The 57671-nt window shown below is 26.6% G+C and carries 53 protein-coding genes, 2 tRNA genes, 1 pseudogene and 1 riboswitch; of the genes and pseudogenes, 28 read left to right on the forward strand and 28 right to left on the reverse strand.

Annotation, left to right across the window (positions count from 1 at the left end):
• The 22 genes and pseudogenes from BUA62_RS11455 to guaB all read left to right on the forward strand — a co-directional run.
• Positions 1–296: pseudogene (locus BUA62_RS11455) on the forward strand (transposase); the annotation flags it as partial.
• Between the two features lie 32 nt (positions 297–328).
• Positions 329–2323: a CHASE2 domain-containing protein gene (locus tag BUA62_RS02830; protein WP_072863247.1), complete on the forward strand. Its 1995-nt coding sequence runs from the start codon at positions 329–331 to the stop codon at positions 2321–2323.
• A complete protein-coding gene (locus BUA62_RS02835; protein WP_072863250.1) occupies positions 2316–3497 on the forward strand; it encodes an HD-GYP domain-containing protein in 1182 nt (393 codons plus the stop codon). Before BUA62_RS02830 ends, BUA62_RS02835 begins: the two co-directional genes overlap by 8 nt.
• Complete coding sequence (locus BUA62_RS02840; protein WP_072863252.1) at positions 3490–4143, forward strand: DUF3307 domain-containing protein; 654 nt, start codon at positions 3490–3492, stop codon at positions 4141–4143. The genes BUA62_RS02835 and BUA62_RS02840 overlap by 8 nt, the downstream gene beginning before the upstream one ends.
• Before the next feature lie 4 nt (positions 4144–4147).
• Positions 4148–6232, forward strand: coding sequence for a FecR family protein (locus BUA62_RS02845; protein WP_072863255.1), 2085 nt, complete (start codon positions 4148–4150; stop codon positions 6230–6232).
• Between the two features lie 2 nt (positions 6233–6234).
• Positions 6235–7491: an HD-GYP domain-containing protein gene (locus BUA62_RS02850; RefSeq protein WP_072863257.1), complete on the forward strand. Its 1257-nt coding sequence runs from the start codon at positions 6235–6237 to the stop codon at positions 7489–7491.
• A 79-nt stretch (positions 7492–7570) separates the two neighbouring features.
• Positions 7571–8944 (forward strand): DNA polymerase III subunit gamma/tau, encoded by a 1374-nt coding sequence (dnaX, locus tag BUA62_RS02855; RefSeq protein WP_072863259.1) that lies wholly within the window; start codon positions 7571–7573, stop codon positions 8942–8944.
• 14 nt (positions 8945–8958) lie between these two features.
• Entirely contained in the window at positions 8959–11550 is a 2592-nt protein-coding gene (locus tag BUA62_RS02860; protein WP_072863261.1) for a glycosyltransferase family 2 protein, read from the forward strand.
• 27 nt (positions 11551–11577) lie between these two features.
• Entirely contained in the window at positions 11578–12156 is a 579-nt protein-coding gene (gene frr, locus BUA62_RS02865) for a ribosome recycling factor (RefSeq protein ID WP_072863263.1), read from the forward strand.
• Positions 12153–12854: an isoprenyl transferase gene (locus BUA62_RS02870; RefSeq protein ID WP_072863265.1), complete on the forward strand. Its 702-nt coding sequence runs from the start codon at positions 12153–12155 to the stop codon at positions 12852–12854. Before frr ends, BUA62_RS02870 begins: the two co-directional genes overlap by 4 nt.
• A gap of 1 nt (position 12855) precedes the next feature.
• The gene (locus BUA62_RS02875; RefSeq protein WP_159429491.1) at positions 12856–13701 is read left to right on the forward strand and encodes a phosphatidate cytidylyltransferase; all 846 of its coding nucleotides are present in this window, start codon (positions 12856–12858) and stop codon (positions 13699–13701) included.
• A gap of 12 nt (positions 13702–13713) precedes the next feature.
• Positions 13714–16323 (forward strand): alanine--tRNA ligase, encoded by a 2610-nt coding sequence (gene alaS, locus BUA62_RS02880; protein WP_072863268.1) that lies wholly within the window; start codon positions 13714–13716, stop codon positions 16321–16323.
• 28 nt (positions 16324–16351) lie between these two features.
• Positions 16352–17611 (forward strand): ArsB/NhaD family transporter, encoded by a 1260-nt coding sequence (locus BUA62_RS02885; protein WP_268775999.1) that lies wholly within the window; start codon positions 16352–16354, stop codon positions 17609–17611.
• 11 nt (positions 17612–17622) lie between these two features.
• Complete coding sequence (gene gatC / locus BUA62_RS02890; protein WP_084670667.1) at positions 17623–17919, forward strand: Asp-tRNA(Asn)/Glu-tRNA(Gln) amidotransferase subunit GatC; 297 nt, start codon at positions 17623–17625, stop codon at positions 17917–17919.
• On the forward strand, positions 17919–18257 hold the full coding sequence (locus BUA62_RS02895; protein ID WP_072863271.1) for a YraN family protein: 339 nt from the start codon (positions 17919–17921) through the stop codon (positions 18255–18257). The genes gatC and BUA62_RS02895 overlap by 1 nt, the downstream gene beginning before the upstream one ends.
• Positions 18258–18373: 116 nt before the next feature.
• Positions 18374–20059: a phospho-sugar mutase gene (locus tag BUA62_RS02900; protein WP_072863273.1), complete on the forward strand. Its 1686-nt coding sequence runs from the start codon at positions 18374–18376 to the stop codon at positions 20057–20059.
• A 9-nt stretch (positions 20060–20068) separates the two neighbouring features.
• A complete protein-coding gene (locus BUA62_RS02905) occupies positions 20069–20659 on the forward strand; it encodes a hypothetical protein (RefSeq protein ID WP_072863275.1) in 591 nt (196 codons plus the stop codon).
• A 12-nt stretch (positions 20660–20671) separates the two neighbouring features.
• On the forward strand, positions 20672–21409 hold the full coding sequence (gene truA / locus BUA62_RS02910) for a tRNA pseudouridine(38-40) synthase TruA (RefSeq protein ID WP_072863277.1): 738 nt from the start codon (positions 20672–20674) through the stop codon (positions 21407–21409).
• Positions 21410–21543: 134 nt separating this feature from the next.
• Positions 21544–22542, forward strand: coding sequence for a hypothetical protein (locus BUA62_RS02915; protein WP_072863279.1), 999 nt, complete (start codon positions 21544–21546; stop codon positions 22540–22542).
• A 9-nt stretch (positions 22543–22551) separates the two neighbouring features.
• Complete coding sequence (gene tlyA, locus BUA62_RS02920; RefSeq protein ID WP_084670668.1) at positions 22552–23277, forward strand: 23S rRNA (cytidine-2'-O)-methyltransferase TlyA; 726 nt, start codon at positions 22552–22554, stop codon at positions 23275–23277.
• A gap of 62 nt (positions 23278–23339) precedes the next feature.
• A riboswitch (purine riboswitch) is annotated at positions 23340–23441 on the forward strand.
• Between the two features lie 54 nt (positions 23442–23495).
• On the forward strand, positions 23496–25004 hold the full coding sequence (gene guaA, locus BUA62_RS02925) for a glutamine-hydrolyzing GMP synthase (RefSeq protein WP_072863281.1): 1509 nt from the start codon (positions 23496–23498) through the stop codon (positions 25002–25004).
• Positions 25005–25018: 14 nt separating this feature from the next.
• A complete protein-coding gene (guaB, locus tag BUA62_RS02930) occupies positions 25019–26473 on the forward strand; it encodes an IMP dehydrogenase (protein WP_072863283.1) in 1455 nt (484 codons plus the stop codon).
• 71 nt (positions 26474–26544) lie between these two features.
• Here guaB and BUA62_RS02935 read toward each other — a convergent pair whose 3' ends face one another.
• From BUA62_RS02935 to BUA62_RS03005, 15 genes are all read right to left on the reverse strand, one after another.
• Positions 26545–27087, reverse strand: coding sequence for a hypothetical protein (locus BUA62_RS02935; protein ID WP_072863285.1), 543 nt, complete (start codon positions 27085–27087; stop codon positions 26545–26547).
• A 95-nt stretch (positions 27088–27182) separates the two neighbouring features.
• Entirely contained in the window at positions 27183–27443 is a 261-nt protein-coding gene (locus BUA62_RS02940) for a hypothetical protein (protein WP_072863287.1), read from the reverse strand.
• Entirely contained in the window at positions 27440–28843 is a 1404-nt protein-coding gene (gene xseA / locus BUA62_RS02945) for an exodeoxyribonuclease VII large subunit (RefSeq protein WP_072863289.1), read from the reverse strand. The genes BUA62_RS02940 and xseA overlap by 4 nt, the downstream gene beginning before the upstream one ends.
• Positions 28830–29519: a 16S rRNA (cytidine(1402)-2'-O)-methyltransferase gene (gene rsmI, locus BUA62_RS02950; RefSeq protein ID WP_072863291.1), complete on the reverse strand. Its 690-nt coding sequence runs from the start codon at positions 29517–29519 to the stop codon at positions 28830–28832. Before rsmI ends, xseA begins: the two co-directional genes overlap by 14 nt.
• Before the next feature lie 40 nt (positions 29520–29559).
• Positions 29560–29646 (reverse strand) — tRNA-Leu (locus BUA62_RS02955).
• A 3-nt stretch (positions 29647–29649) separates the two neighbouring features.
• Entirely contained in the window at positions 29650–30303 is a 654-nt protein-coding gene (locus tag BUA62_RS02960) for a redox-sensing transcriptional repressor Rex (RefSeq protein WP_072863293.1), read from the reverse strand.
• 13 nt (positions 30304–30316) lie between these two features.
• On the reverse strand, positions 30317–32794 hold the full coding sequence (gene leuS, locus BUA62_RS02965; protein ID WP_072863296.1) for a leucine--tRNA ligase: 2478 nt from the start codon (positions 32792–32794) through the stop codon (positions 30317–30319).
• An 82-nt stretch (positions 32795–32876) separates the two neighbouring features.
• Positions 32877–33500 (reverse strand): hypothetical protein, encoded by a 624-nt coding sequence (locus BUA62_RS02970; protein ID WP_072863298.1) that lies wholly within the window; start codon positions 33498–33500, stop codon positions 32877–32879.
• Positions 33500–34126 carry a sigma-70 family RNA polymerase sigma factor gene (locus tag BUA62_RS02975; protein ID WP_072863299.1) on the reverse strand — a complete coding sequence of 209 codons (627 nt, stop codon included), beginning with the start codon at positions 34124–34126 and terminating at the stop codon, positions 33500–33502. Before BUA62_RS02975 ends, BUA62_RS02970 begins: the two co-directional genes overlap by 1 nt.
• The gene (locus BUA62_RS02980; RefSeq protein ID WP_072863301.1) at positions 34126–34875 is read right to left on the reverse strand and encodes a class I SAM-dependent methyltransferase; all 750 of its coding nucleotides are present in this window, start codon (positions 34873–34875) and stop codon (positions 34126–34128) included. The genes BUA62_RS02975 and BUA62_RS02980 overlap by 1 nt, the downstream gene beginning before the upstream one ends.
• Before the next feature lie 51 nt (positions 34876–34926).
• A tRNA-Thr gene (locus tag BUA62_RS02985) sits at positions 34927–35004 on the reverse strand.
• A 110-nt stretch (positions 35005–35114) separates the two neighbouring features.
• Positions 35115–35705, reverse strand: a complete 591-nt coding sequence (gene pduL / locus BUA62_RS11725) for a phosphate propanoyltransferase (RefSeq protein ID WP_072863303.1) — start codon at positions 35703–35705, stop codon at positions 35115–35117.
• A gap of 21 nt (positions 35706–35726) precedes the next feature.
• Entirely contained in the window at positions 35727–36833 is a 1107-nt protein-coding gene (yqeH, locus tag BUA62_RS11730) for a ribosome biogenesis GTPase YqeH (RefSeq protein ID WP_072863304.1), read from the reverse strand.
• Between the two features lie 29 nt (positions 36834–36862).
• A complete protein-coding gene (locus BUA62_RS03000) occupies positions 36863–37636 on the reverse strand; it encodes a YdcF family protein (protein ID WP_072863305.1) in 774 nt (257 codons plus the stop codon).
• 12 nt (positions 37637–37648) lie between these two features.
• Positions 37649–38242: a GNAT family N-acetyltransferase gene (locus tag BUA62_RS03005; protein ID WP_072863306.1), complete on the reverse strand. Its 594-nt coding sequence runs from the start codon at positions 38240–38242 to the stop codon at positions 37649–37651.
• A gap of 172 nt (positions 38243–38414) precedes the next feature.
• Between BUA62_RS03005 and BUA62_RS03010 the strand changes: the two genes are divergently transcribed.
• From BUA62_RS03010 to BUA62_RS03035, 6 genes are all read left to right on the forward strand, one after another.
• Complete coding sequence (locus BUA62_RS03010) at positions 38415–38855, forward strand: LPP20 family lipoprotein (RefSeq protein ID WP_072863307.1); 441 nt, start codon at positions 38415–38417, stop codon at positions 38853–38855.
• 17 nt (positions 38856–38872) lie between these two features.
• A complete protein-coding gene (locus BUA62_RS03015) occupies positions 38873–39862 on the forward strand; it encodes a 2-hydroxyacid dehydrogenase (protein ID WP_072863309.1) in 990 nt (329 codons plus the stop codon).
• 20 nt (positions 39863–39882) lie between these two features.
• Positions 39883–40866 (forward strand): PhoH family protein, encoded by a 984-nt coding sequence (locus BUA62_RS03020; protein ID WP_143148314.1) that lies wholly within the window; start codon positions 39883–39885, stop codon positions 40864–40866.
• Positions 40853–42214 (forward strand): HDIG domain-containing metalloprotein, encoded by a 1362-nt coding sequence (locus BUA62_RS03025; RefSeq protein WP_143148311.1) that lies wholly within the window; start codon positions 40853–40855, stop codon positions 42212–42214. Before BUA62_RS03020 ends, BUA62_RS03025 begins: the two co-directional genes overlap by 14 nt.
• On the forward strand, positions 42211–42627 hold the full coding sequence (ybeY, locus tag BUA62_RS03030; RefSeq protein ID WP_072863311.1) for an rRNA maturation RNase YbeY: 417 nt from the start codon (positions 42211–42213) through the stop codon (positions 42625–42627). Before BUA62_RS03025 ends, ybeY begins: the two co-directional genes overlap by 4 nt.
• Before the next feature lie 173 nt (positions 42628–42800).
• Positions 42801–44045 carry a DUF1015 domain-containing protein gene (locus tag BUA62_RS03035; protein ID WP_072863313.1) on the forward strand — a complete coding sequence of 415 codons (1245 nt, stop codon included), beginning with the start codon at positions 42801–42803 and terminating at the stop codon, positions 44043–44045.
• Between the two features lie 147 nt (positions 44046–44192).
• On the opposite strand, the gene BUA62_RS03040 is transcribed toward BUA62_RS03035, so the two are convergent.
• The 13 genes from BUA62_RS03040 to murJ all read right to left on the reverse strand — a co-directional run bounded on the left by BUA62_RS03040 (position 44193) and on the right by murJ (position 57671).
• Positions 44193–45065 carry a DUF5685 family protein gene (locus BUA62_RS03040; RefSeq protein WP_072863315.1) on the reverse strand — a complete coding sequence of 291 codons (873 nt, stop codon included), beginning with the start codon at positions 45063–45065 and terminating at the stop codon, positions 44193–44195.
• Between the two features lie 15 nt (positions 45066–45080).
• Positions 45081–46316, reverse strand: a complete 1236-nt coding sequence (locus BUA62_RS03045) for a hypothetical protein (RefSeq protein ID WP_072863317.1) — start codon at positions 46314–46316, stop codon at positions 45081–45083.
• 5 nt (positions 46317–46321) lie between these two features.
• Complete coding sequence (locus tag BUA62_RS03050) at positions 46322–47467, reverse strand: GspE/PulE family protein (protein WP_072863319.1); 1146 nt, start codon at positions 47465–47467, stop codon at positions 46322–46324.
• On the reverse strand, positions 47457–48569 hold the full coding sequence (ftsZ, locus tag BUA62_RS03055) for a cell division protein FtsZ (protein ID WP_072863321.1): 1113 nt from the start codon (positions 48567–48569) through the stop codon (positions 47457–47459). Before ftsZ ends, BUA62_RS03050 begins: the two co-directional genes overlap by 11 nt.
• Positions 48559–49869 (reverse strand): cell division FtsA domain-containing protein, encoded by a 1311-nt coding sequence (locus BUA62_RS03060; protein ID WP_072863323.1) that lies wholly within the window; start codon positions 49867–49869, stop codon positions 48559–48561. The genes ftsZ and BUA62_RS03060 overlap by 11 nt, the downstream gene beginning before the upstream one ends.
• Positions 49870–49879: 10 nt before the next feature.
• Positions 49880–50350, reverse strand: coding sequence for a DUF4894 domain-containing protein (locus BUA62_RS03065; RefSeq protein WP_072863325.1), 471 nt, complete (start codon positions 50348–50350; stop codon positions 49880–49882).
• A complete protein-coding gene (locus BUA62_RS03070; protein WP_072863327.1) occupies positions 50351–52273 on the reverse strand; it encodes a DNA gyrase/topoisomerase IV subunit B in 1923 nt (640 codons plus the stop codon).
• Positions 52273–52569: a DciA family protein gene (locus tag BUA62_RS03075; RefSeq protein WP_072863329.1), complete on the reverse strand. Its 297-nt coding sequence runs from the start codon at positions 52567–52569 to the stop codon at positions 52273–52275. Before BUA62_RS03075 ends, BUA62_RS03070 begins: the two co-directional genes overlap by 1 nt.
• Position 52570: 1 nt before the next feature.
• Positions 52571–53392 carry an aminotransferase class IV gene (locus BUA62_RS03080; protein ID WP_072863331.1) on the reverse strand — a complete coding sequence of 274 codons (822 nt, stop codon included), beginning with the start codon at positions 53390–53392 and terminating at the stop codon, positions 52571–52573.
• On the reverse strand, positions 53382–54668 hold the full coding sequence (gene mtaB / locus BUA62_RS03085; protein ID WP_072863333.1) for a tRNA (N(6)-L-threonylcarbamoyladenosine(37)-C(2))-methylthiotransferase MtaB: 1287 nt from the start codon (positions 54666–54668) through the stop codon (positions 53382–53384). Before mtaB ends, BUA62_RS03080 begins: the two co-directional genes overlap by 11 nt.
• The gene (locus BUA62_RS03090; protein ID WP_072863335.1) at positions 54665–55120 is read right to left on the reverse strand and encodes a CBS domain-containing protein; all 456 of its coding nucleotides are present in this window, start codon (positions 55118–55120) and stop codon (positions 54665–54667) included. The genes mtaB and BUA62_RS03090 overlap by 4 nt, the downstream gene beginning before the upstream one ends.
• Positions 55120–56076, reverse strand: a complete 957-nt coding sequence (locus tag BUA62_RS03095; protein WP_072863337.1) for a 1-phosphofructokinase family hexose kinase — start codon at positions 56074–56076, stop codon at positions 55120–55122. Before BUA62_RS03095 ends, BUA62_RS03090 begins: the two co-directional genes overlap by 1 nt.
• A gap of 104 nt (positions 56077–56180) precedes the next feature.
• Positions 56181–57671, reverse strand: coding sequence for a murein biosynthesis integral membrane protein MurJ (gene murJ, locus BUA62_RS03100; protein ID WP_072863339.1), 1491 nt, complete (start codon positions 57669–57671; stop codon positions 56181–56183).

Raw genomic sequence — 57671 nt, forward strand, 5'->3', positions numbered from 1 at the left:
CTATACCAGTTATTGACTTAAATAAAAGAAATACTAAATATTATGAATCTTATAATAGATATGTTATGAAATCTTTTAGAATTGCTTTTAAGAATGATTATAAATTACGTTGGGAGATTGAAAGAGTTAATGGTATTATGGATATGTCTTTTGGTACTGAATATGTTTGGTATGTTAGAAATAGAAATTATTTGACTTTTGCTGGTATTACTGTTGTTTTATTCAATCTTATTGTTCTTTTTAATCTTTTTCATAATTTACCTTTAAAAAAGATTTCTAATTTTTTTGGCCTTTAGACTTTTTAGACAGGCTAATATTAGGTGATAATATGAAAATATTTAAATTCAGATTGAAAACGATACATATACTTTTTATAATATTTTTATTAATATATTTAATAACATATCTTTTAAACAATCCATGGATTGAAAATTTCGAATTAAAAACGCTTGATTTAAGATACAGAATTCGCGGAGAAAAGAAAATAAAATCCGATGTCATTGTTATAGCTATTGATGAAAATTCTTTAATAAATATGGCCACAGAATTTAATGATGAGTGGCCATGGAATAGAGAACATTATGCAAGAATGGTAGCAAAATTATTTAAATTTGGCATAAAAACTATAGGTTTTGATGTTTCTTTTACGACACCATCAGAAAGCAATATAATGTCTAATGGAAAATCGAAAGATGATGTATTATTATCTGCAATTTTAAGAAAATACAATAAAGTTGTATTAGGTACTTACTTAACTGTCGAGAAACAAAATTTTAAAGAATACAATGAAATTTTCAGAAAAAAACTTGAAGATAATAGATTCTATCTTAAATATTCTTTCAAGCTAAAAAACCCTGAATATTTACCATTATTTTATCCATTAACCGCATACAAAATAATTCCACCTATTCCAGAATTTTCTTCATTAGTTCCTGCTTCTACTTACGAAATCGGGCAATTAGATCCAGATGGTGTTGCCAGAAGTTTACCTCTAATTTTCAAAGAAGAATGGGCTGCTGAAAATGGTTATAGTACGGGGTTATTCCCTCATATGGATCTTTTTTTGTACGCTTTTTATAAAAACTATGATATAAATGACTTTATATTTGATCCGAAAAATTACATAATTCAAATTAACAATGAAAAAATACAAACAGATAAAAACGGATTTTATTCTTTAAATTTTTATGGAAAAGGAAAAAATGTTTTTGACACAATATCATTTTATGATTTTGTCTATACAAAAAAATATGATAATTATGATTTTAAAAATAAAGTTGCTATTTTAGGTTATTCTGCTACTGCAAAAGGGCTATATGATTTAAGAATTACTCCTTTTTCTAATGACGAACCTGGCGTTTATTTACATGCTACAGCAGTTCAAAATCTTATTAGTAAAGATAAAATAACGCGTGTAATTTTCTTTTACAGCATCATTATATTATTTTCTTTACTTTTATTATCTTTAATATTTTCTTCATATAAAAAAATATATGTAAAACTTATTTCTTTTTCTATTCCATCTTCATATATATTTATATCTTATATCCTTTTTAAAAATAATATATGGGTCGATACTTTTTACCCTGTTCTTTCAACATTGATAATTTCTATTATAGATACTGTTCAATCTGTTTTAAATGAATCGAAAGAAAAAAAGAAAATAAAATCTTTTTTCTTTAAATATGTACCAGATTTCGTTGCACAAAAGTTATTAGATCAGGGAAAAACAGAACTTGGTGGAGAAAAAAAGAACGTTGTATTGATTATGTCTGATATTGTTGGATTTACAGAAAAATCTGAAAAATTATCTCCTGAAGATGTTGTAAGATTTCTAAATTATTATTTATCTCAAATGGTTGATATTATAAGAAACAAATACTATGGTACTATAGACAAATTTATAGGTGATTTAATTATGGCAATTTTTGGTGCTCCTATTGAATTTGGAGATGAGGTTGATAGAGCTATATCTTGTGCATTGGATATGAGAAAAAAACTAAAAGATATAAATATAGAATTAAAAAAAATGGGATTTGATTTTGAAGTTAATGCCGGGATAGGTATGCATTATGGAGAGGTAATTATTGGAAATATTGGAGCGGATTTTAGAATGGATTATACTTGTATAGGTGATACTGTAAATACCACATCAAGAATTGAACATTTGACCAGAGAGCTAAATCAATGGCTTATAGTAACAGAAGAAATTGTAAAACGGTCAAAAAAGTTTAGATTTAAATATATAGGCGATTATAAAGTTAAAGGAAAAGAACTGCCTTTAAAGCTATTTACGATAAAGGAAGGAGATACTAATGAATAATCTATACAATTTAATTTTAGAAAATTTATCGATTCTGAAAGAAATGGATGTCGAATATAAAATTTCCATTGATAATGAATCATTTGATAATATTAAGAAAAATAAAAACGAGAAAATACGGGTTTTATATAAAGGAACACATAATGTTGAAATTTCTTTTTTTGAAAAAACAGATAATATTTATTTATTGAGTCTTGATAAAATCATAAAAAAATTTTGTTCTATTAAAAAATTTGATGATCCAAATAAAAAAATTTTTGATTTTCTTTCACAAATAAAACCTAATATTAATTTTGAAAAAACTATTGAAAATATTAAAAAAACATTGAAAGAAGTATTCAATCTTGATGATGTGGAATTTTATTTTTCCACCAATAAAAATCTTTTATTCAAAAATATATCTTTTCCTATATATTCTATGAAAAAATTCTCAGATATATCTTGTTTCTTTGATAAAACACACCTTCCTATTTTTTTAGAAAAAGAAATTTTGGGATATTTTATCTTAACTAAACATAACGGATTTGATTTATATGACTATGCCCTTTTATATGAATTGAATGATTATATAAACAAAAATATAGAAAATTCTTTCTTAGAAAATAAATTCAATATTATTTTAGATAAATCTTTAAATATTTTAACAAAAATATTAGAAACAAGGGTACCTGGTGCCGAAAAGCATTGCCAAAACATCTCAAGAAGTGCTGTTAAAATTGGAGAATATCTAAACTTGAACAAAAAAGATATTAAAAATCTCAAATTCGGAAGTATGATTTTTGATATAGGGAAAATAGGGATTCCTGAATATGTGTTATTAAAAAAAGAAGACTTAACTTTAGAAGAAAATGAATTAATAAAAAAACACGTTAATTATGGTTATAATCTTGTCTCTAAAATCACTACTATATCTGAAGATATTAAAAAAATTGTATTATATCATCATGAAAAATGGAATGGCGAGGGGTATCCCGAAGGACTTTATGGTGATAACATACCGCTTTTAGCGCAAATTATAGGATTACTTGATACATATTATTCTTTATTGGAAGATAGACCATATAGAAATAAATTACCCAAAAGGAAAGCTCTTGAATTAATGGAAAGTTATAGCGGAATATTTTTTAATCCTATTTTAGTAAAGGCTTTAAAAGAGGTGATAAACAATGATTGAAAATATTTTTTTCACTTTTTTACTTTCTCATTTGGTTGGAGATTATGTATTTCAAACATCTTATATTGCAAAATATAAAAATTCAAAAGTCCCTGTTTTACTTTTGCATATTTTTATAATTTTCATTTCTATGTTTATATTATTATTACCATCATCTTTAAATTTAAAAAATTTATCGATAATACTTTTTCTAACTTTAATACATTTCTCTATTGATTCATTAAAATTTAAAAATAGAGCGAAAAAATCTTTTAATTCTCACACTTATTATATATTAGATCAAGTTATGCATTTTTCTTCACTAATGCTAGTAAGTTTATTTTATAATCCGCAAAATTTATTTATTAGTTTACAATATACAAAAATCATTTCCATTGCTTTATTTAACGCTTACTTCATTAGTCTTCTTTTTTATATGATAGATGGTTTTAAAAAGCCATATAAAAGAGATTATCTTGGATACATCTTCAGAATGGCTTTGCCATTTATAAAATATTATAATAATATTTTGTTCTTAATATTTTCTTTTATATTTATAATGTTTTCAATACTTTTAATGATAAAAAAAGAAGAAATAAACACACGTTCAGAATTAGGACCTTTATCTCTTAGTATAATAATCACGTATTTAACTATATGGAGGTGAAATTATGTTTAAAAAGTGGGGAGTGATTTGTCTATTTTTATTAAGTTCCATTTTATTTTTTGGAAATCTTACTATTACCATTGAAAATACAACTGTTTATGCTGGTGAAAATATCCCTATCCAAATATCTACAGATCAATCTACTTTGACACATCTTTATGTTGATGTTACTAGCGGGGGTTTTGACGATCCTCTGATATTATTTGATGGATTTGATTTAATTGATGGAAAAGCTCAAATTATATTTTTAGCCCCTTTGATTCCCGGAGAATCTGTTATTACATTTTTTAACGAAGACAAAAGTATTGAAAAAAAATTAGTTTTGGATATTATTGAAGAAAGTATTAATTTACCTAAAACAAAATTAATTATTTTAGAAAAAAAAGGAAATGTATTATATAAAAAACCAAATTCAGACATTTGGGATTCACTTAGTCTTGAAACAATAATACAAGAAAATTCAGATCTATTGACTTTAAAAGATGGATTTGTCCACTTAAAAGAACCAAATTTAAACATTGAAATTAAAGTTACTTCTGATACTCAATTATATATTAAAAGACTAAGAGTTTCTGAAAATGGAGATATTGATATTGAATATGAATTAAAAAAAGGAGCAACTATAAATAAAATAAAAGAAATATTAGCTCCTGGCTCTAAATATTTGGTTGGTTCTGGTTCAGTAGTTGCCGGTGTTAGAGGAACTGAATTCGGATTTGAAAAAATAGGTGATATTGCAAAAATTAGAACATTTGAAGGTACGGTTTACACAATGGTAAATAATCGAATGTTTCCTGTAACTGCTGGAAATATGTTTAGTTATTCCCCTTCTCAAATTAACCCAACATTACAGAAATTAGATAAACTTTTAGAAGAGTATGAAAATGATTTTATTCCAAAAGAAGAACAACCAAAAGAAGAAACCACACAACCTGCTGAAGAACAACCTACTAAAACAAAGGCCAATATTGGCAATATTTCTTTTGGTAAACAACAAAAAGGTTTAAATTCATATTTAGTATATTCTTTTGCTCCAAATTTTGATTTTGGACCTTTTGGAATAGGTATAGGTTTTAATGCTTATCAAGAAGATATCAATAGTCCGTTATATTATGGAATACCAAGTGAAAGCGCTTCACCTTCTGAAAATATTATAAGCGCCTTATCAATAAATTACCTTAAACTAGATTTTCCAAACTTTTATATTAGATATGGAATAAGTCCATCATATACAAGAGGTTTAGGATTATTTATGAATAATTACTATGTACCTTATTCAAGAGTTTTTGATACTGAATTGAGATTCGGAAGTTTAAAATTAGGAGGGCATATACCATATGAAATATATTCTTTAATGCCTTTTAATTATAATCAATCTTCAAATATTTTCTTTGGATATATTGATACTGATGTGGGGCCATTAAATACTGAAATAACAGCTATAATGAATTTAAACTCGGAAAAACCAGAAAATGAATTTAATCAAGCATACTTAATTACTTTATATAAAGATATTTTATTCTTCAGACTTGGAATAGAAAGCGATATTGTATTAACTAACAGCGGAACAATAGTCTATGGATTGTTAGCTGGTCCAACAATAAACTTTCCTCCATATTTTCAATTTATGTTAGGCTTTAATTATTTATCTGAAGGTTTTAATATGGAATATTTAAATTCTTATTATGAATATAATGCTGCAAATGGTTTTTATATGGACTTAAATAGCCCTTCATCATTTGGATTAATGGGAAAATCTACACTATCTATAGCTCCATATTTAAATGTATTGATTAACTATAACAAATTATTTAGTGAAAACCGAGATAGTTTATTAAATGGCCAAATGACTTTAAATATTCCTTCTATTGGCGGAATGCCTCAATTAACTGCTGGATTTACATATATACAATATAAATTTTTAGAAGATCCTTCTGTAACCAATGTTTTTTTGAATGACAATACAAACTTACAAGGATTTATATATTATCCTATTTTGGAAAACTCTGGAGTTATATATTCTATAAACTATAATATGAGAGAACAAAAATTTGAATATACTCTGAATTTTGAAACAAAGGAGTTCTAAAAATGTTAGATCTTGCAATACAAAACTTAAACATAAAAGGATTTAAAATCAAAAATATATTATTTGGCAATGAGGGTACTCACAGTACCCTCATTTATCCTGAAATATATGTTTTCACTGAAGAAAGATTAAATCCTTTAAAATTAATTACTCTAAAAAATGTATTATTTAATTTAGATATTGAAAAACTAAAGAATGTTAAATTCAAAAAATCTTCAACATTGGAAATATTAAAATTAATTAGTAGTAATTTCAAACTTGAAACTGTGTTAAAATTAACAGAAGACGCCTTAAGAGAACTGCTTAATTCTGATGGTGCTTCTATATTATTATATAATGAAGACAAAAATGTATTAAACTTTTATATTACTTCTGGTGGTGCCAGTGGAAGTATAGAAACTATCGATATTCCAATAAATGCCTCAATTGCTGGGGAATGTTTTAAAAAAAAGGAAACGTTAATTATAAATGATGCTCAAAAAAATCCTTTACATTTTAAACAAACAGATTTAAAAGCTAAATATAAAACAACTAATTTAATTGCAACCCCTTTATTTTTCGAAAATAATCCTATTGGTGTTCTGGAAGCTGTCAACAAAAAAGATAATTATTATACAGAAGAAGATAAATATATTATAGAACTTTTTTCTTCTTTAATATCTAACAAATTAATGAATTCAAAAATATATAATGATCTAAGCAGTACTGTTAAAGGGTTCATTCTTGCTGTTGCTACTGCTATTGATTTAAGAGATAATTATACGCATACTCATTCAAAAAACGTATCTAATTTAGCAATAAAAATAGGAAAAATATTAAAATTTAATGATTCCTTCTTAGAAGAACTTGAAATTGCAGCTCTTTTACATGACATTGGAAAAATAGGTATTCCTGATAATATACTTAACAAACCATCAAAATTAACAGAAAAAGAATATAAGATAATACAGTCTCATACAATAATAGGCGCAAAACTTTTATCGGAAATTGACTTTTTATCTAAAAACATATCTCTAGGAGCTTTAGAACATCATGAAAAACTTGATGGTTCAGGATATCCTTATAACAAAAAAAATAATGACATTTCACTTTTTGGAAAAATATTAGCTGTAGCTGATATTTATGACGCTTTAACTGCGAAAAGAGTATACAAAGAACCTTGGCCAAAAGAACAGGTAATAAAAATGCTAAAAAATGATTGTCCAAAAAAATTTGATTGTGTAATAATTGAAGCGCTTGAAAAATGCGTTATTGATTAAAAAAGGGGTATTTCCCCCTTTTTATTTTTTTGATAATATGATATAATTTATATTGATTATTTCACAGGAGGAGAATGTAATGATTACATTATATAGAAAATATAGACCTTCAACATTTGAAGAATTAATTGGTCAAGAACATATTAAAAAATATTTTGAAAAATCTATCGATAAAAACGAAATCTCACATGCATATATTTTTTCTGGTCCTAGAGGTACTGGTAAAACAACTACCGCAAGAATCTTAAGTAAAATATTAAATTGTGAAAATCCTCAAGGACATAACCCCTGTAACACATGTGAAAATTGTATAGCTATAAATAACGGAAGTTTTATGGATGTAATTGAACTTGATGCCGCATCTAATAGAGGAATTGATGAAATAAGAAAAATTCGTGATGCTGCAAATTTCAGGCCAGTATCGGGGAAATATAAAGTATATATAATAGATGAATTCCATATGCTCACTAAAGAAGCCTTTAATGCGTTATTAAAAACATTAGAAGAACCTCCTGAACATGTTATCTTTATTTTAGCCACTACAAATCTCGAAAAAGTTCCTGAAACTATTATTTCAAGAGCTCAAGTTTTGCAATTTAAAAATATTACAGAAAAAGAAATAACACAACATATTTTAAATATCACTAATGCCGAAAATAGAAAGATTACAGAAAATGCTGCTAGAATTATCGCCAGAAAAGCAAAAGGTGGAGCTAGAGACGCTTTATCTCTCCTGGAACAAATTTTAAAATTTTCGGATGAAGATATAACCCAAGATGATGTTATTAATATTTTAGGATTATTTGATGAAAAATTAATAACAGATTTTTTAGCAGCTATATATGATAGTAACAAAGAAAAATTATTAGAAATATCAAATGAAATTTTTACTGAGGGTAAAGAAATAGAAGTTTTTCTTGAAGAAACTTTAGAATATATTTTTAATAATATTGAAAACTCTGAAAATTTAGAAAAAAATGTTTATATTGCTAAAAAATTGTCTGACTTATTAAAAGATATAAAATTTTCTGAAAACAAAAAAATTTTGTTTGATATTAATATATTATTGCTTGCTATTGAAAATACAAAAAAGAAAAATTCTAATAATAATAATAATAATCTCAAAAACATTACTACTTACGAAGAAAAATCTTTGATTGACACTGAAACATTAACCTCTAAAATATTAGACATTCTATTAAACAAAAAAGAAAAAATGGATATAGGATTATACTTTGCATTAAAAAAGGCTAATATAACAGAAAAAGATGATTATGTGAAAATTTATTTTAAAAAAGAAAATTTATTGGAATATCAAATTACCAAATCTAAATCTACTATTTTAGAATTATTATATTCAAATCAAACAAAACATCTCGTAAAAATAGATATTGTGTTTGAAGACAACAATAATGAAGAATTACGAAAAAATAATATTTTAAAATTATTTTAACTCGGGGGGACATTATGAATCAAAAATTAATTAGTGCGTGTATAATGGCTAAAAATGAAGAACAAAATATAGAAAGATGTTTAAACAGTATAAAAGATTTTTGCGATGAAATTATATTTGTAGATACAGGCTCTACAGACAATACTGTTGAAATTGCTAAAAAATATACAAATAAAATTTATTTTTTCCCGTGGAATGGTAATTTTTCTGATGCACGTAACGAAACATTAAAATATGCAACATCTGAATGGGTTTTTATCGTTGACGCAGACGAAGAAGCTTCTGAGAATTTAAGAAACAATATTAGAAGTTTTTTAAAATCACTTGAAAAAGATATAGTTGCAGTATATATCCCAACAGTAAATTATCTTGATTTTGACAAAAAACACTCTGAAATAGCTAGTACAGCAAGATTTTTTAAAAATGGCAAAGTTAAATATGAAAATATTGTTCATAACCAACCTGTTTATAAAGGAAAAACTATTAAAGTAGATCTTGAATTGCTACATTATGGTTATATTTGGACTAGATTGAGAAGAAAACAAAAAACAGAACGAACATTAGCTCTTATTGAAAAATATCTTGAAGAAAACCCAGAAGACGAATATTACTTAATACAATATATGAAAACATTATCCATAGCTCAAAAACATATTGAAAAAATGAAAGTAGGTTATAAAATTGCTCAAAAAGTATTAAAAAGCGCTCGAAAAAAGGATTACAAACCTATTCCTATGACCGTTGAATTTATCTTTTTATGGGGAATAGAATTAATGAATAAAGGATATTGGGATGAGGCTGAAAAGTGGTTCAAATTAGGTTCCAGATGGAATCTAGATGCTTTTTATGGATTAATGAACGTATATTATAATAAAAGAGACTGGGAAAATCTTAAATTGGCAGCATATGATTTTTTAAAATATCTCAATATATTTGAAAATAGAAGAAGCGAAATCACGTGGTCAATGCAATCATTATTCAAAAAAAATGAGGGGTTAGCATATCTTGCAATGGCGAAAATAAAAACAAAAGATTTTGAAAATCTTAAGAATATTATAAATGATTTTGATTATACTAAAAATAATGAAAAGATTATTGCATTATATAATCTAGCTTTTGATGAATTTACAAAAGAAAAAGATTATGACATAAAAGAAAAACTAATAACATTTTTAAAAAATCTTCATTCTAATATAGTAGATAAGATAAATTATTTTGATAACAATACTAACATAAAAAAATACGACTTAATATTCCAAAAATCAGAAGGTAGAAACCCTTATTTGTTTTTGGAATATTTTGTCAATAGATTAAAAGATGAGAAAAATATAGTCGGATTTTTGTTAACATTTATTGATAATTTATTTGAAGATGATTTTGAACAATTGTTAGAACTACTCTTAAAAATAAGACGTATTAGGAAAGATATAAGTACTGATAAAGAAAAAGCTGTGATTGAATTATTAATTGGAGATATATTAACAAAAAACGGAAGATTCAATGAAGCTAAAACAAGATATAAGAAAGCTGTAAATTTGGAAAAATCTCTTGCAAAATTCGTACAGGTATTAATAGAAGATATTTTAACTCAGATGAATCCTAAAGAACTGATTCCAGCATATGTAGAACTAAAAGAAGAAATGAGTAAAAAAACTGAATTATTTTTTGATATTAATATTTTTGATCACAGAGAAATATCATTATTTGATTATTACTTTGGTGAAACTTTTCCAGAATTAAAATACGTATATTGTATAAAGATGAAAAATGATAACAAAAAATTATATGAATCACAACTGAAAAAAGTATATAATACAACAAAAAATAATTATTTTAAAGCTTTCGTAAGTTTAAGATTATATAATTATTTCAAAGAAAATAACAAATTTGACGAAGCAAAAAAATATCTCAAATATGCCCTTGAATTAAATCCTATATTAGCTGATTTAAGTAATGGACATTATTTATACACAGGCTTTTACTTTGAAGAAAATATAAAGGAAAAAGAAGATAAGATAGTTAACGTATTAAATATAGGTGAAATAATATCATTAATGCCTATTGTAAATCCTATAAAAACATGGTATGAATCTGAAAAAACAGGCTTAAATTATGTTTCTCCAATCCCAACATATAGTTCTATGAAAAGTTTTGATAATTATTTGAAAAATTATTCTAAATATTTTAATTCAATTTATCCTGATCCTTTAAAAAATAAAAAACTGAATTATATACTTTCTGAGTACCAAATAGATAATTTGTTAGAAATTAATTCTATCACCCCATTTTTTAAAAAAGAACATATTTCAATATCAAATTTAGAATATATTGAAGACAGAAAATATAACAAACAATTTGATTTAATAGTATTTTTTAATCCTGAATATTCTAGAAAATTAATAGATGATATTAATTATTTAAGGGCATTAACAAATCACTTATTAGTTATTTTTAACCTAAATGAAAATATATTTCTAAAAGACCCAAGAGCTTTTTGGTATTTAGATGCAAAAAGAATAAATAAATTTTTCAACTATTTAGCACCATCATCTTTTGAGTTTATTAATGATAAATTCCTTCTTGTAAAATACGAAAATTTAAAATGATTTATTAGAATAAAACACAAAAAAGATATGGAGGTGGATATTGTGTCATTAAAAAATCCTATTTTAAAAGAAGCAAAATCAAAAATGGACAAAACAGTTAAACATTTGGAAGAAGAATACAAAAAACTTAGAACAGGAAGACCTTCTCCAGCTATGTTTGAAGAAATTATGGTAGATTATTATGGAACACCAACACCTATAAATCAAACCGCAACATTAACAGTTGGTGAAGATAGAACAGTTGTTATAACACCATGGGATAAAACTTTATGTTCAAAAATCGAAAAAGCTATAAATGCTGCTAATTTGGGAATGATGGCTTCAACTGATGGTATTGTTGTTAGAGTTAAGTTTCCTAATCCAACAGTAGAAGATAGAAAAAAGTGGGTAAAACACGCAAAAGAACTCTCTGAAGAATTTAAAATCGCTTTAAGAAATATAAGAAGAGAAGACATGAAAATCATTAAAGAAAAACAAAAAAATGGAGAACTACCTGAAGACGAAGCAAAAAAACTTGAAGAAGAAGTACAAAAAATATTAAAAGAACACGAGAGTAGAATAGACGAAGTATTCCACAAAAAAGAAAAGGAGATTATGGAATCTTGAAAATACCTAAACATGTTGGAATAATAATGGATGGAAATGGCCGATGGGCTAAACAAAGAGGTTTAAAAAGAACCATGGGACATGAACGTGGTGCAAAAGTTGCTGAAGATGTAATACAATGGGCGTCTGATATTGGTATAAGGTATCTTACCTTATACTCTTTTTCTACAGAGAATTGGAAAAGGCCCAAAGAAGAAGTTTCTTTCCTTTTTTCGCTTATGGTAAGATATTTAGAATCAAGATTAAATAAAATAATAAGAGAAAATGTTAGAGTAAGATTCATAGGAAGAATTGAAGAACTTCCAGAAAATGTTTTTAATGTATGCAAACGAATAGAAGAAAAAAGTAAAAACAACTCAAAAATTGATGTTATTTTAGCAGTAAACTATGGTGGTCGTAGAGAAATAGTTGATGCTGTTAATAATTTAATCTCAAATAATATAAAAAATATAACTATTGAAGATTTATCAAAAAACTTATATCTTCCTGATATCCCCGATCCAGAGTTAATAATTAGAACATCCGGTGAAATACGTATAAGTAATTTTCTTCTATGGCAAATTGCTTATTCAGAGTTATATTTTACTGATACTCTGTGGCCAGATTTTACAAAGAAAGATTTAGAAATGGCCATAAAAGATTTTTCTAATAGAAATAGACGTTTTGGAAGCATTTCATCTGATGAAGGATGTGACTGAATTGGCAATAAATAAAAAAAATCTCCTTATTAGAACACTTTCAGGACTCATTTTGGGACCAGCTGTTGTTTTTTCTTTTTTTTCTTTACCAACTTCAATAGGGTTGGTTACATCTATAATATTAATCACAGCATTAGAATATTTCGAAATGACATTAAAAAATTTCAAATATGAATTTAAAGTTTTTCTCTCTATAATGATGGCATTAACAAGTGCTGTTTATGGTTTTTCTTTAAGAGCTTATTATTCTGGATTAGTCATTTTTGATCCTATTACTATATATTTAATTTCTATTATATTAGTTTCAGGCTTTTCTTTAATATATTTAAAAAACACAAATAAATATAAAATTGTTATTGAAAGTTATACTTTTGGACTTATTTTAATTTCTTTATTTCTATCATACTTTTATCACATAATTTTAAATTATGGAGCAACAACTGGTATATTAGTTTTAACTACTGTATGGATATATGATGCTGGGGCATATTTTGTTGGGCTGAATATAGGAAAACATAAATTATCTCCAAATTATTCTCCTAAAAAAAGTATAGAAGGATTGATTGGGGGAATTGTTCTAACTTATCTTTATATAATTTTTTACGAATACATAAGATCTCAATTTAATTTAAATATTATAAATCAATTTCAAGCCATTTTTTTTGCAATTTTGGTTGGTATAGTTGATACTATCGGTGATCTTACTGAATCATCTTTTAAACGTACATTTAATTTAAAGGACTCTGGTGAAACGTTACCCGGACATGGAGGAATGTACGATAGAATAGATGGACTATTATATTTAACACCATCTTTTTATTTTTTAATGAAAATTTTTGGTATATAATGGAGGGATTAAATGAATTCAAAAGAAATAAGAAAAGCATTTTTAGATTACTTTGAGAAAAATGATCATAAAATAATGAAAAGTTTCCCTTTAATTCCTAGTGATCCACAATTACTATTTACAGTTGCAGGAATGGTTCCATTCAAACCTATTTTTTGGGGAAAGGTTGAACCTACATATACAAAAATTGCAACATGTCAAAAATGTTTAAGGACTAACGACATTGAAAATGTTGGTAGAACAGCCAGGCATCAAACTTTTTTTGAAATGTTAGGAAATTTCTCATTTGGTGACTATTTTAAAGAAGGTGCAATTAAATTTGCTTGGGAATTTCTTACAGAAGTTCTAAAATTACCAAAAGAAAAATTGTGGGTATCTGTGTATCTTGATGATGATGATGCATATAATATATGGAAGAATGTTATTGGTTTTCCCGAAGAAAAAATAATAAGAATGGGGAAAGAAGATAATTGGTGGGGACCTGTTGGTCCTTCAGGGCCTTGTGGTCCATGTTCAGAAATATATTATGATACAGGAAGAACTGATTTATGTTCTAATCCAGAAAAATGCACTCCTGAAGATGATTGTGGGAGATATGTTGAAATATGGAATTTAGTATTCACCGAATATTATCAAGACGAAAATGGAAACTTATCTCCTTTACCAAGAAAAAATATTGATACAGGGGCAGGTTTAGAAAGGATTACTGCTGCTGTGCAAGGTGTGTATGATAATTTCGAAACGGACTTATTTACTCCTATAATTAATAAAATAGAAAATATATTTAATATTAAATTTAGAGAAAATGAAAAAACTGATGTTTCTATTAAAGTTATCGCCGATCATTCGAGAGCAGTTTCATTTTTAGTATCTGAAGGGATTTTACCATCAAATGAAGGTAGAGGTTATGTTTTGCGAAGAATTTTAAGACGCGCATTAAGGCATGGTGCATTACTTGGAAAAAAAGAACCTTTTTTAAACGAAGTAATTGAAGTTGTATTAAACTCATATGGAGATATATATCCGGAAATTATTGAAAAATCTTCTTTTATTAAAAATATTGTCGAAGCTGAAGAAAAAAGATTCTTAGAAACATTAGATAAAGGTACAGAAAAGTTAATAAACTACATTAATAATTCTAAAGAAAAGAAAATAGACGGAAGATTTGCCTTTGAACTATATGATACTTATGGATTTCCTTTAGATATAACAAAAGAAATTGCTGAAGAACATGGTTTTAAAGTTGATGAAAATGATTTTAATAAACAAATGGAACTTCAGAGGAAAAGAGCACGTGAAGCTGCTGGAGAAAAAGAATATACAAAAATGAACCCTGCATTTAAATTTATTGGAGAAAACTTAAAATCCACAAAATTTACAGGTTATGAAAAAATTGAAGATGAAAGTATAATATTATATTTAGTAAAAAATGAAGAAATTATAGAAAGTGCAAAAGAAGGTGAAGAAATTATAATTATCTCCAGAAATACCCCTTTTTATGCAGAAAAAGGTGGACAAATTGGAGATACTGGAATAATAAAAAATGATAATTTCAAATTTAAAGTAACAAATACAAAAATAATTAACAATGAAGTTATAGGTCATTTTGGAAAAATTCTAAATGGCGAAGTAAAAACTGGAGATAATATTAGCCTTTATGTAGATAAACAAAGAAGAGATTCTATAAGGAAAAATCATACTGCAACACATTTGCTACATAAAGCATTGAGAGATATTTTAGGAAACCATGTAAAACAGGCTGGATCATTAGTAACAGATGAAAAGTTAAGATTTGATTTTACACATTTTGAGGCTGTATCAAAGAATGACATTAAAAAAATTGAAAAATTAGTAAACGAAAAAATATTAGAAAATATTAAAATAGTCACTGAAATAAAAAAACTTGATGAAGCAAAAAGTGAAAATGTTATGGCATTATTTGAAGAAAAATATGGAAATCAGGTTAGAGTGGTAAAAATTTCTGATTTTAGTGCTGAATTATGTGGTGGTACTCACGTATCCTATACTGGAGAAATTGGGTTATTTAAAATAACCTCAGAAACTGCGGTATCTGCTGGAGTTAGAAGAATAGAAGCTATTACTGGTATAAAATCTTTGGAATATTTGAATAACTTAGAAGAAACATTAAATACTATTTCTGAACATTTAGAAGCTGCACAAGAAATAGTTGTTTCAAGAATTTTGAATTTATTAGATACAATTAAGGAGCAAGAAAAAGAAATTAAAAAATTACAGGAAAAACTAACTACACAATCCATCGATGTTTTTAATATTAAAGAAATAAATGGTATAAATGTGTATATTAAAGTTTTTGAAAATGTGGCTCAAGATGTTTTAAGAAATGTAACTGATATTGCAGAAAATAAAGTAAAAAGTGGAATTATAATTTTATTCAATAAAAAAGATAAAAAAGTTAACTTTATAGTCAAAATTACAAAGGACTTAGTAGGCCAATATCATGCTGGTAATATTGCTAAAAATATAGCAAAAGAATTAGGTGGTGGAGGTGGCGGAAGACCAGATTTTGCACAAGCAGGAGGGAAAGAACCATCTAAAATAAATGGTATAATAAATAATATTGAAAAGTTTTTAAGGGGATGATCTTACGGAACGTACTATAGCTTTATTTATTTTTCTTTTCGCTTATACTATTTTAATCACAGAAAAAGTTAATCGAACTATAGTCGCAATTCTTGGCGCTACTCTAATGATGATTTTAGGGATATTTGAAAATCATATTGAAGCGATTAAAAATTATGTTGATGTAAATACAATCTATTTGTTAATGGGAATGATGATTTTTGTTTCTGTTATCAGAAAAAAAGGGCTTTTTGAATATTTAGGTATTGTTACTTTAAAGGTTTTTCAAAAAAACGGATATGTTTTATATTTTGGTTTAACGTTTATTGTAGCTTTACTGTCAGCGATAATAGATAATGTAACCACTGTTTTAGTATTTGTTCCAATCACATTAGCTATTACTGATACACTTGATGTTGATCCTCTACCATTTATATTTGGTGAAATAATGGCTTCTAATATTGGGGGTACAGCGACTATTATTGGTGATCCCCCGAATATTATGATTGCCAGTGCAGCAGGACTAAATTTCACAGAGTTTTTTATTAATAATGGACCTATTTCATTTTTAAATATATTTGTTATGCAGTTATTTACAATACTTTTATTCAAAAAGAAATTAAACTTCAAAATTGATAGAGAAAAAGTAAAATCGTTTGATCCTAATTCTGCTATTAAAAATAAAAAAGGTTTTTATATCTCATGGCTTTTGTTAATTTTAACGTTATTACTATTTATTTTCCAACACCAACTTGAAATGGAAAGCTCTACTATCGCATTGTTTATAGGATTCTTGGCTTTGTTAATTCTGGACAGAAATGAAGTTGAAGAAATCCTTAAAGAAGTTGAATGGGGAACTATTCTATTCTTCTTTGGATTGTTTATTATGACTGGTGGATTAGTTCAAACAGGAGTTTTGAAAGATTTAACTCAAATATTAGTCAATATTGCTGGAAATTCTATGAGAAGTTTTGCTATGATGCTTATAGGAGTTGCTGGAGTTATATCTGGCTTTGTTGATAATATACCATTTACAGCAACATTAATTCCTGTTATAAAAAATTTACAACATATAAATCCATCTGTGTTTTCTGATTTAAACCCATTATGGTACTCTTTATCTCTTGGTGCTTGCTTAGGAGGAAATTTCACACCAATAGGTGCTTCTGCAAATATTATTGCTCTTGCAATGTTAAAACAATTTAAAAATGAAGAGATAAAATTTCTTGAGTTTTTTAAATATTCATTCTTTATTGTAACTATTAATCTAATATTATCTGCGATATACGTTGAACTAATTTTAATTTAAGGAGGATTTTTATGATAGAAGTAAATGATAAATTAATAGAAAAATTAGAAAAATTGGCAATGATAAAACTATCTCCTGAAGAAAAAAATATTATAAAAAAAGATTTAAACGATATATTAAAATATATGCAAATGATTGACGAAATTGACACAAAAAATGTTAAACCCTTATTTTCACCTATTGAAAATATGTTAAAAAATGTATTTCATATTGATGAGGAAAAAACTAGTGAAGTTATAGATAATATTATCAATGAATTTCCTAACCAAAAGAATAATTTACTAAAGGTACCTGGAATACAGGGATAATGAACGATAAAGGGAAAAAATATGAAGATGTTGCTGCACAATATTTGAAAAATAAAGGATTTAAAATATTAAAAAGAAATTTCACTACAAAAATTGGTGAAATAGATATAATTGCACTTGATAAAAACTGTTTAGTTTTTGTTGAAGTAAAAGGTGGTAAGGATTATTTAGAAAATCCTGCTTATAGAGTTAATTATAAAAAGCTGAAAAAGATTTCTCAAGTTGCAAATATTTATATTAAATTCACAAAAATAGACTTTGAAGAAACAAGAATTGATGTAATTGGAGTAAACGATAAATTTGAAATTTCATATTTTCCTGATCAAAAACTATTTTAACTATTAGGGGCATATTATGCCCCTAATAAAATTTTTGAAATATTTTTCCTTTTTGTGTTATAATTTTAGTATGAATAAAATTAATAAAAATGATAATATTTCAAGGAGGAAAAATCATGGAAAATATTAAGAACATTTCCTATGAAAAATATAATTTATGGTTAGATAAAGCTGATGTTGATATTGTAAAAGAATTAGAAAATATAAAAAATAATGATGATGAAATTTTAGATAGGTTTTTTAAAGACTTAGAATTTGGAACTGGCGGATTAAGAGGAAAATTAGGTGCAGGAACAAACAGAATGAATATACATACTGTAGCAAGGGCTACACAGGGATTTTCTAATTACTTAAAGACTACATGCAGATTTCCTGCTGTTGTTATTGCATATGATACAAGAAAAAATTCTTTTGAATTTGCTAAAACAGCAGCATCTGTTTTAGCTGCAAATGGCATTACAGTACATATATTTAAAGAAGTTACTGCTACACCAATCTTATCCTTTGCTGTTAGGTATTTAAAAGCAACTGGAGGAATTGTAATCACAGCAAGCCATAATCCTCCTGAATACAACGGATACAAAATTTATACTTCTGATGGAACACAAGCTGTTCCAAAGATTGCAAATAAAGTCATTGAAGAAATTAATAAATTAGATTATTTTGATAACATAAAAATTATTGATTTCGAAGAAGGCATTAAAAATGGAGATATTAATTGGATTTCAGATGAACTTTTTGATGATTATATAAATACATTAGAAAGCTATTTGAGATCTTTAAATCCTCATTTGGAAAATAATATAAAAATTGTATATACACCTTTACATGGTACTGGACTAAAACCTGTAAAAGAATTATTAACGCGATTAGGGTTTAATTTAAAAATAGTCGAAAAACAGGCTATACCAGATTCTAATTTTTCAACTGTTAGAGTACCCAATCCAGAAGAAAAAGATGCCTTTCAAATGGCTTTAGACTATGCAAAAGAAATCAATGCTCATTTAGTAATGGCAACTGATCCAGATTCTGATAGATTAGGTATATATGTTAAAGAAAACGATAGGTATATTGCATTTACTGGAAATCAAATTGGTGTTATGTTATCTCATTATATACTAACAAGAATGCAATCTTTGGGAATATTACCAAATAATGGGTTAATAATAAAAACAATTGTAACAACTGACATGATTAAACCTATTGCAAAAGAATTCAACGTTGCATTAGAAGAAACATTAACAGGCTTTAAATTCATAGGAGAGAAAATAGAAAAGTACTATAATAACGGTAAAAAGAAATTTATCTTTGGTTTTGAAGAAAGTTATGGTTATTTGGCAAATGAACATGCAAGAGATAAAGATGCTATAATTGCTGCTGGATTAGTTGCTATGCTAGTATCTCATGTTCATAATAAAAATATGTCTCTAAGTGACTATTTATCAACTCTTAGAAAAAAATATGGTTATTATCTTGAAGAAAATATTTCTTTTACTTTAGAAGGTATTGATGGATTAAATAAAATCAACGCTACTATGCAAAAATTGAGAACACAACCTCCTACACAAGTTGGTCAACTGAAATTAGTAGAAACAATTGATTATTTGAAGGGCATCAATGATTTACCAAAATCTAATGTTGTAGAATTAAATTTTGATAACAAATTGAAAATTATCGGAAGACCTTCTGGAACTGAGCCAAAAATTAAGTTTTATTTGTTAATAAATGGGAACATTGAATCTGAAGCGAAAGAAATTTTAACAACTGCACGAGAAGTTATAAATCATTTAATGAAATTTTGAGGTGAAATTATGGAACCTAACCTGCTATTAATTACAAATAATGGCGATTTTTATGTTCCAAAAGAATGTAAATTTGTAGATCCAAAAACATTGAAAATCATTCTTTATAGCGGAGAAGATCTAAACAACATAATAAATTTTAATAATGGAATTTTAGGTTATTTTATATTAAAAGAAAAAAAAGGAAACCTGGTTGGACTAAAAAGATTTCTAAAAATAGATAAAAAAATTTCTTCTTATTTAAAAGTTTCTTTTGTTGACTTTTTATCTGAAGAAATAAGAGAATTATATGGTGATTATATTGAAATAATTTCTGAGTTTATAGGACTTTATAACACTATACATGAATTTAATTCACTTATAAAAACTGAAAAAATACGTGAGAATTACGAAGATTGGTTAGAAAATATAGTTAACGATGTTGATGATTCTCACAAAGAAACATTAAAAATGTACATATCTAAATTTGCAAATATTTATTTAATTAGAATTTATGAAAATATATTTTCTAAAAACATTGAATTATTAGAAAAACAAGAAAAAGAAATCGCTTATAAATTATTAGAAACTGGTGTTTTAAAAGAAAAAGGCGTTTTATAACGGAGGTATAATATGAAAAGAGTTGCTGCAATAGTTGCCTATGATGGTACAAAATTTAACGGTTTTCAAGGTCAGCCAAAAGTAAGAACTGTTCAAGGTGAATTTGAAAAAACCTTAAATAGAATTTTCAAACAAAAAGTAATTTCATGGGGATCAGGTAGAACAGATACAGGAGTTCATGGTTATGGACAGGTTATTGCTTTTGATGTTCCAAATGATAGAATGACTTTAAAAAATATAAAAGATGCTTTAAATGCAAATCTTCCAGAAGATATTTATGTTAGGAAGGTTATAAGTGTTCGGGATAAATTTTCTCCACGTCATGAAGCTAAAAAAAGAATTTATCACTATTTCATTTATCAAAATGATGAACCAAATATTTTTTTAAGAGATAGGGTATGGTGGTTTCCATATGATTTAAATATTGATAAAATGAGAAGAGCTTCAAAATATTTAGAAGGAGAACATGACTTTACAACATTTAAAACCGGTAATGATGATCGAAATCCAATAAGAACTATTTATAGAATTAGAATTTTAAAAATGCGAAATAATATAATATTAATAAGAGTTGAGGGACAATCTTTTTTAAGAAGAATGGTTAGAAATATTGTAGGAGCATTAGTAAAGGTAGGGACAGAAAGTTGGGAACCAGATTATTTAAAAGAAATATTAGAAGCAAAAAGCAGATCAAAAGCACCAGCATCCGCTCCACCACAAGGATTATACTTTTATTCTGTGTTATTTTAATTTCTATATCAATATTTTCAAAAGAAAAAATAGGGCTAATATATAATGGCCCTTCTTATTTATTTTCTAATATTTTTTACACTCTCTATTCATATGCTGATATAGAAACTCCTCCATCTACTAATTCTAAAAGAATGGAAATTACAATTCAGGCTTCTACTATTATTATCAACTTTGAAAAGACCGAGTATGAAGATTCCATTGAAAATTTTTCTTCTTTAATAACAGAAATTTTTAAGAATTATTTTAAAAGGCAGATTTATCTAATAGCTAATAATTGCAAAATAATAGACGAATCTGGAAAACCCGTAAATTCAGCCTTTTTTACATGGTCAAAAAATTTAAAAATACAACTAATAAAAAACGACATTGAACTTGAATACCCTGTTAATTTACCTATTGGTCAAAGCTTAAAAAGTGTTCCGGATAGATGGATTAAAGTCAGTTTCTCTGGCTATACTGGAGATGCAACGTTAAATGGAAAAAAAATAGAATTAAAAAAAATTCTTGAACTACCTCCAAATCAATATACCTTAGAAACTCCTTATGAAAAAATTTCTTTCGACCTTAAAAATATATATAATAAATATAATATTTCTCTTATGGATGAAATAATAAAACAAGAAATAGAATTTAAAAAAATACTGGCAATCTTTGATTTAGAAACAGGTATTGAAATTACTGGTGAAGAAAAAAGTATATGGATACCAAAAGATGGAGGTGAAGTTCTAATAGTTGAAAATGCTGTTTTTGTCTCACCGTTTGGTCTCCTTGAAAAGAAAAAAGGAATTCAGTTTCATGGAATACCCGTATTTGCATATGAAAATAATTTTACAATTTACCTTATTACTTCATATGGTGAAATTATAACATTGGGTTTAAGAAATATAATTAGAGATATGGAAAGAGCTCCTGTGTCAATTAATGTAAACAATAATAAAATATATATAATAACTTTTGGTGGAAAAAAATATACAATTGACTTAAAAACTGGTGGTTTATATTATACAGGTCAAACTACAGAAATAAAAAATAATATACATATTTATACAGAAAAAAATTTCTCTTTAAAAAATACAAACATATTTATAAAAAATAATAAAGTAAAAATAACAAAAAAAACAACAAAATGAGGTATAAAAATGGAGATGAGATTAGATCTATATTTAACTAAAAATAATTATGTAGAATCAAGAGAAAAAGCACAACGTTTAATAAAAAATAAAAAAGTAAAGGTCAATGGAAATATCGTTATAAAACCATCACTAAAAGTAAGCGAAAAGGATAATGTTGAAGTTTTAGAAATTGAAAAATATGTCAGTAGAGCTGCATATAAATTGTTAAAAGCTTTTAGAGAATTTAAAATTAATGTTGAAAATAAAATATGTTCAGATATAGGTTCTTCAACTGGAGGGTTTACTCAAGTATTATTAGAAAATGGAGCAAAAAAGATTTATGCAATAGATTCTGGAACTAATCAATTACATATTAGTTTAAGAAATAATCCAAAAATTATATTAATGGAAAATACAAATGCTCGTTATTTAAAAAAAGAAGATTTTGATGATATTGAATTTTTCACCTGTGATGTTTCATTCATTTCCGTTACAAAACTTATAAATTCAATAAAAGAGATAACAATTTCAAATGCTGAAGGTATAATATTAATTAAACCACAATTTGAATTAACCTCCACAAAATTAATAAAAGGAATTGTGAAAGACGAGAAATCTCGAAAAGAAGCTATAAAAAAAGTAACAGATGCATTTAAAAAAGAAGGTTTTGAAATTTTAGGTATAACAGAGTCACCAATCAAAGGAAAAGAAGGCAATATGGAATTTTTATTATATGTCAGAAAAAACAATTAACATAATATTAAATATTAAGACATACATTTAAAGCTTTTAGTTGTTATAATACAAAAAATTAAATATTTTTAGGAATCTTTTCCTATATAATTCCAGTAATATGGTCTGGAAGTTTCTACCAGATGGCCGTAAACCATCTGACTATAGGGGAAGAGGGTTGTATATATTATTATGCTCCTCTTTTCTTATAGAGGAGTATATTTTTTTAGGAGGTGCTTATGAAAAAAGTTATTATTATTGATTATGGATCTCAATACACTCAATTATTAGCAAGAAGGGTTAGAGAATTAGGAGTTTATTCTGAAGTTATTCAATATGATGACACACCATCCAACAATTTCGGTGCTATAATACTTTCAGGTGGACCAAAAAGCGTTAATGAACAAGATTCTTTACCTCTTCCAAAATGGGTGTTAGAGTCTAACAAACCTATTTTAGGAATATGTTATGGATTGCAATTATTAGCAAAAAATTTAGGTGGTAAAGTAAAAAGAACTGAAGTTGCAGAATATGGAAAAACTGAAGTTGAAATTATTCAAGATCCTATATTTTATAATATACCAAAACATATAATAACCTGGATGAGTCATGGAGACTCTGTAACAAAACTACCTCAAAAATATAATGTGATTGCTAAAACTAAAAATAATATTTATGCTGCTATTAAATTTTCAAATAATATATATGGATTGCAATTTCATCCAGAGGTTAAACATACAGATCATGGTGAAAAAATAATCAAAAACTTTTTGTTTTATATCGCTAAATTGGAAAAAAATTGGTCATTAAACAATTTTATAGATGAAAAAATAAATGAAATTAAAAATGAAATTAAAGACAAAAAGGCTATTATTGCCCTTTCCGGGGGAGTCGACTCTTCAGTAGCCACTGTTTTAGTTCACAAAGCTATAGGGAAAAATTTAAAAGCTGTATTTGTAAATCATGGCTTATTAAGGCTAAATGAAGAAAATGAAGTGAAAAAAATATTTAAAGACTTGATTGGAATTAATTTGAATATTGTTGATTCAAAAAAAAGGTTTTTAAATAGATTAAAGAACATCTATGATCCAGAACAAAAAAGAAAAATTATAGGAGAGGAATTTATAAGAGTATTTGAAGATGATGCAAAAGGACATTATGATTATTTGGTTCAGGGTACTATTTATTCTGATATTATTGAAAGTGCAGCATCCGGAAAAAATACTGCAAAAATAAAAAGCCATCATAATGTTGGTGGTCTCCCTGAAAATATCAATCTCAAAATAATAGAACCCTTAAAATTTTTATTTAAAGACGAAGTGAGGAAAATAGGAGAAATTTTAGGAATACCAAAACATATATTATATAGACATCCCTTTCCAGGCCCTGGATTAGCAATAAGAATTATTGGAGAAATAACTGAAGAAAAACTTAATATTTTAAGAAGAGCAGATCAAATATTTATAGAAACTTTAAAAGAATATAATTGGTACAATAAAGTATGGCAAGCCTTTACTGTTTTAACATCTATAAAAACAGTTGGAGTAGTAGGAGATGAAAGAAATTATGATTATGTTCTTGCAATTAGAAGTGTGGATAGTGTAGAAGGAATGACTGCAAATTGGTCAAAAATACCTTTTGATATACTTGAAAAAGTTTCTAATAGAATTACAAATGAAATTAAGGGTGTTGGAAGGGTTGTGTATGATATTACCTCGAAACCACCAGCGACAATTGAATGGGAATGAAAGGAGAGAGTTTTATGTTTAGAGAAACACTAACATTTGATGATGTACTATTATTACCAAAATATAGCGAAGTTACTCCTTCACTGATTAAAACAAATTCATTATTAGTTAAAAATATATATTTAAATACTCCGTTTTTATCTGCTGCTATGGACACCGTAACAGAAAGCTCCATGGCAAAAGCTATGGCACATTTGGGCGGTATTGGAATTATTCATAAAAATTTAAGTATAGAAGAACAAGCACATGAAATTGAAAAAGTTAAAAAATCAGAAAATGGTATTATATATGATCCAGTTACCATTTCTCCTGACACAACTATATTTAAAGCTGAAGCAATAATGCATGACTATAAAATAGGTGGTCTTCCTGTCGTGAATGAAGACAACAAATTATTAGGTATTCTAACAAATAGAGATATGAGATTTGAAAAAGATTCGAATAAAAAAGCTAAAGATTTAATGACACCATTTAAAAAATTAATTGTTGCTAGTCCTCATATAACAATTAAAGAAGCTAAAGAAATACTTCATGAAAACAAAATAGAAAAACTTCCTATAATAAATGAAAAACAGGAATTAATAGGATTAATAACAATAAAAGATATTGTTTCTGTAATGGAACATCCAAATGCTTCTCGAGATAATAAAGGACGATTGTTAGTTGGTGCTGCTATAGGAATTTCTGATGCATTAGAAAGAGCCACAGCATTAATTAATGCCAATGTTGATATAATTGTTCTTGACTCAGCACATGGCCATTCTAAAAACATTATAGAAACTATAAAATTATTAAAATCTAAATTTCCTGAAACACCTATTATAGCTGGAAATATCGCAACAGAAGAAGCTTCAAAAGACTTAATAAAAGCCGGTGCAGATGCCTTAAAAGTTGGTATTGGTCCTGGTTCAATATGCACTACCAGAGTTGTTGCAGGTATTGGAGTTCCACAATTAACTGCTATAATGGATGTAGTAAAAATTGCAAAAAAATATAATATCCCCGTAATTGCTGATGGTGGAATAAGGTATTCAGGAGACATTGTAAAAGCTTTAGCTGCAGGTGCAAATACTGTAATGCTTGGAAGTTTATTTGCTGGAACAGAAGAAGCGCCTGGAGAAACAATATTATATCAAGGAAGAAAATATAAAACTTATAGAGGTATGGGATCAATTAGTGCAATGAAAAAAGGCAGTAAAGATAGATATTTTCAGGAGAATATAACTAATACGGATAAACTTGTTCCAGAAGGTGTTGAAGGAATGGTTCCTTATAAGGGTAAAGTGAAAGAAATTGTATATCAACTATTAGGTGGGCTAAAATCGGGAATGGGGTATATTGGCGCAAAAGATATTGATGATTTACATGAGAAAGCCGAATTTATAAAAATAACCTCTTCAAGTATTAAAGAAAGTCATCCTCATGATATTTCAATTACAAAAAAGGCTCCTAATTATTCTATAAAATGAATATTCATTTATAAAATATTCATTTATAAAAGGCATCCTACAAATATTGAGGATGCCTTTTGTTTAATGTATTATTTAATTGGTGGTTTGTATGGATTATAATATGGAGTTGGAAAATATCTATTCGATTGATTAAACCCAGGTCGTTTAAATTTATAATTGTAATTATAAGGATATGGATATTGTTGCATATGTGGATAAGGTGTTCTATATTCCATTAGTTTTCTGTGATAAATCATATCTTGATATTGTTTTTTTTGGTATAATCTTCTAGCGATTTCTTTTCTTAAATCTACTGTTTTGTTTTTATAATCGATTTTCACTGGAATAAAATATTTATCAGTTTTTAATTCTACATAATACCCATAAAGAGTTATATTTGTGTTATTTTCAAACCACTTTTCTAATATTGGTGCGTTTGGAAAAATCGCTTTGAAATCTCCTTTATCTTTTAATGTTAAAAACATAAATCTACTGTTTTCATGAGTATTTATTTCGTCTATAGTACCCTTCACTTCAAACAATTTATTAGCATCTAAAATCGGAATATTAACCCAGGAAAACATGGAAATGCTTAATAACATTAATAATAAAACTCCTAAAATCTTTTTCATATTATCACCCCCAAAATTCTAAGTTTTCTATTTTTATAATACAGCACAAACCTTAAAATTTCCTTAGAAACAACTTAGAATTTTAGTATATTTATTTAACTTTCAAATTTTTCTTTAATCTCTTCAAATTTTCTATCTATTTTTTCTTTTTCTTCCTTTGTAATTGACAACTTTTCCTTGGCAATTAATAATAAATCCAAACCTTTTTTATATATTTCTAAGGCATATTCAATATCTAAATCGTTACTGTTTTTTTGAAATGTTTGAGATATTAATTCAAGCATATTTGAAATATCTTTAAAAGAATGCTTTTTCAATTCTGTTTTTGTCATTTTTAATATTTCATTAATAGTCATTTCATTTCCTCCTTATAATATTTTACCTCTTTTATTATACTTTCTACTTCTCCATCTCTTAATTTAATTTCTAAATTTTTCTTTTTATCTAATTTATAAACGCTATCAATAACTTCAGAATTTTGAACCAATACTGCTCCACCACTTAAAAATGAACTGAACGGACTGTTTTTAGTTATTTCTAAATAATAATCATTTAATTTCTTTAAAAGATTCGATTCATAAACTTCAAAAAGATTTCTTATTGTTTTTTCAATATTATAATTATCATTTTTTATTATATTAATTTCATTGTTTATATACTTAGAAATAAAATCAAAAGAATTTAATTCCTTAGAAATAAAAGATTCTGAGTTTTCTAATATTCTTTCAAAAAAAGTTAGAGAATTATGATATACATTCATTTTATTTTTTTCTTCTTCAAAAAACTGATCAATTAATACGCTTAAATTATTTAGTATATTTTTTGTATAAAATTCCGCATGCAAAAAAATATTATTTATAGAATATATTATATTTTGAAAATTATCATTTATTTGATTATTAAATACTTCAATTTGATTTACAATAGATCTTGCTACCTCAGTTGGAGTAGAAAATCTCATATAAGAAACATAATCAGGAATTGTTATATCTTGCTCATGCCCAATTCCTGTCAAAACTGGAATTTTATTATTAGAAACCCATGCAATATTTTCAGCTAAATTGTAATCATCGAAATACATCAAATCAGATTGTGACCCTCCACCTCTAATTAATGCTATAACATCATAATTAATTTTAGATTCAATAATTCTTTTTAAAGCTTTGCTAACATTAATTGGAACTTCTACTCCTTGCATTGAAGAAGGATATAAATGTATTAAAGGAGGATTTTTTAATTTATTAATATTTTTTATAAAATCGCCATATCCAGCAGCTGTTTCTGAAGATATTACTGCTATTTTTCTGATAGGCTGTAAAGATTCTAATTTATTTTCTCTTTCCCTTAAAAGTCCTTTAATTTTCAATCTTTTTATTATTTCTTTTCTTCTTTTTTCTAATTTTGAATCACCAAGAGGAAAAAGTGATTGCAATCTAATAGCAAAAGTGGATGTTGTTGGCCAAAATGAAATCTTACCTAAAAAATTCCAACTTTTATTCTCTAATTCCTTTATATTTTTTAACCCAAGATTGTCAATAAGTGTTTTTATATAATATCTAGAAAGAAATACATTTATTTTAAATGTTTTCCCCTTTTCATTTCTTTGAGAAACCTCAATAAATAAATCTCCAGCGCTACTAATCTTAGCTCTTGAAATATCTCCTTCAAAAACGACAGTATCATCAAATAAATTTGTTTTTTCCAATTCTAAAGAAATCCAATTTATTAGTTCTAATAAACTTTTAAATTTTTTCATTTTCATCCTCTTTTCCAGATAAGACTACAGTTATTTCACCTTTAACATTTTTCTTGGAAAAATGTTGTATAGCTTCACTAACTTTTCCTCTAAATAATTCTTGATGAACTTTTGTCATTTCTCTAGCTATAAATATATCTCTATTTCCAACTATTTCAAGTATTTCTTTTAAAGTATTATTTAATCTTTGTGGTGATTCAAAAAAAACAAATAAAATCCCCAAGTCCTTCATTTTTCTGAAAAGACGCCTTTTGTTTTTTCCTCTTGGAAGAAATCCTTGAAACATGTATTTGGATCCTGGGAACCCACTAATAGCAATTGCAGCAGATGGTGCATTTGGTCCTGGTATAATATCAATCTCAATATTTTCTTCCCAACATTTATTAATTAATTGATAACCAGGATCAGAAATCACAGGCATCCCAGCATCACTTACTAAAGAACAAATATTATTTTCTTTTATAATTCCAATAGCTTTATTCAAAACTTTATGTGCATTATATTCACTAAATGTAAATAACTCTTTTTTTCCAATCTCTAAACTATTTAATAATTTTATAGTAACTCTTTTATCTTCAACAAAAATAATATCAGATTCTTTTAATATTTCAACAGCTCTTAATGATATATCTTTTAGATTACCTATTGGTGTTCCTATTATATATAACTTTCCCATATTTTCACCTCACATTAAAAAAACCCGCAAATGCGGGTTTTGGTGCCGGAGACGGGACTTGAACCCGCATAGGCTAAAGCCCATATGATTCTGAATCATACGCGTCTGCCAATTCCGCCACCCCGGCTCTTTAATCTTCTATTTCGTATATATCGTTATTAGAAACAATATCATATGTTAATGCTTTTAACGAAATTGTAAAGTCGACATTTTCAACAGCAATGTTTTCAGGTAAAGTTAGTGATGTTGGTGCAAAATTTAAAATACCTTTTATCCCTGTTTTAACTAATTGGTCAGCAACTTTTTGAGCTACTTCGGCTGGCACTGTTAAAATAGCAATTTCAATATTTTTTTCGGTACATACCTTACTTATATCTTTCATATCATATACAAGTACACCTGCAGATATTTGTGTTCCAATTTTCGTTTTATCTTTATCAAATCCTGCTTTGATAAAAAAACCATTTTTTTCAAGTCCTGTATAGTTCGCAATTGCAGAACCCAAATTTCCTACACCAATTACTGCTACATTCCATTTTTTATTAAGCCCTAAAATGGTTTTTATAGAACTTTGTAATTTATCAATGTCATATCCTACACCACGTTTTCCAAACTCTCCAAAATAAGACAAATCTTTTCTAATTTGACTTGCTTTAATGTGTAAAGACTCTGCTAATTCTTTTGATGACGTTTTTTGAAGTCCCATAGATTTTTTATTTTCTAAACACCTATAATACATTGCAAGTCTTTTAATAGTTGGTTTTGGTATTTTAGGATTTTTCATAATTTACCCCCAATCACTTTTTTATTACTATATTAAGTAATTTCCCTTTTACCAAAATTACCTTTTTTATTTCAGCATTTTCTATGTATTTTTTTACCTTATCATTTTCAAATGCTTTGTTTTTTATTTCTTCTTCTGAAGAATTAGCATTAACAATTATCTTGGCTCTTACTTTACCATTTACCTGAACAACAATTTCTAATTCCTCAACTTCTAAAGCCTTTTCATCAACCGTTGGCCATTGAGCATCTAAAACAAATGTATTATGCCCCATCATATGCCATAATTCCTCTGATAAATGTGGTGCAAATGGCGATAATAAAATAACAAAATCATATGCTAATTCTTTTAATAATTCTTTATTCCAATTCTTTTCATCAACATTATTCATATATGCATTTAATTCATTCATTAATTCCATCATACCACTAATTGCAGTATTAAATTGAAAATTCTTTTCAATATCATTTGTAATTTTCGAAATCATTTGATGTAATTTTCTTCTCAAAGATTTTTCTTCTTTTGTATTTAATTTCATATTTTCAATATTCACATCTTTTGTAACTTCAATTATTTTTGACATTAAATTCCACACTTTGTTCATGAATCTTGCCACACCTTCTAAACCTGCATCATTCCATTCTGCATCTTTTTCTGGTGGCCCCATAAATAACATATATAGTCTTAATGTATCTGCTCCATATTTCTCAACCATTTCATCTGGTGATACAACGTTTCCTTTTGATTTTGACATCTTAGCACCGTTTTTATAAATCATTCCTTGTGTAAATAAATTTGAAAAAGGTTCAGTAAAATCTACATATCCCAAATCATATAATACTTTTGTGATAAATCTTGAATATAATAAATGTAAAATCGCATGTTCTACTCCACCTATATATTGATCAACAGGTAACCAATAATTCACATCATCTGAATCAAATGGTTTATCTTTCATTTTTGGATTAATATATCTCAAATAATACCAACTACTATCAACAAATGTATCCATTGTATCCACTTCTCTTCTTGCTTGTTTTCCACATTTTGGACATGTTGTATTAATAAATTCTTCTGTATAAGTTAAAGGACTTTTACCTGCAGGTTCAAATTTTACATTAGTTGGCAATTTAACTGGTAAATCCTTTTCAGGAACTGGAACAACACCACATTCATCACAATAGACAATTGGTATCGGTGCTCCCCAATATCTTTGCCTTGATATCAACCAATCCCTTAATTTATATTGAACACTTTTTTTACCAATATTTTTTTCTTCAAGCCATTCTATTATTTTATGTAACGCATTTCTGTTTTTCATACCATTAAATTTATCTGAGTTAACCATTATACCATCTTCAGTAAATGCTTCTGATAAATCTTCTTCAGTTAAATCAGAACCTTCGGGTTTAATAACGAGTCTTATAGGTAAATTAAATTCTTTTGCAAATTCAAAATCTCTTTGATCATGTGCAGGAACAGCCATAATTGCTCCAGTACCATACTCAAATAAGATATAATTAGCTACATAAATAGGTATTTTTTCTCCGTTTACTGGATTAATTGCATAACTTCCTGTAAAGGCCCCATCTTTCTTTGCACCTTGTGCAATTCTCTTAAATTTATCTTCTTTAGTTACTCTATTTAAAAATTCTTCTACTTCTTTCTTTTGCTCTGGAGTTGTTAATTCTTCTACTAATGGTGATTCTGGAGCTAGCGCCATGAAAGTTACTCCCCAAAGAGTGTCTGGTCTTGTTGTGAAAACTGATAATTTTTTATTATTACCCTCAATAGTAAAATTCACTTCAGCTCCAACACTCTTACCAATCCAATTTTTTTGCATAATTTTAACATTTTCAGGCCAACCTTCAAGCTTTTTCAAGTCGTCTAATAATCTCTCTGAATAATCTGTTATTTTAAAATACCATTGTTCGAGTTTTTTCATTTCTATTTCTGTTCCACATCTTTCACATTTTCCATTAACCACTTGTTCATTAGCTAAAACTGTTTTACAACTTGGACACCAATTAACTGCAGCATTTTTCTTATAGGCTAAACCTTTTTCATATAACTTTAAAAATATCCATTGAGTCCATTTATAATAATCTTCTGTACATGTTGCAATCTCTCTATCCCAATCATAACTAATCCCAATTTTTTTTATTTGCTCTCTTATAATTTCAATATTTTTAAATGTCCATTTTCCTGGATCAACGTTATTTTTAATCGCAGCATTTTCAGCTGGCAAGCCAAAAGCATCATACCCAAAAGGATGTAAAACATTATGCCCTTGCATTCTTTTATATCTCGCAACAACATCACCAATAACATAATTTTTAACGTGTCCTACATGTATAGTTCCTGACGGATATGGAAACATCGTTAATACATAATATTTTTCTTTTTCATTTTTTTGTGAAGTTTTAAAAACTCCTTTTTCTTCCCATTCTTTTTGCCAGTTCTTCTCAATTTCTATATGATTATAGTCCATATCTTTCCCTCCTGTATATCAAGTGATAACTTTCTCATATATTATACCAGAAATTTATTTAAAATTAAAGTTTTATATAATCCTATTTCCCTCTAATAGTGGGTATATATAAATTTAAATCTTCAGAAATATTTTCAAGCTTAGCTGCAGGCATTTGCTTTAATCTTCTTTGTCCTGGTTCTTGAATTAAAAAATATATATTGTTTGGATTAGCTGTTTGCATCTTTGCATCATATGGAATATTAATTGTATAAGAAGTTCTAATTGATGGGTCCTTGAAAAAATAAAATTTATATGGAGATAATCCAGGCTTTAACATTCCCTGAAACACGTATTTATCACTTTTATCTTTTATACCTATCCAGACTTCCCGAGAGCCTATAATATATAACTGAAAATACCCTACATTTTTATCTTCCTGAGCTATAGTTAATAATTTCTCTAAATCATTTAAATGCTTTTCTAAATTGCTTTTATAATTAATAAACTTTTCTACAATGCCATTAGGTTCAAAATATTTATTCATTTCTTCAATTTTTGTATTTAATTGAGAAATGCTGTCGTTTACCTTTGTATTTTGCCTATTAAAAAGACTTTCCATGTAATTTTGAAATTTAGAATATCTTATTTCACTCCCTATAGACATTATTATTGAAATAACTGATAATATTATGGCTAAATATAGCAAAAGTCTTGTTATCCTCATTATTTTCCTCCTATCGTTATAGATGCATTTACATATTTCATTACCCTATTCGCAACTTTCTTAAACTTTTGTATTGTATTATCCACCTTTTTTTTAGCAATATTTAATTCCTCTGATATCTCTTCATACGAATTATTATCTAACCACATTTTTACAATATCTTTCTCAATTTCTTTCATTTGTTCAATGGATCTTTCAAAAATATAATTATATACTACTGATTGATATAAATCTGTTTCTGATGGAACTTCAAAATAATAATCAGAATCTTCAGAATAATCCTCAAACATAGATTCTATACTTACTGCATCTGAGAGAACTTTATTTTTTAATCTATTTAAATAAGTTAAAAACGACTTTATTTCTGATGATATATTCAAATAAGCAAAAGTTGAAAATTTTGTGTTATTGTTTTCGTCAAAGGAATAAACCCCTTGAATCAATCCTACAAACCCTATTTGTACTAAATCCTGAAATTCTGCCCAAGCACCATAATACTTAGAAGCAATAGATTTAATCATGGGTTCAAACTTTACCATGATCATATTCATTGCTTCCTTATCTCCAGATTGTGCTAATTTAATTAAAGATTCAACTCGTAAGGTTCTTAATTTATATTTACTCATTATTTCACAACCAAATACATTAAATGTTCAGCAACATCAAATAAACTTTTAGAAAATTTTATTTCCAACTCTAACACTTCTGCCCAATATTTTGAAAAATCAGAATCACCTTCCCAGGAAAAAGGCATAATTCCGTAAATATTTATATTTTTAAAAAATTGTGATAAAATTTTCTCTAAATCATTTTTAGTAAATAAAGTAGAATAAAACGACATAAATTTAGAAGATCCTATTTTTATTCTTTTTTTCTTTTTCATTACTTCTATTATATCAAAATCTTTAGAAAAAAAAGCATCAAAAATAAATTTATTCAAATTATCTACAGTTCCAATAAAATATCCGTCTTTTTTAAGTACTCTATTAACCTCATCAATAAATTCTTCTTGATTTTCTGCATAACTCAAAACATCACCCATTGCAAGAACAATATCAAACATATTATCTTCTAACGGTAAATTTTCTCCATAACCATTAATTATTTTTATATTATTAAACCCTGAAAATCTATTTTCTAATATTTCGCACATTCTTTCTGAAGGTTCCACAGCATATACGTCAAAACCTTTTTCTAAAAATATTTTTGACCAGTAACCTGTCCCTGCACCAATATCAAGAATTTTTCCTTTTTTTATATTAATATTATCAAATATTATCTTTTCAGAAACTTTATTATGCATTTCCCAATAAGGCTCTGCATACATTTCGTCATAATTATCGGCAATTTTATTATAATATTCCCAAGATTTCATTAAAATCCCCCTGACTATATAAAATAAAATCCCCGAAATCCGGGGAGTTACTGGAGCAGGTGATGGGACTCGAACCCACAACCTCTGCCTTACCAAGGCAGCGCTCTAACCTGTTGAAGCTACACCTGCAAACCCAATATATTATACAATAAAAAGTCTTTTTAGTCAAGTAAAAAGCTGCATATTTTTTAGATTAATAAAATCTCCCGAATCCGGGAGATTTTATTAAAAATACAATATTAGAATTCTTCTACTATTTTTACTTCATCACCTGTTTTTATTAATGCTGCATTAGCTTCATCTGTATCAACATGAAATTCTAATGCATATTTAGGGCTTACTCTAATTAAAACATCCCCAAATATTAACTTTCTACTACCCTTATCAACAGCAACATAAACTAAGTCTTTATCTTTAACACCATATTTTTCTGCATCTTCTGGAAGCATATGAATATGCCTTTTTGCTAATATTAAACCTTTATTTGTTTCAACTTCACCATTTGGTCCTACAATTTTTATACCTGGTGTTCCATCTAAATCGCCAGAATCTCTAACTGGTGGTTTCACTCCTAATTTAAATGCATCTGTTTGAGATATTTCAATTTGTGTTTCTTTTCTTACTGGACCTAAAACCCTAACCCTTTCAATCTTTCCTTTAGGACCAACTAATGTAACTACCTCTTCAGCTGCATATTGTCCAGGTTGCTTTAAATCCTTTATTGGATGCAACTCATAACCTTCTCCGAATAATATTTCTAAATCTTCTCTTGAAAGATGAACATGCCTGTTTGAAACTCCAACAATAATACCTTGCTCTTTTAACTTCATTCTAACACCTCCACTTTTTATTTACCCTCTTTTTGGACTAATTAATGGTTTCCTAACAATTAATTCAATATTATTAGGTTTTACTATTTCTATATTCAAAGGACCTCTTCTAACGGAAATCCAACCCAACCCTGGAATTGCTAATTCTTCATTTTCATCTATTGTATATATTTCTTTTTCATACTCAATATTAATAGGGTATTCCTTTTCATATGGTGGAAATAGAACATCCCCTACGTTATTTTTTAATAATTCATTTACTCTTTCTTCTTTTGTTTGATGAAAGGCTATTTTTTCAGGTGCAAATATCAAGAAAATTGGTTTTAAACTATCTTTAGCTAAAGATAAAATTTTAAATCTAAAAAATGCACTTATAAATATAACTTTACCAACATCTGGTTTAAATGTTTTTCTACTAATAGTTTTATGCGGAATCATTTCCACCTGTGTATATATATCAAAAAAATCTGTAAATCTTTTGTTTGTTTCAATTCCAGGTGTATCATATATTTCAATATCCTGAATTTTTCTTTTTACTATTCCTAATGTTGTCCCAGGAAATGAACTTGTTGTGATTTTTACATTTGTTATGTTATTTAATAATGAAGATTTTCCTACATTAGTTGTTCCTATTACAATAACTTTTTTTATTCCTTTTTCTTTTAAAATTCTTATTAATCTATTTATACCGAAATCTCTTTTCGCACTTATTAAACGAATATTATCTTTTTTAATATTAATTTCATTTTTTACTCTATTATAAACCCAATCCTTCAATTCGACAAAAGGTACGCTTTTCGGTAGCAAATCAACTTTATTAATTATTAAAAATAGATTCTTATTTTTTACTAAATTTAATATATCTTTATCAAAAGTACCTTCAAAATCAATAATATCGATAACCCATAAAACTGTATCAAATTCATGAATTATACTTTTTAATTGATTATAAAAATCTTTATTTATTGTAACTGGAATTAATTCGCCATAATGTTTTAATTTAAAGCATCTCTGGCATAAGGCTTTATCCTCTTGACCAATAAATTTTTCAAATACATGTTCTGGTAAAAAACCTGGTTTTTCCGGATTATTTGTTTGTATTTCTACTCCACAACCATGACATTTCATAAAATCACCCTCTTCATAAAAATATTTACTTATTTAAATATAAAAAAATATATCATTCCTATATATTCATGTATTGCCATTGCATTAGATCTTAAAGCATCTATATCAGGTTTAAAATCTATCCATGTTATTTTATCCCTTGTTATCAAATAATTTGATGGGACTGGTATTATTTTTATATTTTCATTTATAAATTGCTTAAATATCTTATATGAGCGAGGCAAATGAATTGCAGAGGTTACTAAAAACATTCGATTTATTTTCATACTTTCAATCAAAGAATTCACATATTTTGCATTTTCCTCTGTTGTTTGAGAATCAGGTTCAATAAAAATACTTGAAGGATTCACTCCAAATCTCACTAAATAATCTCTCATAATTAACGCCTCTGGAACATATTCTGTATTTGGAGGACGCCCCCCAGAAATAACTATAGGAAAATTTGTTGTTTTATACAATTCATATCCTGCAAAAATCCTTTTAAATGTTTGATCAGACAATTCTCCTATTACTGGAGAGTTTGGGGTTTTTGGTATAGCTCCTCCACCTAAAACTACAATTATTGAAGGAATAGATTTATTTATTTCATTATAATTTATTGGTTCAAATGCATCTTCCAACGGGGAAACTAAAACTCTTGAAGTTATTTGTATTGAAAAAATATATATAATTACTGCTGTTATTATAATCATTTTTCTTGAAATTTTCGTTTTTCTTAGTCTAAAATTTAATAATATAATTAAAGTAATAAAAAGCCCCGGAAGTTCGACAAAAGATTGAAAAATTTTTCTAATCCATAACATATTATCCCTCCATTAAAAATCAAATGTCATTTCATAAAATCCTTTTATATCAAAATATTTTTCCCATAAAATTGGGATTTTATGAAATTTGATAACTTTAAAACCTAATTTCTCATAAAGTTGTCTTGCTCTTATATTTTCTTTTATAACAAATAATTTAACTCCTTTTAAGTTTTTCTTTTTAGCATAATCAAACAAATAATATATAATTTTTGTTCCAATTCCTAAACCTCTTTTATCTGGAATAACAACAATATCATCTAATAATAAATATTTGCCACATTTTTGCGTATTAAGTAAACAAATACCTCTAAAAATGACTTTTAAAGTTGCAAATTTATATTCTTTTAAAATGTCAATAAAATCTAAATTTAACCATGAAAAACCTTTATATTTTATGGCAGCTATTCCTAATATGTTATCATTGATATCCCTGGAAACAATAATATTATCAAAAAAAATATAGTTTTTGAGTAATTTTAAAGATTTTGTTTTAGTTAAAAAAACAGGTTTGAATTTTTCATAAAATGTATTATATAGTAAAGTTACTATATAATTTTTTTCCTCTTCATTATGAATACCAAATGATACTTTTACTTCTTTCATAATTTCACCTCATGGTAAAAAGAAATATACCAGTATATATTAATTATATCATTATTATGTTTATTTATTTTAAAATTTTGTGTTCAAAAATACAATATAATCAGAAAAGAATAAAATCAATTTGTGGTATAATATAGATGAATTTCAAATTAAAAATATGGAGGGGAAATGAATGAAAAAGGGATTTTTGGTGGTTTTAATCGTTTTTATGCTTTTTCTAACTTCATGTAGTGTAATGAATTCAAGTCCTTTTTCTCAACCTGAAAATCAAAAAGGGGCAGCTTATCATGATTTTAAGGGATTTGGGATTATAGATTATAAAGCATTTCCGCAGGTTGCACAAGCCAAATTAGCTGCTCTTGAAGCTGCAAGGCAGGATGCTTATTCTAAAGCAGTAGAATATATTTATGGAGTTTATATTGATTCAAAAACAACCGTTAAAGATTTTGTTTTACAGAATAAAAGCATCGAATCTTCTTTATGGGGCACAATCAGAGGTGCTCAACAAATAGATGAAGGCTTTAATATGACAGAAGGTATGGCTTATGTAACAATTAGAATATTTAGAAAAGATATTGAAGAACTATTAGGTAAAAAATTAAAAAATTTCTAATATGGGAGTGAGTTTTTTTGAAATTCTTATTTTTACACAAATTTAATTCATATTGGAATGAAAAATTAAATAAACTAAAGTTAGAGTATCCTGATATTGAACTTATCTTTCCTGAAAAAGAAAAATTATCAAAAGAAGAGCTATTAAAAGATGCAGATGCAATAATTGGTGGCTTTATTACAAAAAAGGAACTTGAATTAGCTGAAAAATTAAAAATTATCTTTGTTCCTTTTGCAGGGGTTGAACAATTACCATTAGATTGTTTAAAAGAGCGAAATATTATTATTTCAAATGCTCATGGAAACGGAAAATATGTTGCAGAAAGAGCTGTTGCTTTAGCATTAGCTTTACTTGGAAAAATCATTCATTTTCATAATGACTTAAAAAAAGGAATTTGGCATGGTTTTACCGTTGGTGAGTCTATTTTTGAATCATGGAACTCCATTCAAAAAAAGAAAATTGGAATTTTGGGATTTGGTGCTATAGGCCAAAATATAGCTGATTTTTTAAAACCTTTTAATACAAAAATTTATATTTTAAAAAATCGTAAAATTAATGAATTACCCAAAAGTGTTGATAAGGTTTATTATGATATAGACAAAATTATTGAAGATAGCGAAATATTATTTTTAACACTTCCTTTAACAGAAAAAACTTATGAAATTATTAACGAAGATCGTTTAATGAAAATGAAAGATAAATTTTTAATAAATGTAGGTAGAGGCAAATTAATTCATGAGGAAGGTTTATATAACGCTTTAAAAAATGGTATTTTAAAAGGCGTTGCTTTAGACGTGTGGTTTAATTATCCAACTTCAGAAAACAAAAATGTAATGCCTTCAAACTATCCAATTTGGGAATTTGATAATGTAATCCTTTCACCACATGTTGGTGGATATTCATATCATGCTACTACTGCAGGAATTAATTATACAATTGATAGCATAAAAAAATATTTAAAAGATGGCATTCCACTTTCAATTGTTGACTATGATAAAAAATATTGATATTTCAAGAGGTGATTTGTATTAAAGATTATTTAAATATCCCTGAGGAAATTGAATTAATTGAAATATTTGGTACGTATAATAATCGTGTAAAATATTTAAAAAATAAATTTAATGTACAAATTTCTTATTCTGAAAATAAAATTATAATAAATAGTGAAAGAGAAAAAAGTCTAGTTAAAGTAAAAAATATATTAAAAGAAATTATTGATATTACATCTAATGGACATTTAATAGATTGGACAGAGTTTCAATATATTGTTTCTTTATATGAATCCGAAAATGATTTGACAAAATCACAGAAGGCAAATTATAATCAAGTTGTTAACACTACCGTGAGTGGTTTAAGGGTTCAGGCAAAAACTCATGGTCAATCAGACTATATACAATCAATGAAAAAAAATGATATAGTCTTTTGTATTGGACCTGCAGGAACAGGAAAAACCTATTTAGCAGTGGCTATGGCTGTTGAATTTTTAAAAACCGGGAGAGTTCAAAGAATTATTTTAACCCGACCTGCTGTTGAAGCTGGAGAAAAATTAGGTTTTTTACCTGGAACTTTATATGAAAAAGTTGATCCTTATTTAAGACCTTTATATGATTCTTTAATGGATTTCATTAACGCTGATAAAGTTGCTGAATATAAAGAAAAAGGAATTATTGAAGTTGTTCCACTTGCATATATGAGAGGAAGAACGCTAAATAATGCTTTTATAATACTTGATGAAGCTCAAAATAGCACATATTATCAAATGAAAATGTTTTTAACCAGAATTGGTTTTAATTCTAGAGCAGTTATAACAGGTGATATTACACAAATCGATTTAGAAAACAAAAAGGATTCTGGATTATTAATTGTTCAAAATATTTTAAAAAAGATAAAAGGAATTTCTTTCATTGAATTAACTCAGAATGATGTTGTTAGAAATCCTCTTGTGAAAGAAATTATAAAAGCTTATGATTATTATGAAAGAATCAAGGGTGAAAAAAATGGGAAAAACTAAAGTTTTTCAAAATTTCTTTTTTCTTATTAATTTCCTTTTTTTATTTTTTGTTACAGAAATTTTACTATGGAATGATATTACTTGGAGTTTTTTATTTAACTTCACAATAGTTTTTATTCCTTTTTGGTTTTTCATTATTCAATATTTAATAAAAAAAGATAAAAATTTCAAATTGCACCCATTTAATTATTGGGCTACTTTTATATTGATTTTAGACTTAGGTATTATTTTCAATCTATTGTCATCAAAATATTTTTCTAATCCTTCAATTACCCCTTTATTTGTTGTTGTTACAATTACGCTTATGATGAATTTTTATCTAGGCTTTTTATCCTCAATAATTTTTGCTTTTTATTTTTCTTTTTTAATTGGCAATCCACTTAAAACATTTATCTCTCTTTTTATAATTGGATTTATAAGTTCTTATTTAAGTCAAAAAATATATTCTCGTGTAAGACTTATCATACCATTTTTGGGAGCTACGATTTCTCAAACAATCACCTATATTATTTATAACGAATTTAATTTGATAGCTATTCCACAAATCTTTATCTCAAACCTTATTCAAATGCTTTTTATTTTAGGAACTTTACCTTATTTAGAATATATCACACGTGTATACTCAGATATTGGTCTTTTAGAATTAGGTAATTTAAACCATCCATTACTGAGAAAACTTTCACTAAACGCTTCTGGAACGTATTATCATAGTTTAATCATAGCAAATTTGGTAGAAAGCGCATCTGAAGTTATCGATGCCAATCCTGTTTTATTAAGGGTTGGTGCTTATTTTCATGATATTGGAAAATCTCTACGACCACTATTTTTCACGGAGAATCAAAAAGGGTTAAATCCACATGATAAAATAAACCCCAAATTAAGCGCATTAATCCTAAATCTTCATGTAACAAAAGGTCAAGAATTGGCTAAAAAATACAAATTACCGATTTTAATAGAAGATTTAATTGTTCAACATCACGGAACAAGAATAAAGCGTTATTTTTTTCATAAAAGTTTAGAATTAGATGAAGATTTATCTCCAGACGTATACAAATATCCAGGTCCTATTCCTCAGTTTAAAGAAGCTGCTATATTAATGATTGCAGATAATGTGGAAGCTATTACAAGAAGTATGAAAGATATTAACAAAAAAAATATTGAAGAAAAAATTGATGATTTAATACAAGAACTTTTCCTTGAAGGACAATTAGACGATTGTGGACTAACATTACGAGAAATAAAAAAAATCAAAAGCGCTATGATAGAAACTGTTTTAAATATGAATCATACAAGAATTAGTTATCCAGAAATATCTAAAGAACTTCTCAAAGAGGTGAATAAAAAATGAAAATAAATATTTTCAATGAACAAAATATTAAACATATCGATATAAAAAAAGTTGAAGAAATTACTAAGAAAGTATTAAACAATGAAATTGGTGATAGTGACTATGAAATAAATATTCTTATTACTGATAACAACACTATAAAAAAATATAACGAAGAATATAGAAAAAAAAATGGTCCAACTGATGTATTATCTTTTGAATATGGTTTAGATGAAGAAACTATTGGAGAAATAATTTTATCTGTAAAAAAAATAGAAGAACAAGCACCAAAATTCGGAAATTCTTTTGAAAAAGAATTTTTTTATATTTTGATTCATGGTATTCTTCATATATGTGGATATGACCATATTACAGAAAACGACAAAAGAAAAATGTTTGAACTCCAGGACAAATACTTTAATGATTTATTTTAATAATAATGAAAAATTTTTCATTATTTTTTTATATGTAAGTATAGATGATTTTCTGCTTTAATTGATAATATTTACTTTATAACACCTTATTTTTTTGTTAAATCTATTTGAGGAAAATTACTCTAACTGATATAATAGTTCTGGTATATAAATATAATAAGGGAGGTATTAAAGTGTCTATAATTAGACCATTTAAAGGATTAAGACCTAAGAAAGAGTTGGTTGAGGAATTTTCATGTCCACCATATGATGTTTTAGAAGAAAATGAGGTTAAAGAAATTGTTTCTAAACACCCAAATAGTTTTTTAAGAGTTACAAGAGCGGAAGTTGAATTTGAAAATGATATTGATCCACATAGTGAAATAGTGTATAAAAAAGCGAAAGAAAATTTAGAAAATTTTAAAAAAGATGGTGTACTAGTTGAAGAAAAAGAACCAGCACTTTACTTCTACAGAGAAACATGGAATGGACATTCACAAACAGGAATTTTTGCTACTTTCTCTGTAGAAGAATATCAAAAAGGTCTGATAAAAAAACACGAATTAACAAGACAAGATAAAGAAGACGATAGAACAAAACATATAATGATATTAGAAGCTCAAACTGGTCCTGTATTTTTAACATTTAAATCAAAAGAAACTATAAAAGATTTGATAAATAAAGGAATTAATGCTGCTGAAAAAATTTATGATTTTGTTGATGAAAAAAGTGTTCATCATGAATTATGGGTCTTAACGAATAAAAATTTAATTGAAGAATTAGAAAATGCTTTTAAAGATGTTGAATCTTTGTATATTGCTGATGGACATCATAGAGCAGCAGCAGCCTCAAGAACAAAAGAAATTTTAAAATCAAAAAATCCTTTACATACTGGAAGCGAAGAATATAATTCCTTTATGGCTGTTGTCTTCCCACATGATGAATTAAAAATCCTTGACTATAACAGAGTTGTAAAAGATCTAAACGGTTTATCAGATGATGATTTCATGAATAAACTTTCTGAATATTTTGAAATAGCAGAAGCTCCAGAATCCCCATACAAACCAAAATCAAGACATGAATTTGGAATGTATATAAATAAAAAATGGTATATTTTAAAAGCTAAAGAAAATATTATAGATGAAAAAGATCCTGTAAAACAATTAGATGTTTATATTTTACAAAATTATTTATTATCTCCTATATTAGGAATAGAAAATCCAAGAAAAGATCCAAGAATTCACTTTTTAGGTGGAATCAGAGGAGTTAAAGCTTTAGAAGAATGGATTGACGGAAAAAATTGGAAAGTTGCATTTTCTATGTACCCAACATCTATCGAAGAATTGATGGCTGTAGCGGATGCTGATAAAACTATGCCACCAAAGTCAACATGGTTTGAACCAAAATTAAGATCTGGATTATTAATACACGAAATATAATAACATCCCCCATTTGGGGGATGTTATTATATTTTAAGCCATTCTATCGCTTCTCTTATTTCATTTTTGTTTGTTTTATATATACTCAATAACAACCCCTATGCATTTTTCATTTTTAATAATTTTTGTTTTTTTATTTGAGAACAATCATATTTTTAAGTACAAAGTATCATCAATTTTTGTTTTTTTATTTTTAGTTTTATCTGAAAGTAATAATTCTTCAATTTTCTTTTTATGATATATTGCACTAAATGAAAAAAGTTTTTTCACAAAATGTTTATTATTTATTTTTGAATTTTCAAAAATACTTATTATCTCTTTTGTTGAATAATCTATAATGAAATTTATATATTCTTTCTCTTCTTTCGATAAGTCTGATAATTTATTTACATTAAACGTAACTTTTATTGGATTAAAATTTCCTTTTTTTATATCTCTTTCAAAGTCATATATAGCATCATAGAGATATACTAAAGAACCCACATAATTACTAAAATCATCTGGAAGATCTAACCCATGCTTTTCAATTATCATTTTTGTTATTTCAATTGAAGGTAAAAAATATTCATCTAACTCATGATTATTTTTTTCTATTTCAAATTGCTTTTTTAAAATACTCTCATATTCATTTATAAATTCTTCCCCATAATAACTTACAATCTTTTTTCTCAAGCCTTTAATAAATATATACATTTTCTCTAAATTAGAATCAAACAATTTATCATATAATTTTCCATATATGATAAAAGCATTTAAATATGAAAATTCCTTAAATTTTTCTAAATCTTTATATATATATCTTTTCTTAAATCCTACCCATGGACATCTTATTTCTTTTAAATTTCTCTCATCAAATTTCAGTTTAATAATTGAAAAAAAAGAAACTTCTCTTACAATAAACATTCTATATAAATTTCCAAATTCTTTTTTTAATGAATGGCAAAGCGAACAATAATGACTTGTATAATGTATTCTTTCTTTTTCATTTGGTTTAAAAAAAAGGGAGATATATCCGTACAATTTTCTTTCACATCCTTATTGAGAAATTCCAACATATAAATCCATAGTTCTTTCTACAGTGTTTTCATTTGATTTTACAGCAAAAATTAGCTTATAATTACCAGGTATTGATAATTTTACAGGAGGTATATATGAAACCGAATGTATTTGAACCTTTCCACCTTCACTAATATATATTCGTTTTTTTTCGTTATTCTCATAATTATAAACAATAGTATTATTTTCAATATTTAGTAATCTTATATTATACCCTTCAATTTCTAAAAATCTTTCTTTTTTAAAATCTAAATTATTTATATAAAAATCTCCTTGAAACAGCTGGTTTACAGGATAAAAAAGATATGTGTCAATTGACAAGCTCACATTTTTTAATTTTTTTTCTATATTATTTGTTATTGCTAATGGAATATAAACAGCCTGATTTAATTCTTCACTTACAAAATATAATTCATATATACCTTTACTTACCGGAGGGATACTTATCTCAAATGTTTGATATTCTAAAGAGTTTAATGTAATATAACCTAAATTTACAGGAACTTCTTTTATCAACTTTCTTTTTTGAGTAAATATTTGAATTTTCCCCATAAGATTAATACTTTTAGTCTCAGATGAATAATTTTTTGCTTCTATATATAATTTAGGATATTCATTTTCTAAATAAAAAGCTTTTTCCAAATAAATATTATATTTAATTGAATGAATATATTTAAACTGTTTTTTCAATTTTATCGTTTTATTATTATAATTAAATTTCGCTTCAACAACATAATCTCCATTAGGAATCTTCGACATTGGATTAACCAAATTTAAATCGAAAATTTTTTTACTCTCTAAAGGATATAATTCGTAATCTATAATATTAGGATATTCAAATCTATAAAAAGTTTCACTAGATGAATCTGTTACTTTATATATATAAAATACAAACGAATCTATTTTCATTTTTTTACTTTTACTTCCTGTATTAAACATATTAACATTTATACTTAATCCATCTGGATATGTGTATTCATTTGGTGACATTAGTGAAAATGATATACTATCCATTATTAACGAATCTCCAAACCTGTATCTTGGAAAATAATATTTCGATAATATTATTAGTGCTATTGCAAAAACAGAAATAAAAATAATAATAAGATTATTTGTTCTTTGCCTTCTTTTTTGCATTTTTCTTATATAATCCCTCTTTTCTTTTTCCTTATCATATTTTTCCCATTCTTCTGGTGTTTTACTATGATATTTCATAAAATTCACCTCTGTTCATCATTAAAAAAAGTTTTATATTCATTTATTGATATTTTGCTTTTGATAAGTAATTGGTTTAATTCATCTTCATAAAATGTATAAAAAGGCGTTTGTTTTATTTTTTTTATGTCGTTTTTTCTTAAATATTCTTTTGTTAATTCATTAATTTCAAGAATTTCAAAAACTGGTTTTATCGAAATATATCCTGTATTATGACATTTGTTACATCCTTTATTGTTTTCATCAACATAACAATCACATTTTATTTTTACAAAGTTTTGATTAAATATAAGCTTTACAGAATTTAAAATATCATTTTGTTTAATTCCTTTTTCAATCAATCTATTAATTACATTAAAAACATCATTTGAATGTATTGTAGAAAAAACCAAATGACCAGTCATAGCTGCTTCTACAGTTAATTTAGACATTTCTTCTGTTCTAATTTCACCTGTCATTAAAATATCTGGATCATGTCTTAAAATATTTTTCAATAAAGTTGTTTTTTCTGAATCACTATTTATTTCAATTTGCTGAGCACCTGGTATTTGATATTCAAGAGGATTTTCAATTGTAATAATCTTTTTTGATTTATATTTCAAAATATCAAGTAAAATATATGCTAATGCAGTTGATTTACCACTACCTGTTGGTCCTGAAAACAGAATAAGGCCGCTTTTCATCATTTTAATTTTTTCTATATAATCAATGAATTTTTCTGGATAATTTAAATTTTCAACAGTTAAATCTGAAATGTCTTTCAATTTTCTTATTACACAATTTATACCATCTGTGTTTCTAATCAATGAAATTCTAAATCTCTGGTTATAAAAAGCAAAGGACCCATCTGACGGATCCTTATCATTAACAACATCTATTTTTGACAATATCTGAATTTTAGTCAAAATTTTATCATATATCTTCTTTGGAATTTTTTCAAATTCTATTAATGTACTATTAAATCTATAAGATATAACGGAGTTCTGTTTATCTACAGAAAAATGCAAATCGGTTACTTTCTTTTCTAAAAGAATACCCATATACTTTTCAAAAAGTATAGCTGGATCAATGTCTTTAATTTTTATTCCTTTATCTATTTTTTTATTAAAAAATAATTGTTGAACAGAAATTTCTTCCAAATTATTCTTCATAATCTCCCTGCTGTGCTTCTAAATATTTTTCTAATTTAATCTTTTCTTCATTTAAAACATTATTCCCAAACAGTCTATATATTGCAGGGATTTCATAAATATTTTCTCCGTCAAAATCATTCAATATTTTATTATATCCAGCAGCAACAATAGTAACCTTTAGTTCATCAGGTTGCATATCATCAACTTCAGTAATACCATATTTTAAATTAACTTCATCGGTTGAATATGAATGTAAAATAGAAGTTACTATTTTTAAATCTTTTAATGTTGGATTTTTACCTGCAACATTAACTAAAGCTGCTGTAGCATTTTGAACTGAATTTTCCAAAAATTTGGAATTTAAGGCATTTTTGGCAGCTTCTTCAGCTTTATTAGGTCCTTTACCCCAACCAATACCAAGCATTGCGGAACCTCTTCTTTTTAAAACAGATTCCACATCAGCAAAATCTGTATTTACCAAACCTTTTTTGGTAATTAAATCGGAAATTCCTGTTATTCCTTGATATAAAATATCGTCAGCTTTTGCAAAAGCTTGTCTTATTGGAATATCATCATTTTCTTCAAGTAATTTATCATTTGAAATTTTTATTAACGTATCAACATATGGTTTTAATTTATTCAAACCACTATTTGCTATTTTTTGTTTTGTTGAACCTTCAAAATGAAATGGTATAGTTACAACTGCAACTGTTAATATGCCTAATTCCCTAGCTATACGAGCTATTACTGGAGAAGCCCCAGTACCAGTTCCACCACCAAATCCAGCTGTAATGAACAGCAAATCAGTTCCTTGAATCATTTCTCTTATTTCATCAGCACTTTCTTCGGCAGCTTTTTCCCCTTTTTCCGGATTTCCACCAGCTCCTAACCCTCTTGTTAATTCCTTTCCAAGTTGTAATTTAAATTTTGCATTGCTTGTTTCCAAAACTTGCACATCAGTATTAGCCGCAATAAGATCGACTTCAGCAACACCTAATCTTACCATTCTTTCAATAGCGTTGTTACCAGCACCACCAACACCTATAACTTTAATAACATACTTAGGCCTTTTATGAAACATTTCTTTAGAATTATCCTCAATAGGCAAATTAAATGGCATCTTCATTACCCCCTAAAAGGATTCTTCCAAGTCTTGAGAAGAAACCTCCCTTTTTTTCTACTTTTTCTTCATGAAAATTATTTTCAACATAATCTTTTGAATCTTCTATATATAATTTTGGTATATTTGTACCACTAAAATATAAATTTATAGTTCCTAAAATTGGTGAAAACAATGGATCTTTAAATAATTCATCTGCATTTTCAATATAAAAATTAGATGAATTGTTCGAGGCTACTCCTAACCTTGTTTGAGATCCCATAAAATCAGAAATAGTCTTTTCAATATTTTTTATTCTTGCTCCACCACCTGTATGAACTATACCTGCTTGAAGTCCTCCAGCTATTTCAAGTGTATTTTCATATTCTAATTTAGCTAAATCACTATTTAATTTATTTATTATTTCTCGAGTTCTCGCAAAAACTATTTTATTAAGTAAATTCTGTGTAGTATATTCATAATGATCTCCAACTAAACTCAAATAGTCAACTTTCTTCACAACTTTTGTATCTTGAAGACAAACTGCCTGTTCTTCAAGAAGTCTTAAAGCTTCTCCTTCAGATGTTTTTAAAACATGCATTAAATCTTTTAATACATATTCCATACCAACCTCAAAATCCAAATAAAATTTAGGGATTCCATCCTTGAAAATCAACATTCTTGCTTTTGAATGTCCTAAATCTATAATACCAACACCAAGATTTCTATCTGAAGTATTTGTAACTCCATAAGCTGCTGCTAAAGTCGAATCATATATTGGAATTTCACCTTCTACTAAATTTTTTATTGTATTTCTAATAGGAGCAAAAGCATTTTCAGGTACCCAAATAACATTTATCACCGCATTTAAACTATAATTCGCAACAAAAGCTACCGGATTTTTTACCTTCTTATCATCCACCTCAAAATTCACAAATTTTATATCTAAAACCTCTTTATTTAATTCAGAATATTTTTGTTGTATATTTGATTTAATTTTTTCTAAATCTCCTTCTGTGATTTCTTTTGGTTCAGAGAATTCTAATGTATAACTTTCTCTTGAAATTTTTAATTCATTAGTAGCATAAGATAAAATTATTTCTATTTCTTTTGCTTTATTATTTTCCCCTTCTAAAGTATAAATAACATTTTCTATTTTTCTCCTTAATGCTTTCACATCTTGAACCTGTCCTTTTACAATCCCCTCAGCTCTCTCTATTGATTTGGAAATCATTTGAAATCTTCCTTTAACTTCCTCTAATGCTATACCTTTAATGAAAAAATTTCCGACATCAATTGCATAAATAACCTTTTTGGCCATTTTATCCCTCCTAATAAATACTAATTAAACTACCTCCAGAAAGAAGATGATAATTCCCCGGTTCATATTTTTTTAATTTAATTATTATATCTTCAAAATTTTTTATAACATCTTTCCATGAATTAAAAAAAATTTTATAACCGACATTTATGTATAATATTTTTTTTTCAAAATCAATTCTCGAAATATAATTTAATTGATTTAAAGATAATTTTGACAATTCGTTTTTATAATTAAAATAATCATCAAAATTTATAAGAGGATATCCTACTATAGGAACATCCGAAATTTTAAAAATTATTTCATCTTTATTTAAAAGTAGATACCTGCTATTAAATTTTACCACACATATAGGTTGTTGTATTGCTGCGATGTTAATCGTGTTTTTCTTTTGTGTAACAAAAAAACTGAAGATAATATAAAAAATAATAAAAATATACATCATCAATATTAACAGCAATAAAGAACGTGTGGCATTCATTTAAATATCTAGCTCCTTAATCTTTAAAGCATGTTCTTCTATAAATTCTCTTCTTGCTGATGGATCATTTCCCATCAATATTTCCAAAATTTCTTCTGTTTCTACAAGATCATCAATATTAATTTGAACTAATTTTCTTTTTTCTGGATCCATTGTTGTGTCCCATAATTGATTAGAATTCATTTCACCAAGCCCTTTATATCTTTGTAATGAAAATTTTGGATACTCTTTCTTTAATTTTTCTAATTCTTCATCGCTATATAAATAAGCTTCAAATTTACCTGATTTAAATTTATATAAAGGTGGTTGTGCTGCATATATTCTTCCCTCTTTAATTAATTCAGGCATAAACCTGAAAAACAATGCTAATAACAATGTTCTTATGTGAGCTCCATCAACATCAGCATCTGTCATAATAATAATTTTTCCATATCTTAATTTATCTATATTAAAATTTTCTCCTATCCCAGTACCAATTGCTGATATAATATTTGAAACTTGTTCATTTTTCATTAATCTTTCAATATCATGTTTTTCAACATTAATTATTTTACCTCTTAATGGCAATATTGCTTGAAAATTTCTATCTCTAGCAGTTTTAGCATTACCACCAGCTGAATTTCCTTCAACAATAAATAATTCTGTCTCATCTAAATTGGTTGATGTACAGTCAGCAAGTTTTCCAGGAAGTGGTGAATTTTCAAAAATTGATTTTCTTTTTACTTTATCTCGAGCTTTTTTTGCGTTTATACGAGCTCTTGCAGCTTCTTTTATGCGTTCAAATATCATTTTTGTATCTTTAGGATGAGAGTCCAGAAATTTAATTAAATATTCTGATAAAATTTCATTTACAGCAACCCTAACTTCTTTACTTCCTAATTTAGCTTTCGTCTGACCTTCAAAAACTGGGTCTGGAAGCTTAATACTCAAAATTGCAATTAATCCTTCTCTTACATCTTCACCAGTAAAATTGGCTTCTTTTTCTTTTAAAAATTTATTCTTACGGGCATATTCATTCATTATTCTTGTTAAAGTTGTTTTAAAAGCTGATTCATGTTCTCCACCTTCAATAGTTCTTATATTATTTACATAGCTATATAAATGTGGAAAATCATTTCGTGTATACATCATTGAAAATTCAACTATAATATCAGAAAAATTTTCACCTCTTGGATTTTTTACAGCCCCTTTTCCAAAAATAGGATTTTCATGTATTGGCATTTTTTTATTCTTTTTAATCAAATGCTCTAAAAATTCTGATATGCCTTTTTCAAATTTAAATACATTTTTTTTATTTCTTTTTTCATCTATAAATTCTATTTCTAAACCAGGATTTAAAAATGCTAATTCCCTTAATCTACTTTCAATAATTTGTCCTTCTACTTCAATATCGCCATTTTCAAATATTTCAGAATCTGGTTTAAATTTTATATGTGTTCCAGTTTTATTTGTATCACTTAATATTTCTACTTCAGTTAGCTTAATTCCTCTTGAATATTTTTGATAATATATCTTTCCATTTCTATGAACCCAAACCTCTAAATATTCAGATAAAGCATTAACAACAGAAGCACCAACACCATGCAATCCACCACTTATTTTATAAGTAGCATTATCAAATTTACCGCCAGCATGTAGTGTTGTAAACACAACTTCTAGTGTATCTTTTTTTTCAGTTGGATGTGGCCCTACAGGAATTCCTCTTCCGTTGTCTATAATTTCTATAGAATTATCACTATTTATTTTAACTACAATTTTACTACAAAAACCACTCATATATTCATCAACACTATTATCTACTATTTCATATACTAAATGATTTAATCCTGATTTCCCAATAGAACCTATATACATACCAGGTCTTTTTCTAACAGGTTCTAAACCTTTTAAAACTTTAATATTTTCTTGGGAATATTGACTCATTAACTAACACCTCCGGAAAATTTTATATCTTTTATCTTATCATATTCAAGTTTATTATTAATATCTATTAAAATTCTTTTCTTTTTAAATACAATTTCTTGCTTAATATAATTATCATTTACATACAAAAAAAGTGTGGAGGTTTTCAAATCTACATTAACCACCTCCACTGAGGTTAAACCATATTTCTCAAAAACATTTTTTATTATATTTTTTAAGTCTTTTATCATCAAAACCTTTTTTAATACGTTATTTTGGCGTCCTAAATCTTTAAGAATTTCATTTAATTCTTTCATTTTACTCCCAATACTCATTATTAGCAATAATAAAATCTTGCCAGTAATTAATAAGCGTTTCCGTTGAAATCCCTGGAGCATTAAATGTAAAATTAGGAACAATCCTTCTAACTGGTATTATTCCAACACTAGTATGAGTCAAAAAAATTTCATCTGCAGAAAGCAGTTCCCATACCTCTATATTTCTCTCTTCAAAATCCATATTAAAACTTTCTATTAATTCTAAAACTATTTTTCTTGTAACTCCCGGTAAAATCCCGGCAGAAATTGGAGGAGTCGTTATTACTCCAGCAGTTACAATAAAAATATTAGATTTAGTACCCTCAGTAACATATCCAAATTCATTTAAAACAATAGAATCATAATAGGCATTATATTTTTGCCTTAAATACATACTATATCCGTTCAATGTTGTTTTTACATAATATGGAATCACTGGATTTTTTGGTTTTCTCTCGCGAGAAATTGTAAGAACAACACCACTTTCTCTTAAATCATCAATTTCTCTTATCGGTTCTATAAAGGCATAAAAAGTTTTTTCTTTAGACGTATATTTATTTATCAATATTTTTATTCTCACATCATTTTTGCAATTAAAGTTTTTTATGCCACTTATTAATGTGTTTTTTAAAATTTCGTATTCTGGAACTTCCAAACCTAAAAACATCGCAGATTTTTTTAATCTCTCATAATGAAAACGAAGAGCAAAAATATTTTTATTATAAGTCCTCAATGTTTCATAAGTAGAATAACCATTAAAAAGGTCAAAATCTTCATTTTTATATATTGTTTTTTCAATCCAATTTTTAGAATTATAAAACACGTGAAATCACCCCAGTACTATCAAAGTTTTCTATCATAACATTATAAAAAACATTATTGTTCAATATTCCATTTATTTTATGATAAATATAATATTCATCATAACCAAAACTTTTATTACCTTCAACTTTTTCTATTAAAACTTTTACCCTTTTCCCTGTTAAATGTTTTATATATTTATTTGTTGATTGACTAATATATTTTTGCAGTTCTTTCATGCGATTTTTTTTAATGTTTCCAGGAATTTGATTTTTCATCCTTGCCGCTTTAGTATTAGGTCTGCTTGAATATCTAAATGCATGTATACGTGAAAAATTATATTTATTTAAAAAAGTAATTAACTTTTCAAAATCGTTTTCAGTTTCCCCAGGAAATCCAACTATCAAATCAGCTGATATAGAAAAATCCGGGTTTATAGTATATATCATATCAAATAATTTATATAAATATTCTTCTGTATATTTTCTTCCCATAGTTTTTAAAATAGTAGTTGAAACATGCTGTAAAGATAAATGTATATGTTTTTCAAATATTGAACTATTATTTAACAGTTCAATAAATTCTTTATCTATAAAATCTGGATATAAAGAGCTTATCCTAAATCTTATTTCTTTACTTTCAAATTCATTGTTTATATCAAATATCAATTTTTTTAAATTATAACTCGTTCTATACCCAAAATATGATAGGTTAATCCCTGTAAACACTACCTCTTTTATGCCTTGCGAATAAATATTTTTAATACTTTCAAAAATTTCTTTTTTTTCAACACTTCTAATTTTATTTCCTCTAGCAAAAATAATTCTACAATATGCACAAAATTCCATACATCCTTCTTCAATTGGAAGAAAATATCTTGAATATGAGTTATATGGCTTAGTTGGAATAAATAGTTTCTCATCATTTTTATTCCAATATGCTTTTTCAACAAATACTCCATTTTTATCGATATATTTTTCAATGTATTTTTTTTCTAAATTTCCTAATATTAAATCTGCTCCAGCTTTTCTTATTTCATCCACACTTGTATGTGAATAGCATCCAACAACAACGACTTTTTTATTTTTATTTTCTCTTTTAATGCTTCGTATTAGTTGTTTAATCTTCCTTTCAGCTTCTTTGGTTACAGTACAAGAATTAATCAACACATAATCACTGTTTTTGCCTTTTTTGTCATACTCTACAAAAAAATTTAATTGTTGTAATTTTTCTCCAATATATTCACTCTCTGCTTGATTTAATTTACATCCATAAGTAATTATATCTATTTTTTTCACGGCTCTTTTAATATCCCCTTTGCAGCAAGACTCAATAATTTTATTCTTCTCACAATACCAACTAATCTATTATCATAATCAACAACTGGAACAATTTTTAAACTATTTTTGATTATTACATCTGCAACATGTAAAGCAGTGTCATCATAATAAACTTTTGTTGGATTTTTATCCATAATGTCCGATACTGTTTTGTGAAGAATATTTCCTAATCCTTTAATAAATTGTTGTGAATCCGGAATAAACGATGTAGATTGCATCAAAGAAAGGTATCCCGGTATAGACGCCTTAATAACCATAGATTCACTCAGTAATCCTACAAGATGAAATTCTGTATCAACAATAGGAAAAGCTGAATAACCATGTCTCTCACATAATATGATAAATCGTTCTATAGTAACATCTTCAACCAAAGATGTGACATCTTTTAACATTATATCTTCTACTCTCACTATTTCACCTTCTTTACTTCGAAATAATTAAAGTATTTATTGATTTCTTCAATATTTTCAATATATTTTTCAACATGATGAACTTTTGCAATAGCTGTTGCCATTCCAAATTTTGCAGCTTCCAAATAATTATATCCGTTTTTTAAAATATGATATATTATACCCGTCATAAAAGAATCTCCAACTCCAAATAAATGAGATCTATCAATAGTCTCATTAACTTTAAATAACCATACTCCCTCATTTGTAGCGATAACATCACCCTCAACATGATAACTTAAAACTGACAATTTGGCTCCATGTTTAATAATATCTTCTGCGGCATAAATATAATCTTCCATATCTTTTAAGTTTCTATCAAAATACTTTTTTTCTTTTCTCAAATCTACTCTAACAACTGCTGGACAAGCTTTTTCTACTGCTTCATTAAAATGTTCTCCATTAGATTCCATATAAGTTGTAATCCCTCTTCTCTTTGCCATAGAAACCAATTTTGAATAAATATCTTTAGGAGTATTTGGCGGAACACTTCCAGAAATTAAAACGTGCTCAACTAGAGATAATGAATTTTCATATCTTTGAATAAAATGTTCAATATCTATTTCTTGTAATCGTGGCCCACTAGAATTAATTTGAGTAATTGTGTGATTTTTTAAATCTAATATAGCAATATTTTCACGCGTTTCTTCTTCGACAAAAATAAAGTTAGCTGTAATATTTCTATCTTCTAATAATTTCTCTAAAAAAACTCTTCCAATAAAGCCGCCTAAAAATCCCAAAGCCATATTTTCTATTCCTAACTTACTAAGCATTTTTGATACATTCACACCTTTTCCACCCGGTTCCATAACTGCATTTGAGGGGTTCGATATTCTAAACATTTGACCACATTTAAAATCTTCTACTATTATTTCTCTATCAAGAGAAGGATTTAACGTTACTGTCATTACATCCATGTTTTAACCCCCTAAATATATAGTATTTTTTTCACTTTAATTATACCACAAATCGTTCAATTATAGACATATTTAATACAATTAAAATCTGAATTTTATAATTTTTATAACTTATTTTTATTTATAAAATGAATTATATTTTTTAAATATTTAATTCCAAAGAAATATGAAGAGAGCAAGTAAATGCTGCTACCAATAAGAATTAAAAATATTGTATATAAATTTGAAGCGTACATATTTTTTGAAAAATATAAAATTACGCTCATAATAAAAGTAGATAACACAATTTTAATAATATCCACATAATCTTTTTTATTAAATTGCGAAAAGAAATCCCAACCTAAAATTAACATACCAACTAAACCAGAAATGCTGGTTGCTAAACCTATTCCTGCTACACCCATATATCTTACAAGACCTATATCCAGAACAATATTTATCAAAACCATAACAAATGAAATTCTTGTGGGTTTTTTTGTATTTAATTTAGAATAAAAATTTCTAACTAGAATCCCATGAATTGAATAAAAAATAATACCTATTGAATACATCACAAGTGTAAAAGAAGTTATCAATGTATCTTCTTTTGTGAAATTACCACGTTGGTATATGAGTTTTATGATTTCTCTACTTAAAACAACTAATCCTGATGATGCTGGTATAGTTAAAAAAAGCGAAATTAATATAGCATCTTTAAATTCTTGAATAAATTTTTCTTTTTGATTATTAAAAGAAAGTTTTGATAATCTTGGTAAAATCACATTAGCTATACTTACAGAGAAAATAGCTAAAGGTAATTGATATAATCTTAAAGCATATTGTATAGTAGCAACTCCTCCTTCACCTGCCCACGTTGCAACATTTGTATCTACTATACTATTTATATGAGATATAGCGACCCCAAAAAACGCTGGAATAAAAAGTTTCATTATTTCATTTACATATTCTTTTTTTAACGAAAAATAATAATGAAAATGCCCTTTCTTTTTCACATAAACAAACAAGAAAATCATTTGGAAAAATCCACCCATAAGGAATCCAATAGTTGGTCCATATATTTTAATTGAAAATACATATGAAAATATTATACCTAATATAGTAAAAATGTTCGTAATTGCTGGAGAAACAGCTGAAACAAAAAAATTATTTTCATTATATAAAATACCTGAAAATATAGACCAAATTGAAATAAATGTAATAAATGGAAAAGTTATTTTCATAAGATTAGAAGATAATTCAAAATAATCATTACTTAGACCGCTACCAAGTATTTTTACAAAAATAGGTGAAAAGAAATATACTATTACATATAAACTAAATGTAATTATCAATAAAAAATTAATTGCTGTGCTGGCAAAAATGTCAGCATCTTTATTTTTTTTCCTTGTATATAACGGAACAAATACAGTTGAAAAAGCACCCTCAGCAAATATACGTCTTAAAAAAAATGGTAATAATATAGCGATTATATACGCATCATATTCACCACTTCTACCAAAATAATACGCAAACAAAATATCTCTAAATAACCCTAAAAATCTACTAACCATTGTAGCTGAAGCAAATATAGCTGTAAATTTTAACAACTCAGACAT

Origin of the sequence: Marinitoga hydrogenitolerans DSM 16785, from assembly GCF_900129175.1 — a bacterium.
GTDB lineage: Bacteria > Thermotogota > Thermotogae > Petrotogales > Petrotogaceae > Marinitoga > Marinitoga hydrogenitolerans.

Bases quoted from the DNA above. Each gene is read 5' to 3' on its own strand.
- BUA62_RS02830 (WP_072863247.1), top strand. From the start codon at position 329: ATGAAAATATTTAAATTCAGATTGAAAACGATACATATACTTTTTATA.
- BUA62_RS02835 (WP_072863250.1), top strand. From the start codon at position 2,316: ATGAATAATCTATACAATTTAATTTTAGAAAATTTATCGATTCTGAAA.
- BUA62_RS02840 (WP_072863252.1), top strand. From the start codon at position 3,490: ATGATTGAAAATATTTTTTTCACTTTTTTACTTTCTCATTTGGTTGGA.
- BUA62_RS02845 (WP_072863255.1), top strand. From the start codon at position 4,148: ATGTTTAAAAAGTGGGGAGTGATTTGTCTATTTTTATTAAGTTCCATT.
- BUA62_RS02850 (WP_072863257.1), top strand. From the start codon at position 6,235: ATGTTAGATCTTGCAATACAAAACTTAAACATAAAAGGATTTAAAATC.
- dnaX (WP_072863259.1), top strand. From the start codon at position 7,571: ATGATTACATTATATAGAAAATATAGACCTTCAACATTTGAAGAATTA.
- BUA62_RS02860 (WP_072863261.1), top strand. From the start codon at position 8,959: ATGAATCAAAAATTAATTAGTGCGTGTATAATGGCTAAAAATGAAGAA.
- frr (WP_072863263.1), top strand. From the start codon at position 11,578: ATGGAGGTGGATATTGTGTCATTAAAAAATCCTATTTTAAAAGAAGCA.
- alaS (WP_072863268.1), top strand. From the start codon at position 13,714: ATGAATTCAAAAGAAATAAGAAAAGCATTTTTAGATTACTTTGAGAAA.
- gatC (WP_084670667.1), top strand. From the start codon at position 17,623: ATGATAGAAGTAAATGATAAATTAATAGAAAAATTAGAAAAATTGGCA.
- BUA62_RS02895 (WP_072863271.1), top strand. From the start codon at position 17,919: ATGAACGATAAAGGGAAAAAATATGAAGATGTTGCTGCACAATATTTG.
- BUA62_RS02900 (WP_072863273.1), top strand. From the start codon at position 18,374: ATGGAAAATATTAAGAACATTTCCTATGAAAAATATAATTTATGGTTA.
- BUA62_RS02905 (WP_072863275.1), top strand. From the start codon at position 20,069: ATGGAACCTAACCTGCTATTAATTACAAATAATGGCGATTTTTATGTT.
- truA (WP_072863277.1), top strand. From the start codon at position 20,672: ATGAAAAGAGTTGCTGCAATAGTTGCCTATGATGGTACAAAATTTAAC.
- BUA62_RS02915 (WP_072863279.1), top strand. From the start codon at position 21,544: ATGGAAATTACAATTCAGGCTTCTACTATTATTATCAACTTTGAAAAG.
- tlyA (WP_084670668.1), top strand. From the start codon at position 22,552: ATGGAGATGAGATTAGATCTATATTTAACTAAAAATAATTATGTAGAA.
- guaA (WP_072863281.1), top strand. From the start codon at position 23,496: ATGAAAAAAGTTATTATTATTGATTATGGATCTCAATACACTCAATTA.
- guaB (WP_072863283.1), top strand. From the start codon at position 25,019: ATGTTTAGAGAAACACTAACATTTGATGATGTACTATTATTACCAAAA.
- BUA62_RS02935 (WP_072863285.1), bottom strand. From the start codon at position 27,087: ATGAAAAAGATTTTAGGAGTTTTATTATTAATGTTATTAAGCATTTCC.
- BUA62_RS02940 (WP_072863287.1), bottom strand. From the start codon at position 27,443: ATGACTATTAATGAAATATTAAAAATGACAAAAACAGAATTGAAAAAG.
- xseA (WP_072863289.1), bottom strand. From the start codon at position 28,843: ATGAAAAAATTTAAAAGTTTATTAGAACTAATAAATTGGATTTCTTTA.
- rsmI (WP_072863291.1), bottom strand. From the start codon at position 29,519: ATGGGAAAGTTATATATAATAGGAACACCAATAGGTAATCTAAAAGAT.
- BUA62_RS02960 (WP_072863293.1), bottom strand. From the start codon at position 30,303: ATGAAAAATCCTAAAATACCAAAACCAACTATTAAAAGACTTGCAATG.
- leuS (WP_072863296.1), bottom strand. From the start codon at position 32,794: ATGGACTATAATCATATAGAAATTGAGAAGAACTGGCAAAAAGAATGG.
- BUA62_RS02970 (WP_072863298.1), bottom strand. From the start codon at position 33,500: ATGAGGATAACAAGACTTTTGCTATATTTAGCCATAATATTATCAGTT.
- BUA62_RS02975 (WP_072863299.1), bottom strand. From the start codon at position 34,126: ATGAGTAAATATAAATTAAGAACCTTACGAGTTGAATCTTTAATTAAA.
- BUA62_RS02980 (WP_072863301.1), bottom strand. From the start codon at position 34,875: ATGAAATCTTGGGAATATTATAATAAAATTGCCGATAATTATGACGAA.
- pduL (WP_072863303.1), bottom strand. From the start codon at position 35,705: ATGAAGTTAAAAGAGCAAGGTATTATTGTTGGAGTTTCAAACAGGCAT.
- yqeH (WP_072863304.1), bottom strand. From the start codon at position 36,833: ATGAAATGTCATGGTTGTGGAGTAGAAATACAAACAAATAATCCGGAA.
- BUA62_RS03000 (WP_072863305.1), bottom strand. From the start codon at position 37,636: ATGTTATGGATTAGAAAAATTTTTCAATCTTTTGTCGAACTTCCGGGG.
- BUA62_RS03005 (WP_072863306.1), bottom strand. From the start codon at position 38,242: ATGAAAGAAGTAAAAGTATCATTTGGTATTCATAATGAAGAGGAAAAA.
- BUA62_RS03010 (WP_072863307.1), top strand. From the start codon at position 38,415: ATGAAAAAGGGATTTTTGGTGGTTTTAATCGTTTTTATGCTTTTTCTA.
- BUA62_RS03025 (WP_143148311.1), top strand. From the start codon at position 40,853: ATGGGAAAAACTAAAGTTTTTCAAAATTTCTTTTTTCTTATTAATTTC.
- ybeY (WP_072863311.1), top strand. From the start codon at position 42,211: ATGAAAATAAATATTTTCAATGAACAAAATATTAAACATATCGATATA.
- BUA62_RS03045 (WP_072863317.1), bottom strand. From the start codon at position 46,316: ATGAAATATCATAGTAAAACACCAGAAGAATGGGAAAAATATGATAAG.
- BUA62_RS03050 (WP_072863319.1), bottom strand. From the start codon at position 47,467: ATGAAGAATAATTTGGAAGAAATTTCTGTTCAACAATTATTTTTTAAT.
- ftsZ (WP_072863321.1), bottom strand. From the start codon at position 48,569: ATGCCATTTAATTTGCCTATTGAGGATAATTCTAAAGAAATGTTTCAT.
- BUA62_RS03060 (WP_072863323.1), bottom strand. From the start codon at position 49,869: ATGGCCAAAAAGGTTATTTATGCAATTGATGTCGGAAATTTTTTCATT.
- BUA62_RS03065 (WP_072863325.1), bottom strand. From the start codon at position 50,350: ATGAATGCCACACGTTCTTTATTGCTGTTAATATTGATGATGTATATT.
- BUA62_RS03070 (WP_072863327.1), bottom strand. From the start codon at position 52,273: ATGAGTCAATATTCCCAAGAAAATATTAAAGTTTTAAAAGGTTTAGAA.
- BUA62_RS03075 (WP_072863329.1), bottom strand. From the start codon at position 52,569: ATGAAAGAATTAAATGAAATTCTTAAAGATTTAGGACGCCAAAATAAC.
- BUA62_RS03095 (WP_072863337.1), bottom strand. From the start codon at position 56,076: ATGGATGTAATGACAGTAACGTTAAATCCTTCTCTTGATAGAGAAATA.
- murJ (WP_072863339.1), bottom strand. From the start codon at position 57,671: ATGTCTGAGTTGTTAAAATTTACAGCTATATTTGCTTCAGCTACAATG.